This window comes from Acinetobacter sp. NyZ410 (assembly GCF_022828975.1).
GTDB classification, from domain to species: Bacteria; Pseudomonadota; Gammaproteobacteria; order Pseudomonadales; family Moraxellaceae; genus Acinetobacter; species Acinetobacter guillouiae.
This window is the reverse complement of record NZ_CP094620.1, coordinates 3,457,774-3,515,444: the sequence shown is the minus strand read 5'-3', so window position 1 is coordinate 3,515,444 and position 57,671 is coordinate 3,457,774. Positions and strand designations below refer to the sequence as shown.

The following is a 57,671-nucleotide window of genomic DNA, read 5'->3' as shown; positions in this document are numbered from 1 at the left end:
CTGAATGGCGAGTGGAAACCATCGTTCCTGAACACAAGGCCAAACAAGTGGCAATCGCTTTAAAAGCAAGTCATCCTTATGAAGAACCTGCTTTTGAGTTTATTCAAATGATTGATATTGAATAATAGTTTAAAAATCTCAACCCTCTTTTGAACAGAGAGGAGGAATTTATAAGCTAAAATTAAACTTTTTGAATAAACAAATCACGATCAAAACGGTATTGTGGGAAGAATACGCCATCTTCAGCACGTTCACCGGCACTAATCACCATGACTGGAAATTCTTTATCACCTAGATTAAGGATCTTGCGAACTAAGGGTTCATCAAAACCTTCCATCATGCAACTGTCAAAACCATAAGCGCGTAAAGCCAAAACCAAGTTTTCACAAGCCAAGGCTGTCGTTTTACTGGCCCAAAGCTTTGCATCAGCTGGGTTAAACGCAGTAACAGGAAGTTGTTTATCTAAAGTGCGTGCAACTTTGAAAGCCACTTTTTTAAAGTTACCTAAAGCATTCATATAACCTGTTTTATAGTTATATGCGATAAATTTATAATATTGTTTTACCGCTCTTGGCGCTTCAGGCATGGGAAAATGGGTTAAATTGTTTTTTGCCATTTCATCAATACGGTCAATACGTGCCACACATACAATCAGTTCTGCGGCTGTTTTTGCTGATAATTGGCTTAAACAAGCTTTGACCAATTGTTTCTTTTTCGCTTGAGACTGAACCACATAGAACGTCCAAGGCTGTAGATTTGATGAGTTTGGTGCCAGTAAAGCCAAATCTAAACAAGCATCTAGAATATCAGCAGGAATTTGCTTTTCAGTGTATTTACGGACTGAGCGACGACTTTCTATGACTTTACGGAAATTTTCAATATCGATATCTTGTGGAGCGGGTTCGTAATAGCGCTTCTTGGTCGTTGTATCTTGTGACATGATCTTTACCCATAATTAAATGAACAGTTTTATTGGATTCAAAATGAGCAAAGCCACTGAATATTAGTCATGCAGTGGCTTTGATCAGATTCACTCAATTAATTAAATTGAGAGAAGTTTGGCTTACGCTTTTGCATAAATGCAGCAACGGCTTCAGCCATTTCAGGTGATTTAACGCGTTGCATAAAGATCACCGCTTCATCATCTACGCATTGAATAATCTCTTCAAGATTATGCTTCATTAACGCTTTGGTTTGTTTGATTGAAGCCAATGGAAGTGCTGCAAGGGTTTGTGCTTGATGCAAAGCGTGACCATATACATCGTCTTCAATACTATTGATTAAGCCAGCATTGAGTGCTTTTTCACTGTTAAATTTTTGTGCAGTTAACAGTAATTCAGCCGCTTTATGATATCCCGCTTGTTGAATTAAGAGTTTGCTTGAAGCACCCTCAGGAGAAAGTCCTAAGCTGACAAATGGGATTTGGAATAGGGCTGTATTGTCTGCATAAACGAGGTCAGCATGTAAAAGTACTGTTACTCCGATCCCAATCGCTACACCACGGACTGCACAGATCAATGGTTTAGATAAACGTGCAGCAGATTTTAATAATACAAATGGAGGACCATCACCTTCTTTACCTTCAAGTGGTTGTTGAATGAAAGCCATAAAGTCTTTCATATCATTACCCGCACTAAAGTCAGCGTCTGCACCACGTAAGATCACCACACGAACATCACGATCTTGATCAGCTTCATCTAAGGCTTTTGCAATCCATAGATACAATTCACCATACAGTGCATTTTTTGCTTCTGGTCGATTAATTGCTAAAGTCAGTACACCATTCTCTAAATTTGCGTTTAAATGTTGATGTGGCTGTTGAATACAACTAAGTGTCATCGTACTATCCTTGCTTTAAAATTTAATTGGATTTTATGCCCTCATTATGTCGCATATTTGAAATTCTGTTGCAACTGATGAGTTCATAAAAAATTACTTTTATGACTTATAAATTTGATTATCTTGTTTATATTGGACGTTTTCAGCCCTTTCATCTCGCGCATATGCAAACTATTAAAATTGCATTACAACAAAGCCAATATGTAATTTTGGCCTTGGGTTCTGCGCAAAATGAACGGAATACTAAAAATCCTTTTCTGGCATCAGAACGGGAACAAATGATTTTGTCTAATTTTTCTGAAGCGGATCAAAAACGAATCAAATTTGTACATGTTATTGATGTTTATAATGATACTAAATGGGTAGAGCTGGTTAAGTCCTTGGTCAATGCTACAGTTTTAGAGACCGATAAGATTGGTTTAATTGGTCATTTTAAAGATGATTCATCTTATTACTTAAAACTATTTCCAGAATGGCAAATGGTTGAACTGGATAGTTTAGTCGGCTCTATCTCTGCGACCCCGTTACGTGAAGCGTATTATCGTGGTGAAATTTATCAGGTCGAATTTCCTTTGGGCACAGCTGAGTTTTTAGAGAAGTTTCAGAAAACTGAAATTTACCAACAATTAAAGTACAAATACCAAACGCAAGACAAATCAAATCTTTAATGTTTTTTGTGTGCATTGCAATACACTGAATAGAAATATATAGAATATGAATGGAGTATTGCATGCAGTTTAAATCAGTCGCTATAAACGGGGCTTTATTGGGTAGCTTCGTTATTTCGATTTCAAGTTATGCCGCATCTTGGACATTGACACCCAATAGTGATGTTGGATTTCATATCGACTCATTGGGTATGAACATCGTCAAAGGGCAATTTAAGCGTGTGAGTTCTGCCCTTAATTTTGATACGAGCGCTCCGCAAAAGGCATCTACTGAATTTGTGATGGATGTAAATAGCCTAAGCATTAATAAATCTTCCTTGAAAAATATGATTATGGGTGAAGACTTATTCTATGCTGCTAAATATCCTTCCGCTTCTTTTAAAAGTACCGCATTTAAACCGCTTGCTAATAATAAGTATCTAATTTCAGGTAATTTAACCTTGCGGAATGTGACTAAGCCTGTAACTTTTAATGCGACAATTAAACCCAATCTAAATAATCCAAAATTGCTGGATTTTAGCTCTACTACAGTCATAAAGCGTAGTGATTTCGGAATGAAAAAAGCTGTGGGTGGCGTTGGAGAAAAAGTGAATATCCAAGTGTCTGGGCAGTGGAAAGCACAATAGAAAACAGCCGAGATAGAAAGGATCAGGGTGCGTTATTTTCTAATCTTATCGTTATTTCGGGTCTGTTTTTTAAGTCTAATATTTTAGATGTTCAATTAAAAAATCAATGAATAAGCGGATGTGTCGTTGTTCATATTTATTCTTAGGATAAAGCAGGGAAAATTGTCGTTGAGTACCTGAATATTGTTGTAGGACTTCGACCAGCTTTCCTTGTTTTAAATCATTTTCAATAATAAAACGGCAGGTTTGCAATAGACCACCACCATGTTGAACTAAGGTAATGGTGGCTAAAATATCTTCACTGCAATTCAAGTGCCCTTGCGTTTGAATCTCTACAACTTCATTTTCAATGAGCATAGACCAAGGCACTTCTTTTCCTGTGCTGGGTAAGATAAATTGAATACATTGATGATGTTGTAAATCGGCAATCTCAGTAGGTGTGCCATGTTTCTTTAAGTATTCAGGAGAGGCGACAATCAGTAAGTCGGCTTTTTCTAAACAACGAGCAATTAAATTGGATTCAGGCACATTACGCCCCCGAATAGCAAGATCAAAACCTTCGGTAATGAAATCTACATTTTTATTGGTGAGCTGTATATCCAAGTTAATTTCAGGGTAAAGCTGCTGAAATTTAGGTAACAGAGGTAGAACTCTAAAGTGACCGAAAGGTGTTGGTAAACTCATCCTGATTGTTCCAGAAGGTTGAGCTGATTTATTTTTTAATCTTAATTCGACTTCAGCAATTTGTTTGAGGGCCTGCTGACACTCTAAAAAATATTCCTCACCCGCTTGGGTTAAACGAACATTGCGTGTTGTTCGATTAAACAGTTGAATCCCTAAGCGATCTTCTAAACGAGCAATGGATCGGCTTACCGCTGCGGGTGTTAAACCAGCTTGATAGGCAGCCTTGGAAAAACTTCGTTGTTCTGCAACGAGACAAAATATTTCAACACTACTCAACATTGTTCGTTTGAATGTTGTGTTCATTATATACACCATGTAATAACTGAATTGATATTATGAGTATTTATTGTTCATGATGTTAAGAATAGTATGAAGTTAAAGCCACTTAAGGAATAAGCAGATGCAACTTTTTTACACAGCGGGTGCATGTTCACTTGCGCCTCATATCGTATTACAAGAAATTAACCAAGATTTTAATTTAGTGAAAGTTTCTTTTAAAAATCACCAGACGGAACAGGGTCAGGATTTTTTGAAAATTAACCCGAAAGGTCAAGTGCCATTTTTAATCAGTGATGATGACTTGCATTTGAGTGAGGGTGCGATCATTAGCCAGTATTTGGCTGAGACTGCTAAACGTAGTGATTTATTACCTACATTTGGTGATTTAAAGCGCTATAAAGTATTGGAGTGGATGAACTACATTAGTTCGGAATTACATAAATCGTATGCACCATTTTTTCAAAAAGGGTTTGATGATGCGAGTAAAAATATTTTTAAAGAGAAATTATTAAAAAAATACACATGGGTAGATGAGCAAATTCATGATTCGGAAAATCTGTTGGGGCAAGGATTTACCATTGCAGAGATTTACTTATTTGTTGTGACTCGTTGGGCAACATTTATCAATTTGGACTTAAGTCATTTGAAATCTTTACAAGCTTTTATGGAGCAAATGCAACAACATCCATCTGTACAAAAAGCAATGCAAGCAGAAGGTCTTCTTTAGGAAAAAATCCAATGCCGTATGTTTTATAAATACTGAGTAAAACTACGGCAGCTCTAAGCTTGAAGTATGTGATTGAAGCAAAGTATTTCTATGATGTTTTAACACAGCTTTATAGCGAAAATCGTGGCTGAATGATTCTAAAAGTTTTTCATTATAAATTATTAAAATAAGATACTTTAATTTGGGTCGAGTCGTGGCTTCTAGAAAGCTTAATCCAGAATAGATTGAGTATTGCGAATTAAATCCAATGTGAGTTTTTCCAGTTGCTTAGATTGTTGTTTCCAATGATGCCAATATAGATGTAAATCGGTTCTTGCTTTGGGCATGATTTCAAGCAATTGTCCTGTTGCTAATTCTTTTTGAATTTGCATTTTAGGTACCATGCCATAACCCAAATCGAGCAAAATTGCATCTACAAAAGATGTTGCAGAAGGAATAAAGTGGCATGGATAGCTGCTTGGCATCAAACCAAAAACGTGTTGTAAAACTTCGGCATGTACATGGTCTTTATCATTAAAAATAACAGCAGGGATATGCCGTAACGTTTCACGTTGAATACCATGCTGAAAGTAAGTGTGAATAAAATTCGGTGTAGCAACCATCCTATAGCTCATTGTACCTAAATGAATCGCCTCACAGCCTTTCATAGGTTTTGATTCGGTCGAGATACAAGCATTGACCAATCCCGCTTCAAGAAGGTGATGGGTTTGGGTTTGATCATCAATTTTTAAGTCTATAACAATTTTTTCTGTGAGTAAGGTGTGTTGAATTGTCGGTAATAGCCACGTCACCAATGAATCGGCATTAGTGGCAATATTTAATTTAAAAAATTGTGATTGCGAACTTTGCCCTTGAAGATTCTGAATTAAATTTTGCTCCATCAAGCGATGATGTTGCAGGAAAAGTAACACTTCCTGACCCGCTAGAGTGACTTTACATGGTCTTTCTCGAATGATCAGCACTTGTCCTAGTTGTTTTTCCAAAGTTTGTAAACGTAGCGTTACCGCTGATGCTGTGATATTTAAACGAATAGCAGCTTGCTCAAAGCTACCTGTTTCGGCAACTGCTAGAAATGCTTCACTATGCTTACTTTGTAACATGCTGATCCTCAAAAAATTGGGCGTTTTTTATATAAAGATATAAGTTATTTTAAAAATGACACATCACAAGCAACTAAGAAAAACTTAGCTAAGATGATATTTATTTAGAAATACTCATTTAAAGAGATAAGTTTGGATAATAGCACAGTCCATTCAAAACTTTAAAAGTGTAGTTTTAAAATGTTGCAAAGTTATATGCAGGGGTTGGCTGTTGGGTTTAGCTTGATTATTGCAATTGGCGCTCAAAATGCTTTTGTACTCAAACAAGGTTTAAAGAAGCAACATGTATTTTGGGTTTGCGTGGTCTGTGCCGCATCTGACTCGATTTTAATTTTATTGGGTGTACTGGGATTTTCTAAAGTCATTCAAACGCATCCAGAGTTTGTCGATTGGGCAAAATATTTTGGAGCAACGTTTTTATTGGTTTATGGGGCGCAACATTTTCTACAAGCTTTTAGAGCATCGACAGGTTTAAAACCGAGTGAAAAAAATGAATCCAAGCTTATGAAAATGCTTCTGATTTGTTTAGCTTTAACTTGGCTTAATCCACATGTTTATTTGGATACAGTGGTTTTAATTGGTTCTATATCGACAAAGTTTGAAACTACCGCACTTTATTTTGCGATTGGTGCAGTAACAGCATCGTGGTTATTCTTCTTTAGCTTAGGTTTTGGTGCACGCTTTTTACTCCCGGTTTTTCAAAATCAACGCGCATGGCAAATATTAGATTTTATTATTGCATTGGTTATGTGGGGAATTGCAATCTCTTTGCTGCTTTGATTGGTATTGTTGGATCAAGTCAGAGTAATGATCTTTTTATGAGGAAAGAGGGAACAATCTATATCGGGCTTGAGGATGTTCTCAATAAGAAGATTTAAAGTCCCTGACTCGTTTAAAGTCATGTTAACTTTAGAGCGAGTAGGGACTTTTGCAGTTAAGCTTTTTGTAGTGCTTTTAAGTCTTCTAAAACTTGTTCAGCATGTCCAGCCGCTTTAACTTTACGATACTCTTTAACCAGTTTGCCTTGATGATAAATAAATGTTGAGCGCTCAATCCCCATCACTTGTTTACCATACATATTTTTTTCTTTAATCACATCAAAGTGTTTACATAATACTTCTTCTTTGTCACTGATCAGATTAATGGTCAATGCTTGCTTCTCCGTAAAGTTTTGATGTGCTTTTACAGAGTCACGTGATACACCAATGATGGCGGTATTTAAAGCGTCAAATTGGTCTTTTATACAAGAGAAACCAACCGCTTGAGTGGTACAACCAGGTGTAGAATCTTTTGGATAAAAATATAAAACTAACCAATCTGTAGAGAGCTCAGTGAGGTTGATCTCACCCGTCGTCGTTGGGAATTTCTGATTCGGAAGTTGTATTTGTTCAGTCATTGTTTGTCCTTAAATGCTGTTGTGTTTAAGTTCAAGTGCTAAAAAGGCATAATTTTCATGATAGAGAATATCACCTTTATTCAGTAAAAGCGGCTTTTTAAAAATTGGACCATCGATCAGCGTGGTATGAAATTCACCCGCTTCACCACATGGATCAATCCCACGTTCGATTAATTCATCCACAAAATCAGCTGTTAAAACTCTACCCAAATCTTCAACCCGCATACCGAGGTTTAAATTAATCGTCACAATGATGCTGACAAAACCCAATTGAATAAATTCACCCACAATGTCGAGCCGAGGTTTTTGCCATAATGGCATACATAACTGCAATTGGCTTTGCTCACAGACAGATTGGTTCCATTGCGCATGTCCAATCAGATCAATATCACCGGTAACAAGTGCTTCTGCACCCAGTTGTTTGGTTTGATTGAGGAGATTTACAAATTGATGTTCATAGTCATTCCACGTGGCTGATGCTTTGAGTATAGGTAAACCAATCAGCTCTGCTTGGGCATCAATGATATCAAGCGGCATGGCATGAGAACGAGATCTTTGTCCATGTTCTTCTAGCATGACAATGAGAGCTACGGCTTGCCCACTTTGCAAAGCGTGATATAAAGCCAGGCTACTATCTTTCCCGCCACTATATGAAGCAACAAATTTTTGTTGCTGTATCACAGTATTCCATTGGTCCTGCATATGGTTTTGTATCATCCAATTGTAAAAAGAGCCTGCATGGGCAGGCTCTTTGCAATGACAAGAAATTATTTCTTCGCTTGTGCTGCTTTCATTGCTTCTTCAGTTAAGGTTTTTAATTTACCTGTTAACTGAGGACCAAAACATGTTTGAAGGTCTTGGTTATTTTTTTGAACGAAAGCAAGTGTTGCTGGGCTTTTCTTTTGGTTAATGGCACTTTGAATTTGCCATTTTTGATCGTTGGTTAACTTACCATCAGATTCAACAGCACAGCTACAGTATTTGCTTACTTCAGCAGACGTTAATTTACCACCTTTAGCTGTTTCTGTTTTACATACGCCAATAAGTGCAGATTTAACATTTGCGCTTTTATAGGCTTGTTGAACTGCATTTGATTCAGCAGCAAAAGCCGTAGATCCCATTAAAGCCGAAGCTGAAAATAAAGCAGAAAGAATAAGACTTGATTTTAAATTTTTCATAAACAGTACCTTGTTATTGCGGTATATAACGTGTTGGGTCTGCAATACCTGCATCCTTAAAACCTTCTTTACGAAGTCGGCAGCTATCACATTTGCCACAAGCACGTCCTTGGTCATCTGCTTGATAGCATGAAACCGTTTGACTATAGTCTACGCCATGTTCGATGCCTAAGCGTATTATATTCGCTTTGGATAAATGTAACAGAGGTGTTTCAAACTTAAGCGGTTTTCCTTCTACGCCTACTTTCGTTGCAAGACGAGCCATGTTAGCAAAGGCCTCGATAAACTCTGGGCGACAATCAGGATATCCTGAATAATCAACAGCATTGATACCAATCACGATTGCTTGAGCATCAAAAACTTCTGCTGCTGCAAGTGCATAAGACAAGAAAATGGTGTTACGTGCTGGAACATAAGTTACAGGAATACCATCTGTTTCATGATCAGGAACATCAATGTTAAGGTCTGTAAGCGCTGAACCACCTAAATTACCTAAATCGATATTAATCACACGATGTTCTACACCTGCACGTTGCGTTAAAGCGCGGGCTGCATCGAGTTCAGTGGTAGAGCGTTGACCATACATAAAACTTAGGGCAATACAGTCATAGTTTGCTTGAGCCCAAGCCAAACACGTCGTTGAGTCTAAGCCACCAGATAATAAGACTACGGCACGAGGGCGCATATCCAACTCTCCAAATATTAATAATTGACGATAAATTTAACGACCAGTTTCATCGTTCCAAAGCAATTTATGTAATTGTAACTGGAAGCGAACAGGGAGATGGTCTTCTAAAATCCATTGTGCTAAATCGCGTGCAAGCTGAGGCAAGCGTGCCGCACCTTTTTCCACTGCAAAAGCAGGAGAAAACCATACTGTGCTGACTTTTTGCGCTAAAGCGTATTGTTCAACTTGCTGTTTAGACCACTCATAGTCTTCACGATTACAAATCACAAATTTGATTTGATCATGTTGAGTTAAATGATCAAGATTGCTGAGTAAATTCCGTGCAACCTCACCCGAAGTTGGGGTTTTTAAATCTAAAACTTTTGAAACACGTGGGTCGACTTTAGAGACATCTAAAGCGCCGCTGGTTTCTAAAGAAACTTCACAACCTAAATCTGCCAAACGTTGCATTAAGGGTAAGGCATTGGGCTGAGCGAGCGGTTCGCCACCTGTGACACAAATATAAGGAGTTTTATAATCTAATGTTGTTTGAATTATTTGGTCAAGCGATTGGCGTTCGCCACCTTCAAAAGAATAGGTGGTATCGCAATAGGTACAGCGTAATGGGCAACCTGTTAAACGAATAAAAACAGTCGGTAAACCCGCAGTGTTGGCTTCACCTTGCAATGAATAAAAAATCTCCGTGATACGCAGCCCCGCAGACGGATCAGAAACAGGAATAGTCGAAGAACGAAGAGAATTCATGAAATTTACCACAGATTACAAAATGAAAAATCTCTACGATCACGATTGACCGTAGAGATGAGAAACGATTGCTACGCTAGATAACTAAAATTCCACGAGGGAATATAAATTAGTCTTCGCGAAGCAATTCGTTCAAGCTTGTTTTAGCACGCGTTTTAGCATCAACTTTCTTGACAATAATTGCAGCATATAAGCTATATGTACCACATTTAGATGGTAGGCTGCCTGAAACAACGACAGATCCAGCTGGTACACGACCATAATGGATTTCACCTGTTTCACGGTCAAAAATCTTAGTCGATTGACCAATGAATACGCCCATTGAAATAACTGAGCCTTCTTCAACAATCACGCCTTCAACGATTTCAGAACGTGCACCAATAAAGCAGTTATCTTCAATGATTGTTGGGTTTGCTTGAAGTGGTTCAAGAACACCACCAATACCTACACCACCTGAAAGGTGAACATTTTTACCGATTTGAGCGCATGAACCTACAGTCGCCCATGTATCAACCATTGTGCCTTCATCTACATAAGCACCAATGTTTACATAAGAAGGCATCAATACGACATTTTTCGCTTGGAAAGAACCTTTACGCGCAACAGCAGGTGGTACAACACGTACACCAGCAGCTTTAAATTGTTCTTCAGTCCAACCAGTAAATTTAGTCTCTACTTTGTCATAGAAACGAAGATCACATGATTCAATTGGCTTGTTATCGTTTAATTTAAAAGACAATAAAACAGCTTTTTTCAACCATTGGTGAACAATCCATTCACCGTCAATTTTTTCAGCTACACGAAGTGTGCCGTTATCTAAGCCAGCAATGGCTTCTTCAACAGCTTGACGTACGTCAGCAGGACAATCTACTGCTGTAAAGTTGGCACGGTTTTCAAACGCTTGTTCAATGATCGTTGAAAGCTGAGACATGATCTTCCTTCCCAAAAAATTTTAAAAGATTCTACACCAAATTGGACTCAGATTAGATATAAAATCTAGTTTCAATCGAAAAAACTAATCTTATAATTTAAAATAAAACAACCAAATAAGTGAATTGTTAAGTTTTTATTTAATTTATTTCTTTTAAAAACAACAATTAATATCTAATTGTATCAAAAAATAACAAAAAGTAATCAATTTCTCTATTAATTGTGCGGAGAGAATCACATATTATCGTTTCGAGTCCAACACATTAATGATTAAAGAACAAACTCTATTTTTTGAGGAGACATAAATGAAAGTGTTAAAATTATTGGCTGTTACAGCTGCATTATCTGCTTCTGGTTTAGCAATGGCTGATGGGTCTGTTGTTGACCAAGGTTATGCATTTGAAGCAAATAAATTAATCCCTACTGGCGCTCGTCTTGAAGTAGGTACAACTGGTTACGGTGGTGCTTTACTTTGGACTGCAAACCCTTATGTTGGTTTAGCATTGGGTTATAACGGTGGTGATATTTCTTGGTCAGATGATTTGTCTATTGATGGCACTAAATATGACATGGATTTAGACAATAATTTGACTTATTTAAATGCTGAAATTCGCCCATGGGGTGCAAGTGAAAATGCTTTAGCCCAAGGTCTTTATGTTGCAGCAGGTGTTGGTTATGTTGACAGTAAATATGATTTAAAGAAATCTTTACATAACTCAAATGACACTCTGAAAATTGATGGTAAAAACTACTATGCACCAAATGGCAATGGTAGCATCAATGGTAAAGTAGATTACGATAACCAAATTGCTCCATATGTAGGTTTTGGTTGGGCTCCAAAAATCACTAAAAATATTGGTGTATTTGGTGAAGTAGGTGCTTATTACACTGGTAATCCTACAGCGAACTTAAAAGCTGTTGGTTTACAAGAAGTAGGTAGCATTGACCCAACTTCGGGTGCTGATGCAGCAGATCGTTTAGAAAATAAAATTCGTAACGATGACAAATATCAATGGTTACCAGTAGGTAAAGTGGGCGTAAGCTACCACTGGTAATTTATTGTTGATCATGTAATAAAAAACGAGCTTCGGCTCGTTTTTTATTTTGAGCATGGTATTTTTGATAGCTGAATTTTTAGATGAATTAAAAGCGATAGCCAACTCGAATTCCATGTGCAAAAGCATCATTATGGCCTACTTCAGATAAACTTGAGTTTTGGACAATTGAAGTATTGGCATCTAAGTCGCTAACTTTTGCTTTATTGAATTTAAAATATTTAACACCATAAGAAATAAAGCTCTGCGAATTGATGTTATATAAAGCACCCAAGCCTAAAGCATAAAAACCATCTGAAGGATTCAGTGTTCCAGCGGGATTAGCATTGCCTGAGTCCCATGAAATATCTGTAGTGGCAACACATTGTTGTGAAAATACATGTGCAAGCCCAAGCTTTGCAGACCATTGATCCTTGTTATAATCAATCAGATTAAAAGGTTTGATGAGTTCAGGGTATTGTTCTGCAGCAATCTTAACCACTGCACCAAATTGTCTAGGTTGAATTTCAAAATCTTTCCAATTGACCCACCTCAAATTGCCATAAAGAATATTCGATGGAGTTAAACCTGTTTGAAGATCCAGATTGACGGATTGAGGTGTGGTGATTTGTGTTTTAGCGAAAGGAATAATACTTAAAGTTTGCTCTGCAACATCTTCAGTGATTACCGACTGATGATTGATCTTGGAACGATAGGTAATCGCAGTTTTTACCGCATACTCTGGAATTTGATAGCTTAAACCTGCAAGCCAACCATGACCTGAACTTTGTTTTAGCTGTGCATGATAGCCACTCATCGCTGAATAGTTTGCTCCAAAAACTTTGAGTTCGCCCTCGAACTGTTGATAAATGCCACCAGCGTATATATTCCAATTCGCACTAGGCTGATAACCCAATAACATCGAAAGATTTTGGCTTTTAAAATTAAATTGACCAGCTTCTAAAAGCTGCTTTCCAGCATAGCTTTGCGGGCGATATTCATAACTAAGATCCACACCATAAGGCTGATCATAAATCAGCCCAAATGAAAGTTGTGGGGCAATTTGTAGTTTTGCAGCAGCATTGACAAAATGGTAGTTATTTACAAGATTTCCCGTTGAAAAATCTTGAACGCCGAGTTGTTTGAATTGCTCATGTTGAGGTAGTTGCCCTGAAACATCTGCATAGAGCTCTGCATAAGACAATTCTACATAATGATTCGGTTCTAAAAAAGCAAGGATAGACTGGTCAGATTTCTCCATACCTGCGGCATGGCTAAAAAGAGGAACAAAGCTTCCAAGGGTTAAGCCCCAAGCAATAGAATTCATTCATTCCCCCCGAAATAAATTGATCAGTGATAAAGATAAGACTAAATTTTATACTAAAAAGGCATGCTTATATTAAAATATTAAATAAAATCAAATAGATTAATTATTCTTAAGAGTTTGTGTTTTATTTTTAAATGATAAAAAGAGAGCCGTAGCTCTCTATCTTTGATCGTCATGACTATTTGATGGTTTATTTATTGACGATTTATTCCTCGATGACTTAATTTCTTTCTTAATCATTTATCTCAAAGTTTAATCATCAGGATAGGCAATTTTTTTCAATGCTTTGATATCGGCTTCTGGAGAGCAGAGTGAAATAAACTCATAGCCATAGCCACGAAGTAAGTGCCCTTTACGAACCGCAATCCATGTCGTATTTAAACCAAAAATATCAGTATCGATTTGTTTTAGACGTTTATCGCGTTCTGTGTCATAAGCGACATCATTGACAATACCGACACCCATTCCCAGTTCAACATAGGTTTTGATCACATCGGCATCCAGTGCTGACATGACGATATCTACATCTAAATTGGCATCTTCAAATGCTTTATCAATTTTAGAACGTCCTGTAAAACCACCGTGGTAGGTGATAATTGGAAATTCAGCCAATTTTTCTAAGGTAATCTCTTTAGGATTAAGCTTAGTCAGTGGGTGATCTTGTGGCGTGATAATACTGTGTTTCCAGTTATAGAAAGATACACTGCCCAAATTATCTTCAGTGGTTAGTGATTCAGTTGCAATACCGATATCAGCCAAACCAAGCAATAACATTTCAGAGATTTCAACAGGACTGGCTTGTTGCAAAATCAAATGAACTTTGGGAAATGCTTTTTTAAATAAATTGACAATCGGTGGTAACACATAACGTGCTTGTGTATGTGTTGTTGCGATTGTAAGCGTACCTTCATCAACTTTATTAAAATCATCAGCAAGACGTTTAATATTGTCAGCATCAATAAGCATGCGTTCAACAATACTCAACAATGCTTGACCAGGTTCTGTCAAACCTAATAACCGTTTGCCTTTACGAACAAACAGCTGTACACCCAATTCATCTTCTAAATCTTTAATATGCTTACTGACACCAGATTGTGAAGTATAAAGTGCAGCAGAGGCTTCGGTTAAGTTGTAATTTTGACGAACTGTTTCTCGGATAATTCGTAATTGTTGAAAGTTCATGATGTTCGATACCTCAAATGTGGATGAATAGGGGTAATATTCATCCTGTCGTCGATTACGCGACTTGATTTTCAAATAGGTGAAGTGTAGATGCACTTACCCAAACTGTTTGATTTGGTCGATATTGATGTAATTTTGCTTCATCAGGATTTAAAGCAATTTCAATCAGTTGTCCTTGACGATCTTGTAACTCTGCCATGACTTTACCCGCAATCCACAACTCACGTAAGAAGGTTGCTTGAATTGTATTTTCAGTCGGTTGCGTGTGAATTTTTAATTCATTTGGGCGGGCATAGGCAATGACTTTACCATTGGCAGTTTGTGTAGCCGAAGGCAGTTGGATGCGATCTTCACCAATTTGAATGATGCCTTGATGGTTTTCACCTTCAAAACGGTTTGCTTGACCTAAAAAGTCAAATACAAACGGAGTTGCTGGTTTTTCATAAACTTCACGCGGTGAACCAATTTGTTCAATATCACCTTTGTTCATCACCACGATTTGATCAGCAACTTCTAAGGCTTCTTCTTGGTCATGGGTTACAAAGATTGACGTGATATGTAATTCATCATGTAAAGTCCGTAACCAACGGCGTAATTCTTTACGTACTTTGGCATCCAATGCACCAAAAGGTTCATCTAAGAGCAATACACGTGGTTCAACAGCCAAGGCACGTGCCAATGCAATACGTTGACGTTGACCACCAGACAATTGCGCTGGATAACGATCTGCCAAGAAACCAAGTTGTACCAAATCCAATAAACGGGTAACACGTTTTTTGATTTCAGTTTCATTTGGTCGAGTCGCCTTTGGACGAACACGTAAACCAAATGCAACATTGTCATAAACAGTCATATGGCGGAACAGTGCGTAATGCTGAAATACAAAACCAACTTGACGTTCACGTACGTGAATATTGGTTGCATCTGTACCTTCAAGGATAACTTGTCCTCTATCCGTTGATTCCAAACCAGCAATAATACGCAGTAATGTGGTTTTACCACAGCCAGAAGGACCAAGCAGGGCAACCAGTTGACCTTCTGGAAAATCTAGCGATATGTTTTTAAGTGCATGGAATGCACCGAAGTTTTTTTCAATATTTTTAACTTGAATACTCATGTGCAATTCCTTAAGAAACAGTTGATTCTTTACTTTCGCGATCTTGTTTTTCTTGGCGATATTCAACCCATGTTTTTAAAATCAAGGTAATGATGGCCAAAAATGCTAACAATGTTGAGACGGCAAAAGCAGCACTAATCGAATTTGGTTCGTTATATAAAATTTCAATATGCAACGGCAAGGTATTGGTTTCACCACGAATATGGCCTGAAACCACAGATACTGCACCGAATTCACCCATGGCACGTGCATTACACAAAATCACGCCATAAATGAGACCCCATTTAATATTTGGAATGGTAATTTTCCAAAAGGTTTGCCAACCCGAAGCACCGAGCACAATTGCAGCTTCTTCTTCTTCTGTTCCTTGTGCTTCCATCAATGGAATTAATTCACGTGCAACAAAAGGAACAGTAATAAATACAGTTGCGAGGATAATGGCCGGTGTCGCATAGAGGATTTTAATATCATGTTCAATTAACCATGATCCAATCCAACCTTGTGAGCCAAAGATCAAAACCAGCATTAAACCAGCAATGACGGGTGAGACTGAAAATGGTGTATCAATAATGGTGGTTAAGAATGATTTTCCACGGAAATTAAACTTGGCAACACACCATGCTGCTGTAACACCAAAAATCACATTCAAAGGTACTGCAATGGCTGCAGTCAATAATGTGAGTTTGACCGCAGATAGGGTATAAGGATCAACCAGTGAAGCAAAGTAGACTTGAATCCCTTGTTTAAATGCTTCAACAAAAATAAGCACCAACGGTAGAATTAAGCAGCCTAAAAAGAAAATCAGACCAATAATTAGTAGGGTATTACGTACCCAGGCAGGTTCACGTGTCGCATCACGAGATTGCAGTTTTTCAGCCAAAGCATTGCTGTTGGTATTTAAGCTCATCGTGCGGTTCTCCCAGTACGGCGACTTGCCCAAGCTTGTACCAAGTTAATCAGGAACAAGATAAAGAAAGAAATCACCAGCATCACCACTGCAATTGTCGTCGCACCTGCATAATCATATTCTTCAAGACGGGTAATGATCATTAATGGAGCAATTTCAGTTTCGTAAGGAATATTGCCTGCAATAAAGATGACCGAACCATATTCACCCACACCGCGAGCAAATGCCAATGCAAAGCCAGTCAGTAAGGCCGGAAACAAAATCGGTAAAATGATTCTTGTCACGATCTGAAAACGATTTGCACCCAATGCAGAAGCGGCTTCTTCTAGCTCAGTTTCAAGATCACTTAAAACTGGCTGTACTGTACGAACCACAAAAGGAATACCAATAAAAATTAAAGCAAGCGTAATACCAAGTGAGGTATAGGCAATTTTAATCCCTAAAGGCTCAAGCAAGTGACCAATCCAACCTGTTGATGCATATAAAGAGGTTAACGCAATACCTGCGACCGCTGTAGGTAATGCAAAGGGTAAGTCCACCAATGCATCTACTATACGTTTACCAGGGAATGAATAACGGACTAAGCACCAAGCCAATAAAAAGCCGAAAATGACATTGATCAAGGCTGCAATTAGGGCGGTGGTAAAACTGAGCTGTAATGATTTTAAAATACGTTCAGAGCTCAAGATTTCCCATAAACCATCCCAACCTACGCCTAATGATTTTATGAATACGGCAGATAGTGGTATCAGTACGATTAATGATAGATACGCTAGGGTGAAGCCTAGTGAAAGACCAAAACCTGGCAGCACTCGGGATCGCTGCGACATGATGACTCCTCAAAAGAGAGAAAGCTTATTGAAATCAATAAGCAAATTTAAAACGATTTTGCAAGCTTAAAAGGCAATGATTAAATTGCAAATTTAAATAACAACTTGTTGTCATCAGTATTACTGATAAAGAAGTTTTGCTTATCAAAAATTAAATGATCATAAATTTCAGGAAAGTGTCCAAAGCCTGATGCAACATTGATATGCCCAACCTGACCTAAATTTCGAGGCCTAATTTTCCACGCTTTCGCAAGCTTCTGTGCATCTTCAAAATTTAACCAAGGATCATTTTCAGAAATAATCATTTCAGCAGGGACCGTAATTTTCAACTCATGAAAATAAGCTTCATAGTCACCGATACTGTTTCGAGCAAAACCAGCCTCACCAAAACGTGCTGGATTAGCTGGTGCAACTAAAATAATTTTTCTTACTTTAGCTACAATTTCAGGATGCTGAGCCAAAGCAGCAACCGTGGTTAAACATCCGAAACTATGTGCAACAATTTGAACAGGTTGCGTAGCATTGACGACAGTCGCAACAAATTGGGCAATCCAGTCTTTAAGAATAGGTAAGTTCCAATCCTGTTGTTGTACGCGCGAGCAAGACATGAGTTCACGTTGTAATTTAGATTGCCAGTGATCGTAATCACTACCACCAACGCCTGGAACAATAATTGTATGAATCATGTCTATGCTCCTGTTTCCTTTCGCTTAAGTTTATTTTAAACAGTTATTTGCTACTTGCATTGGCTTTGACGATTTGATCAAAAACACCATTATTTTCAAAATGTTGCTTTTGAACTTTAGTCCAACCACCAAACTCTTTATCAATTGTGACCAATTTTAACGGTTTGAATGTTGTCGCATACTTTTGCAAGATTGTTGCATTACGCGGACGGTAGAAGTTTTTCGCTGCAATGTCTTGACCAGCAGGTGAATACAGATAGTTTAAATATGCTTTCGCTAAGTTTAAGTTACCGTCTTTTTCAGCGTTCTTTTCAACAATTGCGACAGGTGGTTCTGCCAAGATCGACAGTGATGGGGTAATGATTTCAAATTTACCTGGTTGTTCACGTGTAGATAAATACGCTTCATTTTCCCAAGCCAATAACACATCACCAATACCGCGTTCTGCAAATGTCGTCGTAGAACCACGTGCACCAGAATCGAGTACTTTAGTTTGTTTATAAATTTGACGTACAAACTCTTGTGCTTTCGCGTCTGAACCATATTTGTGTTTTGCCCAAGCCCATGCTGCTAAGTAGTTCCAGCGTGCACCACCAGAAGTTTTAGGGTTTGGTGTTACAATTTCTACACCTGGTTTTACCAAATCGCCCCAGTCTTTGATGCCTTTCGGGTTACCTTTACGGACGAGGAAAACGATTGTTGATGTGTACGGTGTAGAGTTTTGTGGGAATTTCTTCTGCCAGTCTTTTGGCAATAAATTTGTATTTTGTGCAATTGCGTCAATATCTGCGGCCAATGCTAAAGTTACAACATCTGCTTGCAAACCATCAATAACCGCACGCGCTTGTTTACCAGAGCCACCATGTGATTGTTTAAACTGGATGTCTTGACCCGTTTTAGATTTCCAAAACGTTGCAAATTGTTTGTTAAAATTATCGTACAATTCTCGTGTTGGATCATAAGATACATTTAAAAAATCTTTTGCAGCAACGCTGAAAGATGTGGTTGAGATCAGTACTGCTGCCACAGCAAATTTAAGTTTAGAGAACTGCATTTTTTTGCCCCATTTAATTCTGAAGTTCGGTAAGATGGAGTGAGGATAACGCTAGTCTTTATCCATAAAAAATAATAAAAAACGAATTTTATATGAATAAAAGAGAAAAAGAAAATGCTGATATTGCTTATAGTATTCGTGCAAAGCCATAGGAAATTGCTTAATGATCTGTTTTAAAAATGCTCAATTTGTTGATTCTATTTCACTTTTAGATCGAGCATTTCATTATGGAGATGGTTGTTTTAGCACAGTTCGATTACATCAAGATGTTATGGAGTTGGAACTTTTACATCGTGCTCGATTGAAGTTGGCGGCTGAACGTTTATTTTTAGATGTGAATTTTGAGTTGTTGGATCAGACGCTACAATGTTTAAGACAAAAAAATGGAATATTAAACGGTACATTGAAGATCATCATTAGTCGAGGCGATGGCGATCGTGGCTATGCGATGCCTGAACATGAGGCCGATCTTTATGTGGTTTATTATCCAAAAACAACCGCGTGCTTCCAGCCTGAATTAATTCACAGTGGTGTATTGGACCAAGCAATTGGTTTATTGATGCCGAATTTGGTGGGTTTAAAAACCTTAAACCGTTTAGAACAAGTGTTACTGAAAAAAGAAGCTCAGGCAAAAGGCTGGTTAGAAGCATTAGTCACAGATGTACAAGGTTCAGTTGTTGAAGGTGTGAGCAGTAATTGTTTTATTCGGATAAACAATAGATGGATTACGCCTGAACTTCGTTATAATGGTGTACATGGTGTGATGCGTGCCGAGATTTTGTCACGGATGCAACATTATGGTGTCACCTGTGAACAGCGTTTTATCGATATGGATGAAATTCGACATTTTCAAAGCCTGTTCTTTTGCAATGCTCTCAGTCCAATGAAAGTGGTCGAAACGTTGAATCATCAACATCTAGACACTCAATCCTGTGTTGAGTTATTTAATACTTTAAATTTAAGTCAGTTTAATTCTCATGCCTAAAACCAAACCTAAGCCAAAATCTAAAAAGAAAACTCAAGCCCAAGTGAGCAATAACATCTATAAAGGCATTGCGATCGTTCTGGTTATTTTTTTGATCATGACTGCAATCATTTTAAAAATGAGTATTTTTAAAGCGTATCCAGTGACGGGTCAAAAACAAAAGCTGTCTATTTCAAATGGTGAAACCTATACCGGTTTTATTGATCAATTGGCCAAGGACGATAAGGTTAGTTTTCCAATCATTCTTAAGCTTTATCGGAAAATTTTCATTCATGACACCATGAAAGCTGGTGTATATGAAGTCACTAAAGGTATGAATGTACGCCAAGTATTAGAAATGGTTTCTAATATTGAAAATGCACAGATGAGTCGACTTTTGGTGATAGAAGGGACGACATCGAAACAATTAATTCAGTCATTGAAAAAAGATCCATTGGTAGAAAAATCGGTGATTCAGCTTCCGAGTGGTGAAATGCTGAAAGCCTTAAATATTCCTTATGATCACCCAGAAGGTTTATTTGCGCCTGATACTTATTTCTTTGATAAAGGTGCAACAGATAAGCAAATCTTGACTGACCTGTACCAACGTCAAATGAAAATTTTAGATGAAGCTTGGGAAAAACGTGCGCCAGATTTACCTTATAAAAATAAATATGAAGCCTTAATCATGGCGTCAATTATTGAAAAAGAAACCAGTGTAGACAGCGAGTTACGTCAGGTTTCAGGTGTGTTCTATCGTCGTTTAAAACTGGGCATGCGTTTACAAACCGATCCTACCGTGATTTATGGGATGGGTGATAAATATACGGGTAAGATTTCAAAGCAGGATTTACGTACTCCGAGTGCTTATAATACATATACGATCAATGGTTTACCGCCAACACCGATTGCTTTACCAAGCAAAAAAGCCATTGAAGCGACGATGCATCCAGATAACTCTGAAAACATTTACTTTGTTGCCACAGGTAATGGTGGGCACAAATTTACAGCCAATCTGAATGATCATAATCGTGCAGTGCAAGAATATATTCAAGTTATGCGGTCTAAGAATTAAGGAATGAGCATGTTTATAAGTTTTGAAGGTACTGAAGGTGTAGGAAAAACCACGCTCATTCAAAAGTTATTTGATTACTTTCAACAACAAGGTCAACAGGTTGTTTTAACACGTGAGCCTGGTGGTACGCCTTTAGCTGAACAAATCCGTTCATTATTGCTGTCGGTCAATCATGAAGAACAGATGAGTAATGACACGGAGTTATTGCTGATGTATGCAGCACGAGCACAACATTTGGAAGCTGTGATTTTACCTGCCTTGGCTGAGGGCAAGATTGTACTGTGTGACCGTTTTGTCGATTCAAGTTTTGCTTATCAATGTGCAGGTCGCGGGTTAAGTCGAGATAAGTTACAACTGCTCAATGAAAATTTTGTTTCTAAAATGCCAGATATTACTTTTTGGTTGGATGCGCCAATTGAATTGGGAATGAACCGTGCCCGTGCACGCGGTGCATTAGACCGCTTTGAACAAGAAAAAGTGGTGTTTTTTGAATCGGTACGCAGTGGGTTTTCTGAAATTCATTTGCGTGATTCTCAACGAATGAAACGCTTAGATGCGACTCAAGCACCAGAGCAAGTATTTGCTGAGGCGTTGAGTTATTTAAAATAAATACCAATTAATCCTCTAAATAAGTGAAATTGAGCAATTTATTCTATTGATTTGAACGATAGCGTTAGTGTTTTAAATGGCAAAAGTCTTTATATTGTTTTAGGTCAGGGATATAAAGACTTTAATTATGAAAAGCTCGAAAGCTGAAATCGTACAATTCTTACAGCAATTTTTTTCACCTAGCTTACAACGTTGTGAAATTGAAGAAGTAACTGAAAAAGGGGCTTCTTTGGTTTGGCACGTCAGTGATCAAGATATACGACCAGGTGGAACTGTTTCAGGTCCAACCATGATGGCCCTAGCAGATTTTGCACTTTATGTTGCGATTATGGGTGAAATTGGTTTAGTCGGTTTGACGGTTACGACCAATATGAATATTAATTTTTTACGCAAGCCAACGGGTGGTGTTGATATTCGTGGCGTGTGTAAATTGATGAAAGTGGGTAAAGCTTTAATTGTCGGTGAGGTCTGGATTTATTCTTTAGATTCGGATGATCCTGTTGCACATGTGACAGGAACGTATTCTGTTCCACCACAAAAATAAATCATTCAGGGATTTTAAAAATGCGTATTGGACGAAATTTTTTATAGTCCTTACTGGGTTTTCTGATGGTGTGTTAATGCTCACTATTTTTAGTGCTGGTTAAATTGTTTTGATCATCAATCTATATTTTTGGTTATAGCGTCATTAACAATAGACTTCTTACGTTAGTTCTTTTTAAAGCCATAGATCATCATAAAATCCCCCTCATCCTAGCCTTCTCCCATAGGGAGAAGGGACTTTCAATATCAATCTGATTCACTAAACATGGTCATTTTTTGATTTATGAAAGATCTTTAATGGATACTTAAATCATGTATAGGCACGGAATCATGAATACCAAAAAGAATAATAAACAATCAATTGTATTGATTGATATAGATGCAATTACAACTTGAGTGATATATTGAGTTCTGCAAGGGATAATGCTAATTTATTCATAATAAATAGTTTATTTTGAAAATTAATATAGATTAAATGGAATAAAGAATATGTCATCAGGTCATGAAGTCGTAGATTTGTTTAAGGAACAGGTTTTTCCTTTATCAGATAAATTGACGGAGATGTTGAATGAACACTATTCACATCAAACTGAACGCCGTGGTTGCGGTTATACGCAGGCAACACGCGTATTGGCTGAGTACATTAATTTTCCGCGTGATCAAGTTGAAGCAACTGATTTAAAAATATTTAAAGATTATGATTTTAAGAAATTAAAAAAGATCCTTGAGCAAAAAAATGCTTATGGATTAGACATCGATGATTGGCATAACTTAGATCAAAATAAATCGATTCAAAATTTTCTTACTCAAGCCAAAGATGATGAGTTTAAAGCCTTAGTTGAACAAGAAGTTGCAATCCAAGCAAACTTAAGACGCTTATCGCAACAAGCACAATTAGAAGAAAGTCATGTGATTTGCGCTATGTTGGAAGATGTGATTTTACCCAAAACAGCAGATGAAACAGGTTATGTTGAAATTGCGACGCTTGACGGCAAGCCTAAAGTGGGCTCATGTCCAATGGCAGAAGCATTTTTCCTAAAGATTGCCCATCGTTCCATGTTAAGACAAGGCTCAATCAACATTTTTGTAGATGATCAAAATCGTCCGCTGTTGATTGAAAAAATGAACATGGGGGATAATCATTCCTGTATAAATTTACAACCTTTATTGATGAATGGAATTCGTATTCCGATTGGTTCTTTATTTTCTGTCGATTATGATATTGAACAAATTGCCAACAAAGTCCCCAATCAAGAGTTTAAAGGCTATATTATTCCTTATAAAGAGATTCAAGGTTTTTGGTTCTTGCGATTAACCACTTTAGCCATTTCACCTGAGAATCGACAAAGGGCATTTACGACACATTTTGAACAACAAGTGAATAATGGGCTGTTTAGTCCTGACACAACACTTATAAAACAACTCAATGATGTTGCAAAATCACAATTGAGAGCACTCAGTCTCGGATAGCTTTATGTTAAATGTTTGTTTTTCTCCACGCTATTTTGCTCAAACACATACCAATAGCATGGAAAAACTTGTTGCAGTCGCAGAGCAACTACAGCAATTTAATCATTATAAATTTCATGAACCACAACAAATTGATCCAGAAATTTTAAAAGCCTTACATTCGCCTAAATATGTTGAGGCTTTTTTAACAGGACAACCGGCAAAACTGGCAACGTTTGCTGGTTTTAAGCCTTGGAATGAACAATTAAGGGATGCGGTACTCTCCATCAATGCTGGGCAATTGTTGGCAACTGAACTGGCATTTCAACATGGGATTGCCGCCAATATTGCGCAAGGGTTTCATCATGCCAATTATGAATATGGCGGCTCATATTGCACTTTTAATGGTTTGGCATTAATTGCACAACATTATGCAAATAAGCGCATCTTTATTTTGGATTGCGATCAGCATGGAGGTGATGGAACTGCTGATTTTACCCGCAGATTAGATAATTTATATAATTTTAGTATTTATGGTTTGGCTTTTGGCTACCCCACGTATGAGCGGGCGGAAAGCCGTCATATTCACACCAAGCATGGAAGTTTTGCTCAATATACCATGGCATTGCATGAAGCGTTTCAGCGAGCCAATGAATGGAAAGCAGATATTATTATTTATCAGGCAGGGATGGATTGTCATCAAGCAGATCCTTATGGTTCAGCATGGTTTACGACAGAGTTGATTCAAAAAAGAGATGAGATGGTGTTTAACCTTGCCAAACGTGACAATATTCCGATTATGTTTGTACTTGCAGGGGGCTATCAGAACTTAGATGATTTAGCAAAATTACATGCTGAAACTTTTCATATAGCGCATCGTATTTATTATGAAAAAAATAAAGACTAAATTCACTGTTAAATTTGGCTGGAATACCGTATTTATTGGCTGAATTTAATAATGTACGATCTGTATAAATCCATACAATGATAATTATTCTCATTTATGGTGGTTATCATGTTTATTCAAAATTTAGAAAACTTTCCAATCGTTCGTATTAGTTATCAAGCTGAAGATGCAGTTTCAGTTGATGAAACAATTGCAATTTATGAGTCATTATTGAGTCGCAAAGAAACTTTTGTTTTTATCAGTGAAGGGGCCTTTCCTGAACAAAAAAATGACCATGAAGAACGCAAGCAAGTTGCAGCATGGGTTAAAGCAAAACGTGAAATTTTAACCCAATATGTGAAAGCATTGATTCATATTGAACCTGATGAAAATATTCGACTTGAAACGCAAAAATTTGCCAATAACTTTATTAAGTTTACTGGTTACCCGATGTTTATTGTAGACAATCAACAACAAGCGCAGAAAGTCATCGACGCTGTTTTAAAGTGATAAATATATAGGCAAACCATGCTTGATAATGTGGATCCTTTTTTTGTAGATCAAATAGACCAAGCAATTATTGTATTAAAAATACATCAGCAAGTTCCTGATTGGGAGCTTGCGTCACATCAGCATGTAAAAAGCCAATTGATGATGACAGTGAATGGCTTAATTACTGTGGAAACACCATCTGGTATTTGGGTTGTTCCTGCGCAACAGGCTTTATGGATTCCATCAAATGTGCCACATAAAGTCAGTAGTTATGGTGTCTCTTGTGGTTATGTTGCATTTATTGACCCCCAACTTGATCATCTTTTAGAACCGAATTGCACCATGTTGCAAGTGACAAATTTGCTGAATGCCTTATTGGAAAGAGTAGAAACCTTGTCTGATACGGTGCTTTCAGAAAAAGACTTCCGTTTGCAGCAATGCCTGTTGGATGAAATTCAATCAGTTGTAAAGCCAACATTTTATTTACCCATTCCACAAGATCTTCGTTTAGTTAAATTGACCCGCCATTTATTAAAGCATCCTGAGCAGAATCAAAGTTTGGCTGAATGGGCAAAGTTATGTTGTATGAGTGAACGAAGCCTTACACGAACTTTTCATCAAACGACAGGGATGAGTATTAATCAATGGCGAAGAAAGTTACATGTTGTATTGGCATTACAGTGGTTAACAGAAGGAGATTCAGTGCATCAGGTTGCAATGAAATTAGGCTATGATAGTGATAGCTCATTTATTGTAATGTTTAAGAAAATAATGCAGCTTTCTCCTCGAAATTATATGCAGCAAACATAAGGTTTTATTTTCAAATAGAAGTGGTTTTAGCATTTTATCAAAATGAATTTATAACTTTATGAATCATTAAAAGATTTGCACTGTCACATTTTAGCTTGAAGAGTTTAAATTGATTTGCGTAGACGATACCTCACCTTGTGCTACCACATCCTTGCGCTACAAACAAAGCAGTGCTTTGTTCTTGCTCAAGTGTTTTGTTTTACTCAGAATGAAAAAATCCATTTTTAGTAATTGATGAAACATGATCAAATAATAAAAAAAGCGTTGATTTATATTCAGTGAATTATGCTGATGCATATAAAATTTTGAAACCTCTAAAGCTAAAAGTAAAAATTGATAATATCTCCATAAAAAATAGCCAGAATGATCTGACTATTTTTTGTGATTTCAAAGGATTTTAAACTGCTTCATTTACCAATGGGGTTTCAACTGTAAAGTTTGGCGGTGTTAATACCGTTTTTCTTAACTCAGGTGAAAGCTCAGGATAATCAAGCGTGTAGTGTAGACCTCGTGATTCTTTACGCTGCATGGCACAACGAACAATCATCTCTGAAACCATGACCAAATTACGTAGTTCAATCAAGTTCTTACTGACATGATAATCCTGATAATATTCAGTAATTTCTTTCTTCAACATTTCAATACGATGCAATGCTCGTTGTAAACGTTTTGTGGTTCTTACAATCCCGACATAGTTCCACATGGTTTGGCGGAGCTCATCCCAGTTTTGCAGAATCACAACATCTTCATCAGGATTGGTCGATTGTGAAGCATCCCATTCAGGCACGGTCGGTATATCAAAGTGAGGATTAAACTTTGCTTCTATATCCTTGGCAGCACTCATACCATATACAAAGCATTCAAGTAGTGAATTGCTGGCCATACGGTTAGCCCCATGTAACCCTGTATACGACGTTTCACCAATTGCATATAAACCAGCTAAATCAGTTTGGCTATGCTCATCAACCACCACGCCGCCGCAAGTATAGTGTGCTGCTGGAACAACGGGGATCATATCCTTGGTGATATCAATACCGAGTTCTAATAAGCGCGCATATAAGGTCGGGAAATGTTCTTTAACAAATTCAGCCGGTTTATGACTGATGTCTAACCAGACATGACGGATGCCTAAGCGTTTAATTTCATAATCAATGGCGCGTGCAACAATATCTCGTGGAGCAAGTTCGGCACGTTCATCAAAGCGCAGCATAAAGCGTTCACCGTCAGGTAAACGTAAATACGCACCTTCACCACGCATTGCTTCCGTAATCAGAAATGAGCGTGCTTGAGGATGATATAAACAGGTTGGATGGAATTGATTAAATTCCATATTTGCGACACGACAGCCTGCGCGATATGCCATGGCAATACCATCGCCTGTGGCAATATCTGGATTTGATGTATATAAATAAGCTTTCATGGCACCACCACAAGCAAGGGCAGTGAATGGCGCTAAAAAGGTATGAACTTTTTCGTTGTTTTCATCAAGTGCGTAAAGACCCACCGCACGATTGGACTGTTGTTTATGTCCTAATTTATGTGTGGTGATTAAATCAATCGCAATGTAATTTTCAAAAATATGAATATTTTTCTTTTCTTGAGCACGTTGAACCAGTGTGGTCGAAATGGCTTTACCTGTGGCATCGGCTGAATGAATAATGCGACGTTGTGAATGTCCACCTTCACGGGTCAGATGTAATTGTTCATCTTCATCTAATGTAAACTGTACACCATGGTTGAGTAAGAAATCGACAGAAGGGCGACCACCTTCAACGGTATGTTTGACGGCATCAATCTCACATAACTGTGCGCCTGCAATCATGGTGTCATCAATATGCTGTTGAATGGAATCTGTTTCATCAAGTACAGCAGCAACACCACCTTGTGCAAAATATGTGCTTGCATCGATTAAGGTTGATTTCGCTAAAACAGCAATATTAAAATGTTCAGGCAAAGATAAGGCTAAACTTAAGCCTGCACCGCCACTCCCCACAATAACCACGTCAAATTGATGAGTTGTACTTAAATTAGACATGTCCATCAGCTAATTTGAAAAATGTTTGCTAATAACACTCTTTTTTTTAACAAATTACAATAGTCACATGTGTCAGATTTTAGTATAAATAAGATATTCCAAGACTTTTAATATAAAATTAAGTAAAGTCTTGTTTTATAAAAAAATGTAAACATATTTTTACGTAACGATATTAAATAATATGTTACAAACATTTTTAAGCAAATAATCATCAGATGCAGGTTCGTGAGAAATGAGTAATGGTCTAATACAAAAAGGAATGTATGCAGCAGTATTTACTGTCGCTGCGGCAACATCACAAGTTCAAGCTTCAACACCTGTGGATTTTTCTAACTTGGTTGAACAAGTCAGCCCAGCTGTTGTGAGTGTTAATGTTGTTAAAAAGTTATCTCAGGAAGAGTTGTTACAGCAACAAGTACCTGAAATTCTAAAGCGTTTCTTTGGTAATCAAATCATTATTCCACAACAACGCGCGCCACAAGAAAAGACTGCGTATGGTAGTGCATTTTTTATTAGTAAAGATGGTTATTTACTGACAAATCACCATGTGGTTGAAGATGCATCTAAAGTGACGATTATGTTGAATGATCGCCGTGAAATTGATGCAAAAGTGGTGGGCAGTGATGAACGTACAGATGTGGCATTACTAAAAGTTGAAGGGAATAATTTCCCATCATTATCTGTGGGTAATGTAGATCAACTTAAAGTCGGGCAGCCTGTTCTTGCAATCGGTTCTCCATTTGGTTTTGATTATTCTGCATCAGCAGGGATTGTCAGTGCCAAGTCACGTAATATGATGGGTGAAACCTCTGTCCCATTTATCCAAACCGATGTGGCGTTAAATCCGGGTAACTCAGGTGGTCCGCTATTTAACCAACAAGGTCAGGTTGTCGGTGTAAACTCTCGTATCTTTAGTGGTACGGGGGGGTATATGGGCCTGTCATTCTCTATTCCAATTGATGTGGCAATGGACGTAGTTGATCAGTTGAAAAAGAATGGTAAGGTCACTCGTTCTTATCTTGGTGTAATGTTACAAGATATCGATCGAAACTTAGCGGAAGCTTATAAGTTAGATAAACCAGAAGGTTCGTTGATTACCCAAGTTGCGCCGAATTCACCTGCAGAAAAAGCGGGCTTTAAATCAGGCGATGTGATCCTAAAATATAATGGTTCACCAATATCACGTACTTCAGAATTATTGAATTATTTGAATCGTACTCAACCAAATCAATCTGTTAAGCTTGAAGTTTTACGTGATGATAAACCAAGAGTGATTACAGCAACTTTAACTGTTGCACCAGATGATACCCCTGCAAAAGTTGACAATACTAACACTTCGGCCAAGCCAAATAAAGGGCCTATCATTGGTGTTGCGATTCGTGCCTTAACTGAACAAGAAAAGAATCGTTTAAATGTTAAAGGTGGTGTGTTTATTCAAGATGTGACCAGAGGCGGCTTAGCTGCACAGTCACGGATTTTACCTGGTGATGTGATTACTCAAGTAAATAACAAGAAAGTAAATACACCAAATGATTTTGTTGATGCTATTTCAGAGCTACAGAAAAATACGGTAGCGCGTGTAGCGATTGTTCGTGAAGGGCAACATGCTATGATTGGATTACGTATTCAATAAATACAACTGATCAGAATCAGCCACTCAAAGAGTGGCTTTTTTATATGATCAAGTTTATTTTGCAAATATTTTAAGAATAGCTTTTGAATCAATCCGATATAAAAACCTCAAAGTCAAAATATTTCATTTTTTAGTATTCAATAAATCTAAAGCATAAGATGTATTCCTCGTCCATAGTTTTAACTTCAGATTTGATGGTATAGATATGCTTTGATTCAATTTTTTATATATAAAAATGTTTTTAATCAAATCTTTATAATTTTATATAGTTTGTATCTATAATCAATAATATTTATTATTTATTTTATCTATATTTTGTTGCGTATTATCATTAGAAAAATTAATTGAATGTTAAGGAAGGGCATACGTGAAAACTGTTCATCAATATACCTATGAAATATTGAGAAAAAATAATATTAAAATGATTTTTGGTAATCCTGGTTCGAATGAACTGCCTTTTCTAAAAAACTTTCCTACTGACTTTCAATATATTCTGGGTTTACATGAAGGCGCGGTCGTTGGAATTGCCGATGGGTATGCTCAAGCAACGGGACAAACGGCGTTTGTTAATTTGCATTCTGCTGCTGGTACAGGAAATGCGATGGGGGCGTTGAGTAATGCATGGAATTCTCATACACCTTTGGTAATTACAGCAGGCCAACAAACGCGAACGATGATGGGTGTTGAAGCGCTATTAACAAATATTGAAGCTGCTCAATTACCAAAACCTTTAGTTAAATGGAGTCATGAACCAGCAATTGCAAATGAAGTACCACACGCGATTAGTCGAGCAATACATATTGCTGGTGCAGAGGCTGCCGGGCCGGTATATGTTTCCATACCTTATAATGATTGGGATATTGAAGTAGATGGAGAAAATGAACATTTGCTTAAAAAGAACGTCACCAGTTCACAGTGTTTATCAGAGCAAGATTTATTATTTATAAGTCATAAAATAAATTCAGCTCAAAAAGTCGCTTTAGTTCTAGGTACGGATGTAGATCGACAATTTGCCAATCTTAGTGCAATCCGTTTCGCAGAAGCATTAAACGTTCCTGTTTGGGTTGCGCCATCTTCACCAAGATGCCCATTTCCAACAACGCATGCCTATTTTCAGGGGATTCTACCTGCAAGTATTGCGGGTATTTCCCAAATATTTAAAGAATATGATTTGGTTTTAGTATTTGGTGCACCTGTATTTCGTTATCACCAGTATGAACCTGGTCAATATCTATCTGAACATACAGAACTCATTGCATTCACTTGTGATATTCAAGAAGCAGCTCGGGCCGCAATGGGTTTATGCTATGTGAGTGATTTAGGCGATAGCCTGACACGATTAAGTCAGAAAGTTCATGCAAAAACTGATACGGTAGTTCACCGTCATACAATAGAACTGTCTCAGCCAAGTGAAAATGGCTATATAAAGCCAGAAAGGCTGTTTGATATGCTTAATATTCTCGCGCCAGACGGCACGATTTATACAAATGAATCTACTTCAACAACCAATGCATTATGGGATCGTTTAAGCCTTACTGAACAAGGAAGTTATTATTTCGCAGCTGCGGGTGGCCTTGGTTTTGCTATGCCTGCTGCGATCGGAGTTCAGTTGGCACATAAAACTCGTAGAGTAGTAGCACTGATTGGAGATGGTTCAGCAAATTATAGTATTACAGCATTATGGACTGCTGCTCAGTATAAAATTCCAGTGATCTTTATTATCTTAAAAAATGGAACGTATGGTGCACTGCGGTGGTTCGCAGGGGTTTTAAATGCTGAACATGTTCCTGGTATGGATGTCCCAGATATTGATTTTACACACATTGCCAAAGGCTATGGTGTAGATGCGTGTAGTGTAACGAATGACAGTGATTTTATTTCCGCTTTTAACAAAGCAGTCGATTCAGAGCAACCGACTTTGATTGAAGTCGTGACAGCTGAGTTAAGTAATTAATCATTATCAATACTTAAGCACGGAAAAACTTTTATGCAGACTAATTTTATTATTAAAGAATTGCATCAATTATTTAATCCACAGCAGATACTTATTGAAGATGTTGATAAAAGCTTTTATTTAAAAGGTTTTCGTGTTGGCAAGGGTGATGCACTTGCTGTGGTTATTCCTTATAGTTTATTCCAGCTATGGCAAGTTATTGAATTTGGAGTCAAACATAATTTAATCATAATTTTGCAAGCATCTAATACAGGTGTAACTGGTGGTTCTACACCACATTCTAATGATTATGACCGAGAAGTTATTGTTGTAAGTACAATGAAACTCAAAGGTATGCAGTTATTGGATGATGCCAAACAAGTTATTGCGTTTCCAGGGACAACACTTACAGAATTGGAAAATGCGCTGAAACCTCATCAACGCGAGCCCCATTCAGTCATTGGTTCATCTTGTATCGGTGCGTCTGTAATTGGTGGAATTTGTAATAATTCAGGAGGTTCATTAATTCGTCGAGGTCCAGCGTATACTGAAAAATCTTTATTTGCTCAGGTTGATGGAAGTGGAAAGTTAAAACTCATTAACCATCTGGGCATTTACTTGGGGGAAGATCCAGAAGAAATTCTAAGAAATCTAGAACAAAAAAACTATGATCTACAAAAAGTTAACTTAACGCATGGAAAAATTTGGGCTGAAAATTATGCCAAGACACTACGAGATATAACTTCCCCAACAGCGACTCGCTACAATGGAAATCCTGAGTATTTACATGAAAGCTCGGGCTGTTCAGGAAAGCTAGTCGTTTTTGCAGTCAGACTTCCAACTTTTGAAGCAGCAGAAGAGGCAACCACATACTTTATTAGTAGTAATAATGAGACCGAATTAATAGATTTAAGACGGTATCTATTAACAGAAATGACGACTTTACCGAGTCAGGCTGAGTATATCCATCGGCATGCATTTGATTTAACACAACGTTATGCAAAACATATGTATAAGGCGATTGATATTTGGGGCGCTGAAAAGATTCCAGCCTTATTTAAATTTAAAGCGCACATAGATCAATTTTTTAGAAAATTCCCTCTTTTTCCCAATAATTTTACAGATCGTTTGATTCAACTATTTAATCGTTTAACCCCTTCATGGATCGAACCGCGTTTGCAAGCATCCAATCAACAGTATGAACATCATTTAATGATTAAAGTTGATCAACAGCAAAGTGATGAATTACGAGAGCTATTGAATCATTTTTTTAATGGCTCTAAAGATCAATTTTTCCAATGCACTAAAGCTGAAGAAAAAAATGCTTTTCTTATGCGTTTTGCTGTAGGTGGTTGTGTGGTTTATTACTGCGAAAGTACGGGAATTGATCCAAATCAACGCTTAGTTTCTTTTGATGTTGCTTTTCGACGGAATGATGATTGTTGGTCAATAGATTTACCAGACTATTTAAAACAACAAGTCATGATGGAGAGCTGTTGTGGTCATTTTTTCTGTTTTGTTTCACATCAGGATTACTTACTTAAGGAAAATGTTGATGCGATCCAATTTAAGCATGACGTACTTGCATACTTAGAACAGCGTGGAGCCAAATACCCCGCTGAGCATAATGTCGGCCATTTGTATAAAGCTTCTCTCGATTATCAGATTCATCTTAAAGAATTAGATCCAACCAATAGTTTTAATCCTGGTATTGGCAAGACAAGCAAATATAAACATTGGCATTAAACTAGGCCAAAATTTGAAATTTTTAATTGTAATAGGCTGAACAGGAACGCTCTTATGCCTCATAAAATGATCAATGTGGAAGACTACCAAAAACTTGCAAAATCGACTTTACCCAAAGTGATTTATGATTATCTGGAAGGTGGGGCAGATGATGAAAAAGGCTTACATCACAATCGACAGGTATTTGATCAATGGCGGTTTAAGCCGCAGCGTTTGGTCGATATTAGTGAACGAGACATTTCCTGTCTGTTGTTCAATCGTCTTTGGAGTGCGCCCTTTGCGATAGCACCTACCGGATTAAATGGTTCATTTTGGCCTAAAGGGGATGCTTTACTTGCAAAAAGTGCTGCTAAAGCCGATATACCATTTATGTTATCGACAGCTTCCAATATGTCGATCGAGGAAGTCGCCAGATCTAGTGATGGTGAAAAATGGTTTCAGCTTTATGTTGTACATCAAGAACTAGCCAAGCAAATGGTGCAACGTGCTTTAGACTCGGGTTATACAACTTTGATTGTGACCTTGGATGTTGGTGTAAACGGTTATAGAGAACGTGACCTGCGTAATCAGTTTGGATTACCATTAAAATTTTCTGCAAGCTTAGTGCTCGATGGTATGTTACATCCGGCATGGTCGTTACGTTTTTTAGCCAATAGCAAGCCACAGTTAGCAAATTTTGTAAGCTCTAAGACAGATAGTCTAGACATTCAAGTCGCAATTATGAAGCGCCAAATGGATGCCAGTTTCAATCAAGAAAGCTTAAAACGTATCCGTGAGATTTGGCCTCATCAATTATTGGTAAAAGGTATAATTAGCGCTGAAGATGCTCAAATTGCTATTCAGTGTGGAGTTGATGGGGTAATTTTATCTAATCATGGTGGACGTCAACTTGATTGTAGTGTGTCTCCTATGGAAACCTTGCAAGAAGTTTCTAGATGTATTCAACAACCGATTTTGATTGATAGTGGTTTTAGGCGGGGTTCAGATATTGTCAAAGCATTGTGTTTAGGCGCTGATATGGTGTGTTTAGGTCGCCCCACACTCTATGGTTTAGCATCTAAAGGTGAAGTTGGTGTTGATGAAGTAATCCAACTGATGAAGCAGGATGTTGACCGCACATTAGCACAAATAGGTTGCCCATCTGTAAAGCGGTTGGGCATGAGTTATCTTCAATACAACTCTGATATTTTGAGTTAGTCTATTTATATAAAATACTCATAAGATAAAAAGAGCAGGTCACGGAACAAAAAAAATAGATATACCTGTTCAATATCGCAAAATCCATCAATGAGGAATTTCTTTAGTTGAGGTCAGTTTGAGTTTAATACAGTAAGTTGAAAAATTGGACCAAAATGATTAAGTTTTTGCTTTTATTACAATAACAAGCGATGGACATAGCATAATAAGTAGATAAAGAAATAGTTTAAAATGATCTATTTGATATGGCAAACAGTTCTACAGTGCCAGCGCCTTTGATCTGCTATCAAAGTATAAAAAAATGAATTTTAACGTTATCAAGATTATACGTAAAACTCAGAATTATTAGGTTTTTAATTAAGATGAAACCTTTATGCAAAAGGTTGAAAGTAAAAATATTTTACTTTCAACCTGAGTCCATCAGATCTCTCATCATTTAGAGCGGATATTGAATCCCTTTGTCTAAAATACTGATCCATTGACGTTGACTGAACTCATCAAAGTTAGCAGGACCACCAAAGCGGCCACCATAACCTGACTCACCCATTCCACCAAAAGGTACGTGATATTCATTATTTACTGTCTGATCATTGATATGAATCATGCCACTTTTAATTTCTTTGGCTAACTCATAGACCCAAGCAGTGTGTTTACTATGAATTGCCACAGCAAGACCATATTTCGATGAATTGACAATATCAACCGCTTCTTTGATGTCATCAAAAATAATGATCGGTGCTACTGGACCAAATATCTCATCGGTAAAAATCGGATCATTTTTATCGATATTCGTTAAAATAGTTGGATGGAAAAACAGTTGTTCACCTTTACCACCACATTCCAATATAGCACCTTGACTTACCGCATCCTCAACCATACGGCTCACTTTTACATGCTGAGCCTGATTAATAAGTGGACCTAATTGTGTATCAGGCGAGGAGGGGTTGCCAACTTTTAGTGATAATGCTTTTTCTTTCAGTTTTTTAATATAGACACTCGCAATGCTACGATGCACTAAATGACGTCCAGTCTGCATACAAATTTGCCCCTGATGTAGAAAAGTTCCCCAGACAGCATTATTTACAGCGATCTCTAAATCTGCATCTTCACAAATAATCATCGCATTATTGCCGCCCAGTTCAAGCGCACATTTTTTTAATTGTTTAGCACAATCCACGGCAATTTTCTTACCGACAACAGTTGAACCTGTGAAAGAGATCATATTCACTTGAGGGTGATTCACTATCGTCTCACCAATTTCACTTTCGCCATTCAATACCTGAAAAACTCCTGATTGCAAACCTGCCATTTCAAATAGCCAGGCTAAAAGAGAACCTCCCGTAACATTACTAAATTCTGAAGGCTTTAATATCACACTATTGCCCATTGCTAAAGCTGGTGCTATAGAGCGGATAGATAATAATAAAGGAAAGTTCCAAGGAGAGATTACACCGACAATACCGATAGGAACCCGTAACCATACATTGGTTTTATTGGGGATAGCGGATGGAAAAACCTCACCTGATGCAGACATTGGCATAGAAGAAGCCATGTATAATTGTTCGATACAGGCATTGGCTTCCCAGCCAGCTTTAAGCGCTGTTGACCCACACTCCTGAATGTTCCAATCAATAAAAGTTTGAATATTTTGCTCAAAAATTTGTGCGGCCTTTCTCAGGACCTTGGCACGTGTTTCAAATGTTGTATTTTTCCATATGTGTTGGGCTTGCATCGCTATTTGAACTGAAGTATTGACATTATCTACAGAAGAAAGCTGTACAGATGAAATAATCTCCCCAGTTGCTGGATTTATAATTTCACGTGAAGCGTTATTGGTTTTAACCCAAGTTCCTTGAAAAATATGTTCTTTCCAAATTTGTTCTATGATTTTTGTTTGTATATTCATGGCTTTATCCTTTCGTCGTGAGTTGAACTGGAGACATCTTCTGATGTGTTAATAAAGCAATAACAATTGCGCCTATAATTCCGGGCAGTGCAAATACCATGAAGTTTTGCTCAAATGGCAAATTCATTGCGAGTAAAAATCCGCCGAATAATGGGCCAGAAATTGCACCAAATCGGCCCATTGCTGCGGCAAAACTGACACCTGTTGAACGAATATTCGCAGGATAGAAGTCCGCAGCTAAAGTGTGAATAACAGACATGGAACCAACAGTTGCGCCACCTGCGATCACTAGCAATATGCTCAGGACAAATGCAGGAGGGTGAAATCCTAGGCAGCTAATCGAAGCTGATGCAAGTAAATAACCAAAAATTAATGTGGGTTTTGATCCCCATTTATCAGCGAGGATTCCAAAAATTAAAGTGCCTAGAATCGCTCCAATGTTGAGTGTTACTAAAAATGTGATACTAGAGCCGAGAGAATATCCACCGACATTCATCAGTTTAGGTAGCCAGGTGTTTAGACCAAATACCATAAGCATAACCATGGCAAATCCCGACCAAATCAGCAGAGTTCTGACAGTTTTGCCTTCTGTAAATAGACCAAGAACAGGTATTTTTTGCGAATTTGCTGTCATGTCTACGACATAGTGCATATTGTTTTCATGCTTATGGTTAGGATTTAATTTTTTTAGTGTGCTAATCACATCTATTTGACGGTTTTTATGAATGAGATAGCTGATGGATTCTGGAAAAGTCTTATACATTAATGGAATCAAGAAAATACATGTGCCAGCAATCCAAAAAGTTGCTTGCCATCCAAAAACTGGAATCAAAAACAAGCCTGCTAAGCCGGAAAGTATGGCGCCAACACCATAAAAGGCGAGTACTAAGTTAATCAAACGATTACGATGTGAACCAGGCGCCATCTCTTTAATAATTGTCACCAAATTGGGGACTGCACCACCTAGTCCGGCACCCGTGAGTAATCTGCAAATAAAGAATGTTGTTGTATCATGTGCAAAGCCATTCATCGTGACGGCGAGACTCGATAAAATCGTACAAGCAATAATGATATTTTTTCGACCGAATTTATCAGCCGCCATACCGAGAGTAACAGCACCAAGCATCATCCCCATTAAAGATGCCGCACCCAGAAGTCCTGCTGTTTGGGGCGAAAGTTGCCATTCAAGCATTAAGTGGGGGAGAACAGAGCCATAAATTACAAGGTCATATCCATCAAATAACATAATAACAGCACACCAAAAGACTAAAATTTTATGGTGTTTATTGAGAGGAACCTTATCAATAAGGTCTACAGCATTAATATTTTGCATCGCTTCCTATCCTTTGGATAGAATCAAAAGTTATCTATAATTCAACATAGTGAATTTCAATCCCTTTTAACTCAATAGCTTTTTCTCCAGGCATCCACTACCTGAAAAGATTTTATAATCAATCATTTCTCATGATCTTTATAAATCATATAGTTTATTATTTTTATAGATCAAATTAATAAAACATATTATGCAATATATGTTTTATCTATATTTATTTTCTATACTGAAATATTAAATTTTTAATGAATTGAAATATAAGAATAAATAATTATTGAAAAAAGCAGAGAATTACTAAAACAGTGTCCGTTATATTTGGCATTGCAACGCACCAACATAGAAGCAAGCAGTCAACGTCCAAGTCATTATTTTTAGTTCATTTCGTTGTGATCAGTTAAAATCTCTTTTAAAAAATTTATAAACCATTTTTGTGCAGAGGTATCAGCTGACTTTTTATACCAATGTAGAGTTACATCGAAACAAGGCAATTCAAAAGGCACATCAAAAATTTGAATATCAGAATTGTGTTTAAAATATTCACCTATTCGAGAAGGTACAGTGACAATTAAATTATGTTTGGCAATGAGCTCCCCTAAAATACTGAACTGAGGAACTTGTAGTTTAATTTTTCGTCTTAATCCTTGTTTACTTAAATAATTTTCTACTAGGTTATGACCTGTAGATGCGGGTACAACAGCATGATTGCCTTTTAAGAAATTATCTAAAGTAAATTTATTGCCTTCTAGAACGATCCCTCGACTGACTAAACAAGTATATTTTTCTTCAAATAACGTTAAAGTATTTAAACTTTTGTCTTCTAAATTTTTATTGCATATTGCCGCATCAACCTTACCAGTGATTAACCAATCCGATAATTTATTCATATCGACAGTCGTTATTTCCAATGTTATGTGGGGTGCATGGATTTCTAGGTGTGACAAAATGATAGGGAGGAAATATAAGCCACCGATGTCTGTTAAAGCAATTCTAAAGCACCTTTCACTCGTCTTGGCATCAAAGTTTTTTACTTCACTGACAACACCTTCAATCTCAACAAGATGATGATTCAATGATTCATACAACTGAGTTGCATAAGTTGTTGGAATCATACCTTCTTTTGTTCTGATAAATAGCTGATCTTTAAATAAATATCTTAATCTGGATAAATTGTGACTTACTGATGGTTGAGTAATATTTAAATGCACAGCAGCTGTACTCACGCTACGTGTATTGTAGATTGTGACAAAAGCCCGAATTAAATTTAAATCCACCATAATAGATACCACTAATATTTATTAGAAAAAATAACAATTTGACTAATAATACATAAAAAAATAAATTTAGCAAATCAGTCATAGAACTGACTTGTTAAGAGAAATTAACAATAGGGAATTTAAAGTAAGCAATGCTTTGATGATGGAAGAAATAATTTTATCAACGTCAAACATCTAGTTTTTTAATTTCTTTGAGTCACTTCTTATTTTATTCACTGATCATATTGCACTCAATGTTGAAATGATAAAAACAATCAGCTTTGTATTCTCAACTTAAGTTGATCACCATCATGTAGGCACTCAATATCGATAGGAACCGAGATATTTGCTCTACATGATTTACATCATTATTTCAGCTTGGTGGCTTCCCTCATTTGGAAAGTTGGAGAAAGGACATGCCACGTATTCCTATAATAAATACCAGCCATCTAGATCGTATCGATGAGTTGTTTGTAGACAATGTCGATACGGGTGAATTTAAACTTCATCGTTCAGTTTTTACTGATCAAGCGTTGTTTGAACTTGAAATGAAATACATTTTCGAAGGTAACTGGGTGTTTTTGGCACATGAAAACCAGATCCCAAATAACAATGACTACTACACCACCTATATCGGTCGTCAACCGATCATCATTGCACGTAACCGTGCTGGTGAACTCAATGCCATGATCAATGCCTGCTCGCACCGTGGTGCACAGCTTTGTCGTTATAAACGTGGCAATAAGGCCACCTATAGTTGTCCTTTCCACGGTTGGACATTTAATAATTCAGGAAAATTGTTGAAAGTTAAAGATCCTTCTGATGCAGGTTACTCAGATGGCTTTAACAAAGACGGTTCACACGACCTAAAAAAAGTTGCGCGTTTTGAAAATTACAAAGGATTTTTGTTTGGTAGTTTGAATCCTGATGTTTCTTCACTTAAAGAGTTCTTAGGTGAAGCGACGAAAATCATCGATATGATTGTGGATCAGTCCGAAGATGGTCTAGAAATCTTACGTGGTGCATCTACCTATACTTATGAAGGTAACTGGAAGCTGACTGCCGAAAATGGTGCCGATGGTTATCATGTTTCCGCCGTTCACTGGAACTATGCTGCAACCACACAACAGCGAAAGGAAAAGCAGGCACAGGATAATATTCGCGCCATGAGTGCCGGTGGTTGGGGTAAGCAGGGCGGTGGCTGCTATGGCTTTGAACATGGTCATATGTTGTTGTGGACACAATGGGCCAATCCAGAAGATCGCCCGAACTATGCACGTTATGAGGAGTATATCGACAAGTTTGGTGGAGCAATGGCTAAATGGATTGTTGAGCGTTCACGTAACCTTTGCCTCTATCCAAATGTTTACTTAATGGATCAATTTGGTTCACAGATTCGTGTATTGCGTCCGTTAAGTGTGAATAAAACTGAAGTGACGATTTACTGCATTGCACCAAAAGGTGAAGCACTTGATGCACGTACCCGCCGTATTCGCCAGTATGAAGATTTCTTTAATGCATCAGGTATGGCAACACCTGATGACTTAGAAGAATTTCGTGCGTGTCAAGCTGGTTATGCCGGTATTGAACTGGAATGGAATGATATGTGCCGTGGCTCTAAGCACTGGATTTATGGTCCAGATGACGCAGCCCAGGAAATTGGTTTAAAACCTATATTAAGTGGCATCAAAACTGAAGATGAAGGCCTATACCTTGCACAACATCAATATTGGTTGAGCTCAATAAAACGTGCGATTGCCAGAGAAAAAGAGCTTGCAGGACAACAAGATTTGGGAGAAACCGTATGAATACCCCAACCAATTTAGACAATATAAGTCTCGAGCAAGTGACCCAGTTTTTATATCGTGAGGCACGTTATTTAGATGAGGAACAGTGGGATGAATGGTTACAGTGCTATGCGCCCGAGGCTTCTTTCTGGATGCCAGCATGGGATGATGATGATCAACTGACAGAAGACCCACGATCAGAAATTTCGTTGATTTACTATCCGGATCGCCAAGGTTTAGAAGATCGTGTATTTCGGATTAAAACAGAACGTTCATCTGCGACCATTCCTGATACCCGTATCAGCCATAATATTTCCAATATTGAGATTGTGGAACGTGATGGTGACGAAGTCACGGTACGTTTTAATTGGAACACTTTGAGTTTCCGCTATAAAACCAACTACAGCTATTTCGGCATGTCATGTTATGTGATCGACTTTTCAACTGAACAACCCAAAATCTTAAGTAAGTATGTTGTGCTTAAAAACGATTATATCAACCAAGTGATTGATATTTACCACCTGTAAACACATTGCTCAGCCAAATGGAATGTTGGCTCAGTTTTAGCACTTTTTAGACTTTTTGGAATCAATAATTTAAATAATCAAAAGGAAATGTTAAAGATGGATAGGTTAAATCAAGGGACTAATATATTTAAAATGGTACTTATGGCGATCGTTGCTGGTGTATCGAGTAACAGCAGTTTTGCCAATATCAGTCAGAATGAACATAACGAACTCAGAAAAGAACTGATGGCACTTCAGAAAGAGGTTCAAAACTTAAAAAATGAGAATAGTCTGCAGTTACACTCTGCACCGTCGATGTCCATGATAGAAAAAAAGAGATCTACAGAGGTCAATATTTATGGATTTATACGCGCTGATGCAACCTATCAAGCTACTGGTGCATCAACAATGTATAATAATATCAATGCTGTACCATTAAAAAATACCCATGAGGAATATAAGCAACGTGATCGATTCCGTGCGACTGCTGCTGCTACACGTATCGGAGCAAACTTCAGGACTGAAACACCAGTAGGGGAAATAAAAGGTAAGATTGAAACAGATTTTTTTGGTGGTGCAACAAGAGATCAATTTCGTATACGGCATGCTTATTTGACATTTGATAAATGGTTAGTCGGTCAGACATGGTCAAATTTTATTGCACCTGAATATTTACCTGAAACTATTGAGCCTGCTTCATATGTTGGAGGATCCTTATTGCGAGTACCTGTGCTTAGGTATACAGATAAGATTACGGATCAAACAAGTTTTGTTATTAGTATCGAAGATCCTAAATATACAGCTGTTACTGATCCTGACAATGAAATGAGATTACCTGCGTTCGTTGGACGTATTAACCATAATTTTGATAATGGCTCATTAATTTCAGGTCGTAGTTTCCTTGCAGAAAAGAAAACAGCAAATGATGAAAAATTAGCTTGGGGAATCGGTTTGGGAGGGAAATATCTAATCTCTCCTCATACAATATTGAAGGCTGATTATTATCATGTAAAAGGAGATGGGCGGTTTTTAGCTTGGAGTAATAGTGGCTATGCTTTGGATATAAATAATCAGATGCATGAAAATGAGTTTGATACGATTTCGTTAGGAATAACGCATAAGTTTAATCCTAAATTACGTTCTACGATTGGTTATGGCTATATGAAAGCCAATGATCGTAATACATTTGCACATTTAAAATATGATGATAATACACAAAATAAGCAACTTTGGCAGGGCTGGGCAAATGCGATTTATAGCCCATTTAAGTCGATAGATTTTGGATTAGAATATGTTTATGGACAGCGAGAAACTTTCAATGATTTATCAGGTGTAGATAATCGCTTTAATATGATGATTAGCTATGATTTTTGATCACTATATTTTTATAATAGTTTCTGTGCTTTATGTATTTATTCAAGATGTGACCAGAGGTGGCTTAGCGGCACAGGCACGGATTTTACTTGGTGATGTGATCACCCAAGTAAATAACAAGAATGTAAATACACCAAATGATTTTGTTGATGCTATTTCTGAACTACAGAAAAATACGTAGCACGTGTAGCGATTGTTCGTGAAGGACAACATGCTATGATTGGATTACGTATTCAATAAATACAACTGATCAGAATCAGCCACTCAAAGAGTGGCTTTTTTATGTCAAACTTATACGGATGGTTGAAAGAGTGGAAAAGGAAAGAAGATATGAGTTCAGTATTTGATTTAAGAATCAAAGTAAAACCACAGCATATAGATGTCTTAGGTCATGTAAACAATGTGGTCTATGTACAATGGATGCAGGATGTTGCATCTGCACATATCGAAACATTGGGTGTTGGACTCGATCAGTATTTAGAAATGAAACATGCAATGGTAGCCGTAGAACATCATGTTCAGTATCGCAAAGCAGCAATGTTAGATGATGATGTTATTTTGAGAACTTGGTTATACGAGATCAACGCACTTTATTCTTTCCGTCAGTATGCTTTTTTTAATGCTAAAGATCACAGCTTACTCTTTACGGGCAATACCAAATGGGCATGTATAGAAATTGCTTCAGGGCGTCCGAAACGGATGTCACCAACTTTTATCCAAGCCTATCAACCCATTGATCCTGAAATAGATCCTTTTGATTTAAGTTCAATTATTTAAATTACTTGGATTTTTAGATGAAGTGCAATAACACATAAAGAAAATCTTATATTTAATGAAAGCGACCTCTCTGTTTTACACGAGAGGTCGGTAGGTTTTATATCAATTCGACTCGTGGAAAGTCTACTGGCGTATCTAGTGCAATATTGATGTAGTTGGTGAATATATTCAAAGCCACATGCGCCATGATCTCAACGATTTGTTGGTCATTAAAACCTACATTGCGAAGTGTTGTGATATCAGCGTCAGTCATCTGAGCTCGTTGATTGACCACCTTTAAAGCAAAAGTCAGTGCTGCTGCTGTTTTATCATCAGTTGCTTTTCCTATTTGCGCTTCAGCCATTTCAGCAGCGCTAGCGCCAGCATTTTGACCGAGTACAGTATGTGCAGCTAAGCAATATTCACAGCGGTTCAAATTGGCGATTGCAACAGCAATCTGTTCACCTAATTTTGCGCCAAGTGTACCTTTACCTAAGGCAGCAAAAGCGGACCACATGCTTTGTAACGCTGCTGGCGAATTTGCCACTGCCTTAAACATATTTGGAGTCGTACCAAAAGCTTGTTGAATTTGAGTTAATAAAGGCTGACTTGCTTGGGGGGCGAGTTGAGTGTCAAGGTTGATACGTGACATGTTGTTCTCCTTAAAGGATCGTAGTGATAGTAGAAGTGCATCAAACTTTGATTATTATGTGTAAATTTTCTGTATGATTAGATACAATATGTTCATAAAATATATCAATTCGTTCAAATGAAAACTATTCACCCCATTGATCGCCTTTCAGGTCTGCTTGATCGTTTCCGCATGCAGGCAGAGTTGTACCATACTGGTGTGTTATGTGGCGTCAGCCATTTTGATGCTAGTGAAGGGTATGGCTATTTACATGTTTTACGTCAGGGACAACTGGAAGTCAGTCATCCAGCTATGGCGCATTTGCCAAGACGCATGCGTTTTGATGAACCAACGCTACTTTTTTATCCTGGGCCAATTACACATCATTTTCATAACCCGCCCAGAGAAGGTGCTGATTTTACCTGCGCACGGTTGATACTGGATGGTGGACAACAGAATCCACTGGTAAGGGCATTACCTGCCGTAATTGCACTCCCTCTAGCGCGTGTACAAGGATTGGATCAGGCGCTTGCACTATTATTTGCTGAAACCGACCATGCCCGTTGTGGGCAACGATTATTAGCGAATCGCTTATTTGAAGTGGTGGTGCTTCAACTATTACGTTGGCTATTAGATCATCCTCATGAAGCAGAGGTAAGTACTGGACTTATTATTGGCCTTTCAGATCCACGTTTGGCGCGTGTGCTGGTGGGAATACATGAATGTCCGGGTGAATCGTGGACACTAGAGCGCATGGCTGAACTGGCATGTATGTCTAGAACAGCTTTTGCTAATACCTTCCGTGATGTGATGGGACAGACACCAGCCGAATATTTAATAGACTGGCGTATTGCTTTGGCTCAAAGTAGATTGCGTGAAGGGCATTCAATTAAAATATTGGCTGAAGAACTGGGTTATGCTAATCCATCAGCATTATCTCGCGCATTTTCAGTCAGAGTAGGCATGTCTCCCCGAGAATGGTTGACCAGCCATCCAGTCTAATGCATAGTTAATGGTGATCTTTAACGAAAGCAAGATTGAGTAAGACAGTTCAATTTATATTGAACTGTCTGAGTTTAATGATCTATGAGTTGAGTTAGCTTAAACACTTCATCGATTGGAAAATTGAGCAGGGGAATCGACCATTACGGCTTCAGCACCTAACTGTTTTGCTATTCGATAGTCTGCTTCAGAATTGATACCGAACAGCACAATACGATTTGCTGCTTGTGTCCTAAAACAGTTCATAATTTCCTTATCCCAAACAAACTCTGCTTTTGAACGGCCTTCACCTAAGGTATAGGTTTCTACAACCTCAACCTGCCGTCTTAACTCCAAGCCGTGCCACCCAATTGGTTCCTGAGCAGCCTGACAATTATGGTTTAACGCGACACGAGCTAAAATATCCCGAGTATCATCTCTTGCAATAAAATACGGAAGTTGACCGACCTGTTTGACGGCATCTGTATAACGGCGTTCAGTGGAGTAGAGCCTAACTCGATTAAGTGAGTTAGTTGAAACGAGTACACGTTTAATAGCCGTAGCAATTTGCACCGGATCTGCATCAGGCGATTTAATATCAATATAAAAAGTGGTTCGAGGAAACTGAGTAAGCACCTGTTGAAGTGTTGGGATACGGATTCCTTTACCTCTCCATGGGTAAATCGTTTGTTGTCCTGCATTGCGGGCGACATTCCATCCAGCATCCAAACCCTGTAATTGTTTTACAGTACATGCAGAGACCAAACCCTGGCCATTACTTAAAGCATTCAGATTATTAGGACGATAGAGTACAGGAACACCATCATTGCTTAACTGTACGCTGATCCAGATCATATCTGCGTGATTTCTTAGAGCGAGATCAATTGCATAGGCTGTGTTCTCAGGCGCATCTGCCGTTCCACCGCGATGCGCAACAATTAGTGGTGATTGACCCGTTTGATTTGAGTAAGGCGCTGCATTTAATGCCATGCTATGTAGTCCATGACCGAATATGCATATCAACATGATGTTTTTAAACACGCTATTTTTCATAATAATATTGCAACCTATGGATTAAAATTTATAGCCATATTGGAGTCTTATGCCATTTTCACTATATTTTTAGCTTAAATTGTCGTCATTTATAAAATGTGACTATTTATAGTGAATAAATTAAACTAATGATTTTGTTTAACTTAAATAAATTTTTCTGTTCAATCATTAGCTTAAGATCCAAAACTGAAAAGAAGATTAGATCTTTATTATTTGTCCTGTGACAAAATAATTAAAACAACAGAACAATATCATGGCATGTCAAATAATTAAATATTCATTAGGGATTTTTGAAAGTTAAATGGTTTTTTAATGCGTAATCTTACATATCATTGACTGACCATCATTATTTCGCATTGATAAAATCCTGTTAAATATACATACGCAGATCAACAAATATTTATTTTAAAAACAGAAGATTAGAGTAGAGATCATGGATTAGATGCCGTGGATATTACGAGCAATTTTTAGCGATTTCGTGATTAAACTCGTTTCCAACTGGATACCACATATTTGTATAAGTCTGCTGTCATCCCATTCATATTGGATCATGCTTTGCGCATACTGAGATAGATTAACGTAGACAGTGGCGACAAGGATGATGGCTTGAATGGATTTATTAACTTATGAATTTTATTATTAATTTGATGAAATTTTTCATGTAGTTAAATACGCATTGTTTCGTTAAACAGCATCTAGAATCTAGTAATTTTTTGAATTAATGAAGTGGTAATCTATGAAAAGTTTAACCAAGAATGTTTTGATCATTGGTGGAAAAGGCAAAAATGGACGACGCGTCGCAGAGAAATTAAAGTCGCATAAATTTAATCCAATTGTTACTACTCGTACCATCAATGAGCATGTAGAAAATGAACGGTATTTTGATTGGAATGACAGCAGTACATTTGGCCCAGCACTGAAGAATATTGAAATTGTTTACATTGTTCATCCAGATACTTCAATGTCAGGAGCAGATCAACAGCTTGAAGGATTAATCACAGAAATGATGAATCAGTCTGTTTCCAAGGCTGTATTATTATCAGGCAGAGGTCAGGCATCTGTTGAGAAGTGTGAAAAAATTTTAATGCAGTCCCAACTTGATTGGACTGTCATTCGTTCAGCATGGTTTAACCAAAATTTCAGTGAAGGTCATTTTCTACATGGTATAAGATCTGGCGAAGTGACGTTTATGGCAGATACTGTAAAAGAGCCGTTCGTTGACTTAGAAGATTTGTCAGACGTGGTGGTTGAATGTCTGATAGATGCTGTACATAACGGCAAAATTTATGAAGTCACAGGCTCAGAGTTATTGACTTTCGCTGAAGCGGTAAATGCTATCGGAGTAAAGCTTAAACGAAATATACAGTATCAATACCTTAATCAAGAAGCATATAGACAATATTTAAAGAATGCAGGACTGGATGAATTTATTGCAGCGCATATGACGCAGGCATTTTCTGAAATTCTCGATGGGCGAAATGAAAATATTGGCAAGGGAGTTACTCAGGTTCTGGGGCGCGATCCGATTAAATTCACTGATTTTGTAAAATCAAATAAATTCTAGTTTTATAATTTATAAGGTAGCAAAGTGATGTCTTTAGAATTATCAGTTTCACAGAAATATTTAACCAAACTGGGCGTAGAAGATAAGTATTTAGCTACGCTTGAGAATCTAAAAAAGTTGTTATTTCTACATGTAACCAGCATCCCGTTTGGAAATATTTCTTCTTTTCTTGGTGATAACGTGTCTATGGAATTATCACAGATCTCAGACAAGTTACTCGATCAAGGAAGAGAGGGCTATTGTTTGGAACAGAGTACGCTGACTAGAACAGTATTAAATGAACTGGGATATGAGGCTTTTAATCTTTTGGGGCGCGTATATTATCAATCTCAACCTATAGAAGCTCCGATTCGTACTCATTTGGTGACAGTGGTAAAACTGGTGGATAAATTATATTTATTTGATCCCAGTTTTGGTGGAACGACTCCGACTGCCGTTCTTTCACTGGATAAGCTCGGGGAAATTCAGAATACACCGCATGAAGCTTTCCGTTTTATTGATGTAAAAGACAGTGGTGTTGCTGAAAGTGCCCTGACGGGTGTGAAGATTATGCTTCAAGCTTATATACGTGATGAGTGGGTCAATATTTATGCTCTTGATCCAGAACAGAAAGTCTCGGAGTCGGATGCTGTGATTGCCAATTGGTATATTGCAACATCACCAGATTCTATATTTACTCAACATTTGATGCTTGCTGCAGTTACTCGAGATGAACGAATAAACTTAAGTGGAACGACTGTAAAGATCCATGGAAAAAATCATTCAATAAAAAAAGAGCTCACAAGCGAAGATGAATTTCGCGAATATCTTGAGAAGTATTTTAAAATTAATACGCAACAACTGAATGTGGCTTTCATATTTAAAAAAATAATCAATCCTGCCGAGTGAAAGATGCGCTTCTAAGAACAACAAGCAACGTTTGCAAGCTGTTAAACAGACCTGAATGAATCATCGCAAATAGGCTTAAGTAAGATTCACGATAATCATCAGGTTGCAGCTTGCGCATATTTTCAGCATAGTATGTCAGTGGAATATCATCCTTGGAATTAATATTCAATACATGAATAAATAAGAAATCTCAGAGAAAATCTCAAGAATGAATGGAGGAAACTTTGGGTCTAAAGCTACGAAAAAACCGTGCGCCTTCGCCAAATAATGTCTGTCCCTTGAGTAAGAGTATGGCACTGCTACGGGGCGCTTGGACTGCAGAAATCATCTGGTGTTTAAGTGCTGGACCACGTCGATTTGGAGAGTTAAGAGCTGACTTGCCATCAATTACCGCAAAAGTATTGACAGAACGTCTACGTCATTTGGAAAGTAAAGGAATTATACAACGTCTGCCAATCCCGACATCGCCGCCCTCTGTAGAATACAAATTAACAGTTATTGGTGCAAAATTCCTACCCGCTATTCACGCAATCGCCAAAGTTGGTGATGAACTCAAATTTGGCATGCCAGATTCCGAAACAGACTTAAATGAATAAAAAGCTAACTATTAAAATACTTTGATTTAACAATATTTTGCACAATACATTGTTAATAAGTGCGGTTGTGTTTTATTCCTGTGCAGGATTATTTTTAAAGGATTCTCTAAACTCAGAAGGTGAGTAGTTAAATGTTTGGGAGAATACTCGGCTGAATGCAGCCTGAGAGGAATAGCCAACAAGCTCAGCAATATGAAAAATACTTTTTTGCGTGGTTAATAGCAATTCACTGGCTAATCGCATTCTCAGCGATTTTAAATATTGTATTGGGGTGGTCCCGACAGATTCTGTAAATTTCTTGTAAAAGCTTGATTTAGAATAATTGGTAGATTTTGCGAGTTCTTCAACAGTCCAGTCAAAATGCGGGTGATTATGCATTAAAGACATGGCTTTACTGATCATCGGTTCCTGTAATGCTGAAATCCAGCTTTTATGATTTGGTTCAACAGTGCTAAGCCAGCACCGAATTGACCAGATAAATAATAGATCAATAATTCTGGTTAGCATAATCTGACTGCCTATCGAAGGCGCTTTGAGTTCCTGTTGAATTGCATGAACAGTGATTGGAACCCATTCTGCAATAATATTTGTGGCTTTACAGGTAAAAGGGACATGAATAAAAGCAGGTAACCCCTCGGCAATGGCTGAGCCATAAATACCTGAAAAATCGATTGTACAGGTGATGATTTTAGCATCCTGAAATGCATCTGTATTCAAGCTTATACTGTGAAAGTTACCAGGTAAAACCACAACTATGTCGCAATGTTTCAATTCCAGATGATGTTCCAGATGATCCATTGTTAAAAGGCATTTTTCTTTCTGAATAATATGTATATAGCCATGATTTGGAGAAAATTCTAGTATTTCTCCAGACAAAAGAGTTGAAATACTATGGATTTTGCCTGCTATACCTGATAACCGATAGATATCAAAAAAAGTATCTGAAAACGAACTAAGCATATTTTTGGAATTCCGAGAAAAATACTGTTTCTGCAAAAACTTTGCATTCTTGGTGATTGTTAGCCGGTAATTTATGCCTAATAATCATTGCAGGAAGCTTTGACTGACCAAAAGTATCAATTATTAATTCGCTCTTAATAGTTATGCCATGAAACTTCTTGAAAAGCTAGATCACTTGAATATGAACATAATAATTTTCTGGAGTAGCAAATGAGTTTAAAACCAACGGTTATATTGGTACATGGTTTTTGGGGAGGCGCAGCGCACTGGAATAAAGTTATTCTAGAATTGGCAGCTAGAGGATATTCGTCTCTGCATGCTGTTGAGATTCCGCTGACCTCACTGGCTGATGATGTAGAACGTACAAAAAAAATTATTAAACAAATAGATGGTGATGTTTTGTTGGTTGGTCATTCCTATGGCGGTGCTGTCATCAAAGAAGCTGGAAATTTACCCAATGTTGTAGGTCTGGTTTATATTGCTGCATTTGCACCTGATTCAGGTGAAAGCCCTGGGGCGATTACCCAACAGAACTTACCTGAAGCGGCGCCAAATTTAGCACCAGACAGTGATGGTTATCTCTGGTTAAAAGCAGATAAATTTCATGAAAGCTTTTGTCAAGATTTGACTGCGGATGAAGGTTTGGTCATGGCAGTAACCCAAAAGGCACCGTTGGCTAGTACGTTTGGTGATGTGATTACTTCACCAGCATGGAAAACTAAACCATCTTGGTATCAAATCTCTATAGATGATCGAATGATTAATCCTGAGAATCAAAATATGATGTCAGCACGAATGTCAGCTAAAAAAATAATTTCACTGAATGCCAGTCATGCATCTTTAGCATCAAAACCTGTTGAAGTAACAGAACTTATTGATCAAGCAGCTACTTTTCTAGCTGGTTAAAGATTTTCTAAGTATCAGAAAGTCTGAGGTTGTGAAAAACATAATAAAATATTGAAAAGAGATATAACATGGATGTTGTAAACCGATATAGAAAATTTCTATTACTGGGTTTGGTCGTATTATTTCTTGTCGGAATAGTATGGTATCTAAAGCCAGAAACTCATGCTGTCAGTGACGTATCACGTTCAAATTCAACAATACAAAATCAGCAGTCAGTGAATACTGTTGCGTCAGTTTCTGATACAAATCAACAAGTATTAAAGTTTCATGGTGTTATGCCTGAGTTGGCACCATCACTGCGGGGGACAGAGGTGAACTGCCCTTTACAGGTTGATACGAAAGGGCAATTGGTTTTGTCGCGTGGAATTCGCGACTGTTTCGATTATTTTCTTTCAAGTATTGGTGAAAAAACTGAAAGCAGTATTGTTGTTGATATTCGTCAATACCTTGCTGGTCTTCTACCAACGACTGCTCAACCATATACTTATCAATTACTTGATAAGTATATGGATTATCTGCATCAGCGTGAAAAGCTACCTGCAGCTCAGACCAACAGTGCAAAGGACTTTAAAACAGTAGCTTCAGCTATAGTTAAGCTGCGTAGACAGATTTTTACGCCACAGGAAGCAGATGTATTTTTTGCCCAAGAAGAAAGCTATGACCAGTACGCAATTGCACAATACGCGATCAATAATGATAAACGCTTAAGCACAAATCAGAAGGCAGAAAAAAGTGCAGCATTGCTGAATGAACAGCCAGAAGAACTGAAAGCAAGTATGCAGCCAATTTTACAATACAACCAATTACAGGAATTGACCACTGAGATTAATCAACGTGGAGGTTCAGCAAGTGAGCTGTACGAGATGCGTAAAAAATTAGTCGGTGCGGCAGCAGCAGATCGCCTCACTCAGGTTGATTTACAGGAAAGCCAGTGGCAAAAAAGAGTAGATATTTATCTTGCAGCGAGAGCACAAATTACAGCGAGTCAGCAAGATGCGACTCAACAACAGGTTGCAATAAATGAATTACGTAATAAATCTTTTAGCAGCCCAGAAGAACGAATTCGTGCACAGACTTTTGAACAGATACAGGCTAATTCGAATAAAAAAGTCGCTGAATAGGCAATAAGGAAATTATCAATAACAGAAATATAGCATTGAGAATTAAACAAGGAGATTTTCAGGGAAATATTTTGAAGTATCAAGAAATCAATGTAATACAAAAATAATGTTCAAATATATGGAGTCTTGAACAATGAAAAAAGCAATCCCGGCCTTGGTATTTGGGGCCATCATATTCACATCGGTTAACAGCTCAGCAATTGTAACTACAAGTTATCAAAATTGCGGTATCAAAAACGATCAAGCGGGTTGTAGCAAAACATCTGCAACGGATTGGGGACTGTTCTCTAAAAAAACAGATTATGCCAAAACTAAGTATCCCTTGATATTTGCACATGGTTTATTTGGTTTTTCTCAGATTGGACCGATCAATTACTGGCATGGTATTCCTCAGGATTTAAGTCGCCAAGGCGCTGATGTATATGTAACTAACACATCTGCTGCTAACTCAGATGCAGTACGTGGTGAACAATTACTTAAACAAGTTCTCACGATTCAGGCTTTAACAGGTGCAGAAAAAGTTAACCTGATTGGTCATAGCCAAGGTGTGCAAACTGTTCGCTATGTTGCTGGGGTTCGTCCTGATTTAGTTGCATCCGTAACAGGTATTGCGGGTTCAAATAAAGGTAGTCCTGTTGCAGATTTGGTGGAAACATTTATACGTAAACCAGCCAGTGTAATAGGCTTTGATAAAACTATCGGAGCTGTAATCAATATGTTTACAGGTATAGAAAGTTTTCTGGGGGGGACTTCTAGCAATGGTGGTGCATATGATCAAGATGTTTTAAGTGCACTTGCAGGTTTGACCAAGGCTGGGGCTGGTGAGTTTAATGCCACTTTCCCGCAAGGTATTCCAGTGACTGAGTGTGGTTCAGGAGCCGCTACAGTAAATGGTGTGAATTATTATTCATGGTCAGGTAAAGGCGGACTCACAAATTTATTAGATCCTACAGCTTACGGGTTGCTTGCGGGTGAAGCATTTATCAAATTGAGCACTGGTAGTGATAGTGACGGTTTGGTACCAATATGTTCATCTCATTTGGGCAATGTCATTCGCGATAATTATCCACAGAACCATTTGGATGAAGTTAATCAGATTGTCGGACTTGTTGGCTCTGGTGCTGGTGCAGATCCAGTTCCGTTATATAGTCAGCATGCTAATCGTTTAAAATTGGCAGGTTTCTGATTTTTAAATTCAATGTTTTTTCATGAAGGAAAGTAGGAAATTAGTTTTCTACTTTTCCTCAGTTTAAGATCGTTAGCAAAAATAATGGATGAAAAGCATAAATTTTAGAGTGTCATTATTTTAGTTAAGATAAATGATAAATCATTGAATAGGTCCATCGCTTTTTGTTCATCTAATTCAGAAGTGGTGATACGTATAGCTTTAATATCTTGGCCTAATGAAAACTCTTTTCCAAGTCTGACTTTCCATCCCATTAGCGCGAGTTGATAGGCTATTTCCTGAGCTTGCACATGTTCGATCCATAGATTTAAACCATCACAATAACTTATATCTAGAAGCTTTTGATCCAATAATTTTTTAACGATTTCTTGATTTTTTGTCTGATATTGTATTTTTGCTTTATTCATTAATTGATGAACTTTTTCCGATGTCATAAGCGAAAAAATCATCTTTTGTAAGATATGACTCACCCAGGTACAGTTTGGATTTAGTTTCATCCTTAGTCTGGTCGCAGTCTGAGGATCACAATTGATAAATGCAAATCTAAAGTCCGGACCTAAAAATTTTGATACAGATCTTATCACCGCCCAATGTCGGGTAGATTCAGGCACAATGTGATAATAAGGTGTTGTGGCAAGTAATGAAAAGTGATCATCAATAATAATGAGTACATCAGGGTATTCAGAAAATAACTGATGTAATTCTTGTGCCGTTTTAGCATCAAGACTATAACTGGTCGGATTCTGCGCTCTTGGTGTAATGACAATTGCTTTGGCTTTTTGCTCTAGTGCTTTTCTTATACTGTGAATATCATAACCTTGTGCTGTAACTGGGAAAAACACCATATTAAAGCGATTCACCTGTAAAGTATGAATACTGGTAATGAAACCTGGTTGCTCAATCGCAATACTGTCAGATTGGATTAAATGTGCATTGAGAATTCTTTCAATTGCATCTACCGCACCATGGGTAAATTCAATTTCAGAATTTTGATTATTTACATCAGCAAAAATTTCATTTCGTGCAAACGCTTCAAGCACTGAAAGCTTGGTACTGTCACCATATAAATACGAAGTATTAAAATTAAAGTTGATTTCATTTAATTGAGGTAAAAAATTCTGACATGGATTTCCATGCGCGAGGTCAAAAAATGTTTGATTGGTTTTTTGAAGATTTTCAAAACGGTTAATTTGTGGACTTTTGCGAACTTGAGTGCCTGCACGCCCTTTGGATACAACAATCCCCATTAAGGCTAAATCTTTATAGGCGGCAGCAACTGTATTACGATTGACTTCCAGCTCAGTGGCCAAAGCGCGAATATTGGGTAATAATTCCCCCTCCTTCAAAATCCCATTCTGAATAAGTTCTCGAATACTATTTTGAATGTCCTGAGATGTTTTACCTTTAATTTCAGCCATATAGATCCAATCATTTACTTTCAAACCCGATCAAGTTATTTAACCAGTCTTCAAGTACAAGTTTTGCTTTGTCTGCCAGTATATTGCCATAATATTGATTCTCAAGTCTTAAATCCAAAATATCTATCTTATGTTGCTTTAATTCATCAGTATGACCGATGAGCCATCTTTCAAATTGTTTAGGATCTGCTTCAGCATGGAACTGTAATGCTATAATATTATTTCCTACACTAAATGCTTGATTTGGATAGTAAATTGAACTAGCTAAGTGTGTGCCAACGCTAGGTAAATCAAAGGTATCACCATGCCAATGTAAAACGTGTATACCTTCAAGAAACCTTAAAGGTGATGCAAATGCCTGAGCACTCAAGGATAAACGCCCCCATCTTATTTCTTTGATGTGGCCGGGATATACTCTTGCACCTAAAGCAGTGGCAATCAGTTGAGCACCCAAACAAATACCAAAAGTTGCATAATTGGTTATTAATCGTTGCTTCAATCCCACGATGATTTCTTTGAGATAAGGATAGGTAATGATGTCATAAGCACTGATTGGCCCGCCAAGAATGATAAGCGGGTCCTTTTCTTGTAAGATAGCACTTAGATCATCTACACCTGCTTGAAAAACGCAAATGTCATAGCCCATCTGTTTTAGTACGGGAGTAAAGCTTCCTGTATCCTCAAAACTTAAAAATTGGATCACATTAATAACTTGGTGTTTTATCATGTTCATGTTTGTCTCTCGGTAAAATAAGTGTGGATCAGCGCTATAAATCAAACTGAATTGGATGACTCTTCATTCTGCTGAAAAACTAAATCTGCAGTTGTATTTTGATAAGAGTATTGAGAGGACAACGTTCTCATCTGACCATTTTGATAGATCAGAACACGCATATCTTCAGTCACTTGTACAAACTCAACTTCAATAGGATCAATTGCTGTTAATGTTGCGATGAGTTGTTGAATCGAATTTTGTGAAGCAAGATGATTGGGTGTAAAAGTACCGAGTAGCTTTTTTTCTCGATATATATTGATCTGATAATGAGTTTTCATCGTGATGCTCTATTCAGTAGGCCAGTAATAACTGTCTGGTTTGGAACGTGCGCCAAAAATTGCTTGTCCAATCCTGATATCTGTTGCACCTTCAGCGATCGCAAGTTCAAAATCACCAGACATACCCATTGAAAGCCGTTGTATCTCTGGATGTTTTTTTGAAATTTGATCTCTTAGTGCTCTTAAAAGCTGAAAACACTGCCTGACTTCAGTAGGGACATGGCTATGTATTGCCAAAGTCATCAATCCAACGATTTTTATGTAGCTAAATGGCTGACATTGTTCTATGAAATGTTCTAGTTCGTGAGGCTGAATGCCATATTTACTGCTTTCGCCTGATGTATTAACTTGGACAAAGACAGGCATAATCCGCTTTTCTTTTTCTAAAGCACTATTCAGTTTGTAAGCAAGTTCGACGCGATCTAAGGCATGGAATTCACTGATAAATTGGGCTACATATTTCACTTTATTGCGCTGTAGATGCCCAATCAGCACCCATTTTAAATTGCTAAGTTGTTTTAGTTCCTCATATTTACTCTTGGCTTCAAGAACTTTATTTTCCCCTACACAGTCATATCCTAGCGCGTGAATTGCTCGAACATGTTCTGCTGAAAATGTCTTACTGACAGGCAATAATCTGATTTCAGAAGGATCTCGATTCACCTTGTGGCAGGCTTTCTCAATCGTTAATTTAATTTCACTCAGTCTGTCTGAAATAATTTCTTTGAGCACAATATTGACCTATGACAAAATTATTTATTGTATAGAACAATATCATGAGCGTGTTCAATAAACAAATGCTTAAAGAACACCTCCACTCAGCAGAATTTATTTTTGCTAGCTGAGCAAGAGCAAAGCCCTGCTTTGTTTGTAGCGTAAGGCGTAGTGGGGATTAGCGTGTTTTTTTTGCCAGTAAATGGTACCTGACGAATTGTCAACAGACTCTGGTGGATTTGATCGTAACGACATGCATCTCAGGACTCATCTACACGATTACTGAATAATGTATCGTTCAGCAACAAATTCATTTCGTTAGGACCTGACTTTATTGAGTCAAACCAAATAATATTTTGTGTGCCAAGCTGTCCTGAGTTGGATCCATCACTTGTACCTTCTGAGCTACTTTATATGCACGCTGAATAGCAGGGCGTTCACGGATTGTTTCAAACCAAGATTTAATATGAGGGAAATCAGCAAGCTTTATGCTATGTTCTTCATGGTGAACGATCCAAGGATATGCTGCCATATCGGCAATTGAGTAATCTTGACCTGTAATGAAAGTACGTCCGTCGAGATGAGTATTCAACACTTTATAGAGGCGTCGGGTTTCATTGACATAACGTTCGATTGCATAAGGAATTTTTTCAGGTGCATACTTTGCGAAATGTTGATTCTGACCTAACATTGGACCAAGCCCACCGACTTGCCAATACAGCCATTCCAAGGCCATGATTCGTGCTCTGGGTTCACTGGAGAGAAATAATCCGCTCTTTTGAGCCAAATATTGAAGAATTGCGCCAGACTCAAACACACTCAAAGGCTCGCCACCATCGTCTGGACTATCATCGATGATTGCTGGAATACGGTTATTGGGTGAAATAGCAAGGAAGGCTGATTTTAACTGATCCCCCCGACCGATATTCACAGGTGTTACATCATATTTAAGACCTGCTTCCTCAAGAAAAATAGTGATCTTATGGCCATTTGGCGTTGGCCAGTAATGTAGGTGGATCATAGGATGATGCCTTAATAAGGTTTTGAGCGAAAATAAACTGATTTAAATTATGATCAGAGTGATAACAGCTTCACTTAGCACTAGCTGTATAACCCTGATCTTTTGAGTGGTGGTTATAAGTCGATAACCGTCACGCCATTATTACCATTGAGTCCCAGTACCATACTCTCAGCAAATTGAGGCTTTTTAAGTATTGAAATCACATGATCACCAAAAGCTCTCGGTGGCATAGGTGCCCCAAAGCGGGAGACAAATTCTTCAGGTGTAATTCCCATGGCTGCTGCATAAGCACCTGC

General features: G+C 37.7%; 60 protein-coding genes (2 of these 60 only partly in view). 30 read left to right on the top strand and 30 right to left on the bottom strand.

What is annotated here, in order from left to right; genetic code table 11:
- Positions 1-125, top strand: the end of a protein-coding gene (locus MTO68_RS16700) for a hypothetical protein (protein ID WP_004823167.1). 190 nt of this gene lie to the left of the window's left edge; the window shows 125 of its 315 coding nt (coding positions 191-315); its start codon lies beyond the left edge, outside the window; it ends in the stop codon at positions 123-125.
- Positions 126-181: 56 nt separating this feature from the next.
- On the opposite strand, the gene MTO68_RS16695 is transcribed toward MTO68_RS16700, so the two are convergent.
- Complete coding sequence (locus MTO68_RS16695; RefSeq protein ID WP_034612540.1) at positions 182-940, bottom strand: nitroreductase family protein; 759 nt, start codon at positions 938-940, stop codon at positions 182-184.
- Positions 941-1,038: 98 nt separating this feature from the next.
- Positions 1,039-1,839, bottom strand: coding sequence for an enoyl-CoA hydratase (locus MTO68_RS16690; RefSeq protein WP_004717217.1), 801 nt, complete (start codon positions 1,837-1,839; stop codon positions 1,039-1,041).
- A gap of 101 nt (positions 1,840-1,940) precedes the next feature.
- Here MTO68_RS16690 and MTO68_RS16685 point away from each other — a divergent pair, with 101 nt between their 5' ends.
- Both MTO68_RS16685 and MTO68_RS16680 read left to right on the top strand, forming a co-directional pair.
- Positions 1,941-2,507, top strand: coding sequence for a nicotinate-nicotinamide nucleotide adenylyltransferase (locus MTO68_RS16685; RefSeq protein ID WP_034612542.1), 567 nt, complete (start codon positions 1,941-1,943; stop codon positions 2,505-2,507).
- Between the two features lie 62 nt (positions 2,508-2,569).
- Complete coding sequence (locus MTO68_RS16680; protein WP_034612544.1) at positions 2,570-3,133, top strand: YceI family protein; 564 nt, start codon at positions 2,570-2,572, stop codon at positions 3,131-3,133.
- Between the two features lie 75 nt (positions 3,134-3,208).
- Here MTO68_RS16680 and MTO68_RS16675 read toward each other — a convergent pair whose 3' ends face one another.
- Complete coding sequence (locus MTO68_RS16675; protein ID WP_034612546.1) at positions 3,209-4,120, bottom strand: LysR family transcriptional regulator; 912 nt, start codon at positions 4,118-4,120, stop codon at positions 3,209-3,211.
- A gap of 97 nt (positions 4,121-4,217) precedes the next feature.
- On the opposite strand from MTO68_RS16675, the gene gstA reads away from it, so the two are divergent.
- Positions 4,218-4,823, top strand: coding sequence for a glutathione transferase GstA (gstA, locus tag MTO68_RS16670; protein WP_244013549.1), 606 nt, complete (start codon positions 4,218-4,220; stop codon positions 4,821-4,823).
- 209 nt (positions 4,824-5,032) lie between these two features.
- Here gstA and MTO68_RS16665 read toward each other — a convergent pair whose 3' ends face one another.
- Positions 5,033-5,923: a LysR family transcriptional regulator ArgP gene (locus tag MTO68_RS16665; protein ID WP_004823159.1), complete on the bottom strand. Its 891-nt coding sequence runs from the start codon at positions 5,921-5,923 to the stop codon at positions 5,033-5,035.
- 180 nt (positions 5,924-6,103) lie between these two features.
- On the opposite strand from MTO68_RS16665, the gene MTO68_RS16660 reads away from it, so the two are divergent.
- The gene (locus MTO68_RS16660) at positions 6,104-6,703 is read left to right on the top strand and encodes a LysE/ArgO family amino acid transporter (protein WP_034612553.1); all 600 of its coding nucleotides are present in this window, start codon (positions 6,104-6,106) and stop codon (positions 6,701-6,703) included.
- A 154-nt stretch (positions 6,704-6,857) separates the two neighbouring features.
- Here the strand turns inward: MTO68_RS16660 and MTO68_RS16655 are convergent, their stop codons facing one another.
- The 6 genes from MTO68_RS16655 to dapD form a co-directional block, all read right to left on the bottom strand.
- A complete protein-coding gene (locus MTO68_RS16655; RefSeq protein ID WP_034612555.1) occupies positions 6,858-7,319 on the bottom strand; it encodes a peroxiredoxin in 462 nt (153 codons plus the stop codon).
- A 9-nt stretch (positions 7,320-7,328) separates the two neighbouring features.
- Positions 7,329-8,021, bottom strand: a complete 693-nt coding sequence (locus tag MTO68_RS16650; RefSeq protein ID WP_004823155.1) for a diphthine--ammonia ligase — start codon at positions 8,019-8,021, stop codon at positions 7,329-7,331.
- 65 nt (positions 8,022-8,086) lie between these two features.
- Positions 8,087-8,497 (bottom strand): hypothetical protein, encoded by a 411-nt coding sequence (locus MTO68_RS16645; protein ID WP_004717195.1) that lies wholly within the window; start codon positions 8,495-8,497, stop codon positions 8,087-8,089.
- Between the two features lie 13 nt (positions 8,498-8,510).
- Positions 8,511-9,182 carry a 7-cyano-7-deazaguanine synthase QueC gene (gene queC, locus MTO68_RS16640; RefSeq protein WP_004717194.1) on the bottom strand — a complete coding sequence of 224 codons (672 nt, stop codon included), beginning with the start codon at positions 9,180-9,182 and terminating at the stop codon, positions 8,511-8,513.
- 36 nt (positions 9,183-9,218) lie between these two features.
- Complete coding sequence (queE, locus tag MTO68_RS16635) at positions 9,219-9,929, bottom strand: 7-carboxy-7-deazaguanine synthase QueE (protein ID WP_004717192.1); 711 nt, start codon at positions 9,927-9,929, stop codon at positions 9,219-9,221.
- A 109-nt stretch (positions 9,930-10,038) separates the two neighbouring features.
- Positions 10,039-10,860 (bottom strand): 2,3,4,5-tetrahydropyridine-2,6-dicarboxylate N-succinyltransferase, encoded by an 822-nt coding sequence (gene dapD / locus MTO68_RS16630; protein WP_004717190.1) that lies wholly within the window; start codon positions 10,858-10,860, stop codon positions 10,039-10,041.
- A 304-nt stretch (positions 10,861-11,164) separates the two neighbouring features.
- On the opposite strand from dapD, the gene carO reads away from it, so the two are divergent.
- The gene (carO, locus tag MTO68_RS16625; protein ID WP_105713610.1) at positions 11,165-11,914 is read left to right on the top strand and encodes an ornithine uptake porin CarO; all 750 of its coding nucleotides are present in this window, start codon (positions 11,165-11,167) and stop codon (positions 11,912-11,914) included.
- Between the two features lie 88 nt (positions 11,915-12,002).
- Here carO and MTO68_RS16620 read toward each other — a convergent pair whose 3' ends face one another.
- The 7 genes from MTO68_RS16620 to MTO68_RS16590 all read right to left on the bottom strand — a co-directional run bounded on the left by MTO68_RS16620 (position 12,003) and on the right by MTO68_RS16590 (position 18,996).
- Positions 12,003-13,220 carry an outer membrane protein transport protein gene (locus MTO68_RS16620; protein WP_244013547.1) on the bottom strand — a complete coding sequence of 406 codons (1,218 nt, stop codon included), beginning with the start codon at positions 13,218-13,220 and terminating at the stop codon, positions 12,003-12,005.
- Between the two features lie 252 nt (positions 13,221-13,472).
- On the bottom strand, positions 13,473-14,402 hold the full coding sequence (locus MTO68_RS16615; RefSeq protein WP_004717184.1) for a CysB family HTH-type transcriptional regulator: 930 nt from the start codon (positions 14,400-14,402) through the stop codon (positions 13,473-13,475).
- Between the two features lie 55 nt (positions 14,403-14,457).
- Positions 14,458-15,519 carry a sulfate ABC transporter ATP-binding protein gene (locus tag MTO68_RS16610; protein ID WP_244013545.1) on the bottom strand — a complete coding sequence of 354 codons (1,062 nt, stop codon included), beginning with the start codon at positions 15,517-15,519 and terminating at the stop codon, positions 14,458-14,460.
- Between the two features lie 10 nt (positions 15,520-15,529).
- On the bottom strand, positions 15,530-16,426 hold the full coding sequence (cysW, locus tag MTO68_RS16605; RefSeq protein WP_004717181.1) for a sulfate ABC transporter permease subunit CysW: 897 nt from the start codon (positions 16,424-16,426) through the stop codon (positions 15,530-15,532).
- A complete protein-coding gene (cysT, locus tag MTO68_RS16600) occupies positions 16,423-17,256 on the bottom strand; it encodes a sulfate ABC transporter permease subunit CysT (RefSeq protein ID WP_004717179.1) in 834 nt (277 codons plus the stop codon). Before cysT ends, cysW begins: the two co-directional genes overlap by 4 nt.
- A gap of 80 nt (positions 17,257-17,336) precedes the next feature.
- Positions 17,337-17,942, bottom strand: coding sequence for an alpha/beta hydrolase (locus MTO68_RS16595; protein WP_105713612.1), 606 nt, complete (start codon positions 17,940-17,942; stop codon positions 17,337-17,339).
- A 43-nt stretch (positions 17,943-17,985) separates the two neighbouring features.
- Positions 17,986-18,996 carry a sulfate ABC transporter substrate-binding protein gene (locus MTO68_RS16590; RefSeq protein WP_244013543.1) on the bottom strand — a complete coding sequence of 337 codons (1,011 nt, stop codon included), beginning with the start codon at positions 18,994-18,996 and terminating at the stop codon, positions 17,986-17,988.
- A gap of 163 nt (positions 18,997-19,159) precedes the next feature.
- Between MTO68_RS16590 and pabC the strand changes: the two genes are divergently transcribed.
- The 8 genes from pabC (at position 19,160) to MTO68_RS16550 (ending at position 25,824) form a co-directional block, all read left to right on the top strand.
- The gene (gene pabC, locus MTO68_RS16585; protein WP_096734779.1) at positions 19,160-19,981 is read left to right on the top strand and encodes an aminodeoxychorismate lyase; all 822 of its coding nucleotides are present in this window, start codon (positions 19,160-19,162) and stop codon (positions 19,979-19,981) included.
- Positions 19,974-21,035: an endolytic transglycosylase MltG gene (gene mltG / locus MTO68_RS16580; RefSeq protein WP_244013542.1), complete on the top strand. Its 1,062-nt coding sequence runs from the start codon at positions 19,974-19,976 to the stop codon at positions 21,033-21,035. The genes pabC and mltG overlap by 8 nt, the downstream gene beginning before the upstream one ends.
- 9 nt (positions 21,036-21,044) lie before the next feature.
- On the top strand, positions 21,045-21,644 hold the full coding sequence (gene tmk, locus MTO68_RS16575; protein WP_004823143.1) for a dTMP kinase: 600 nt from the start codon (positions 21,045-21,047) through the stop codon (positions 21,642-21,644).
- Between the two features lie 127 nt (positions 21,645-21,771).
- Positions 21,772-22,188, top strand: coding sequence for a PaaI family thioesterase (locus MTO68_RS16570; protein WP_004823140.1), 417 nt, complete (start codon positions 21,772-21,774; stop codon positions 22,186-22,188).
- Between the two features lie 488 nt (positions 22,189-22,676).
- Positions 22,677-23,657: a hypothetical protein gene (locus MTO68_RS16565; RefSeq protein ID WP_004823139.1), complete on the top strand. Its 981-nt coding sequence runs from the start codon at positions 22,677-22,679 to the stop codon at positions 23,655-23,657.
- 4 nt (positions 23,658-23,661) lie between these two features.
- Entirely contained in the window at positions 23,662-24,543 is an 882-nt protein-coding gene (locus MTO68_RS16560; RefSeq protein ID WP_244013540.1) for a histone deacetylase, read from the top strand.
- A 108-nt stretch (positions 24,544-24,651) separates the two neighbouring features.
- Positions 24,652-25,032 (top strand): hypothetical protein, encoded by a 381-nt coding sequence (locus MTO68_RS16555; protein ID WP_034616260.1) that lies wholly within the window; start codon positions 24,652-24,654, stop codon positions 25,030-25,032.
- 18 nt (positions 25,033-25,050) lie between these two features.
- Entirely contained in the window at positions 25,051-25,824 is a 774-nt protein-coding gene (locus tag MTO68_RS16550) for a helix-turn-helix transcriptional regulator (RefSeq protein WP_244013538.1), read from the top strand.
- A 397-nt stretch (positions 25,825-26,221) separates the two neighbouring features.
- Here the strand turns inward: MTO68_RS16550 and nadB are convergent, their stop codons facing one another.
- The gene (gene nadB, locus MTO68_RS16545) at positions 26,222-27,865 is read right to left on the bottom strand and encodes an L-aspartate oxidase (protein WP_244013536.1); all 1,644 of its coding nucleotides are present in this window, start codon (positions 27,863-27,865) and stop codon (positions 26,222-26,224) included.
- 226 nt (positions 27,866-28,091) lie between these two features.
- Here nadB and MTO68_RS16540 point away from each other — a divergent pair, with 226 nt between their 5' ends.
- From MTO68_RS16540 to MTO68_RS16525, 4 genes are all read left to right on the top strand, one after another.
- The gene (locus MTO68_RS16540) at positions 28,092-29,492 is read left to right on the top strand and encodes a Do family serine endopeptidase (RefSeq protein ID WP_004717154.1); all 1,401 of its coding nucleotides are present in this window, start codon (positions 28,092-28,094) and stop codon (positions 29,490-29,492) included.
- Positions 29,493-29,859: 367 nt separating this feature from the next.
- A complete protein-coding gene (gene mdlC / locus MTO68_RS16535) occupies positions 29,860-31,446 on the top strand; it encodes a benzoylformate decarboxylase (RefSeq protein WP_244013534.1) in 1,587 nt (528 codons plus the stop codon).
- A gap of 33 nt (positions 31,447-31,479) precedes the next feature.
- Positions 31,480-33,171: a D-lactate dehydrogenase gene (gene dld, locus MTO68_RS16530; RefSeq protein WP_244013532.1), complete on the top strand. Its 1,692-nt coding sequence runs from the start codon at positions 31,480-31,482 to the stop codon at positions 33,169-33,171.
- Between the two features lie 54 nt (positions 33,172-33,225).
- On the top strand, positions 33,226-34,368 hold the full coding sequence (locus MTO68_RS16525) for an alpha-hydroxy-acid oxidizing protein (RefSeq protein ID WP_244013530.1): 1,143 nt from the start codon (positions 33,226-33,228) through the stop codon (positions 34,366-34,368).
- A 436-nt stretch (positions 34,369-34,804) separates the two neighbouring features.
- Here MTO68_RS16525 and MTO68_RS16520 read toward each other — a convergent pair whose 3' ends face one another.
- The 3 genes from MTO68_RS16520 to MTO68_RS16510 form a co-directional block, all read right to left on the bottom strand.
- Positions 34,805-36,274, bottom strand: coding sequence for an aldehyde dehydrogenase family protein (locus MTO68_RS16520; RefSeq protein ID WP_004717145.1), 1,470 nt, complete (start codon positions 36,272-36,274; stop codon positions 34,805-34,807).
- Between the two features lie 4 nt (positions 36,275-36,278).
- Positions 36,279-37,607 carry an aromatic acid/H+ symport family MFS transporter gene (locus tag MTO68_RS16515; RefSeq protein ID WP_244013528.1) on the bottom strand — a complete coding sequence of 443 codons (1,329 nt, stop codon included), beginning with the start codon at positions 37,605-37,607 and terminating at the stop codon, positions 36,279-36,281.
- A gap of 371 nt (positions 37,608-37,978) precedes the next feature.
- Positions 37,979-38,881 (bottom strand): LysR family transcriptional regulator, encoded by a 903-nt coding sequence (locus MTO68_RS16510; protein WP_016539133.1) that lies wholly within the window; start codon positions 38,879-38,881, stop codon positions 37,979-37,981.
- Positions 38,882-39,276: 395 nt separating this feature from the next.
- Between MTO68_RS16510 and benA the strand changes: the two genes are divergently transcribed.
- The 5 genes from benA to MTO68_RS16485 all read left to right on the top strand — a co-directional run bounded on the left by benA (position 39,277) and on the right by MTO68_RS16485 (position 43,304).
- Positions 39,277-40,668 carry a benzoate 1,2-dioxygenase large subunit gene (benA, locus tag MTO68_RS16505; RefSeq protein WP_244013526.1) on the top strand — a complete coding sequence of 464 codons (1,392 nt, stop codon included), beginning with the start codon at positions 39,277-39,279 and terminating at the stop codon, positions 40,666-40,668.
- Complete coding sequence (benB, locus tag MTO68_RS16500; protein WP_244013524.1) at positions 40,665-41,174, top strand: benzoate 1,2-dioxygenase small subunit; 510 nt, start codon at positions 40,665-40,667, stop codon at positions 41,172-41,174. Before benA ends, benB begins: the two co-directional genes overlap by 4 nt.
- An 87-nt stretch (positions 41,175-41,261) precedes the next feature.
- Complete coding sequence (locus MTO68_RS16495; protein ID WP_244013522.1) at positions 41,262-42,527, top strand: DcaP family trimeric outer membrane transporter; 1,266 nt, start codon at positions 41,262-41,264, stop codon at positions 42,525-42,527.
- 25 nt (positions 42,528-42,552) lie between these two features.
- Entirely contained in the window at positions 42,553-42,708 is a 156-nt protein-coding gene (locus tag MTO68_RS16490; protein ID WP_244013520.1) for a PDZ domain-containing protein, read from the top strand.
- A 149-nt stretch (positions 42,709-42,857) separates the two neighbouring features.
- Positions 42,858-43,304: a thioesterase family protein gene (locus MTO68_RS16485; RefSeq protein WP_244013518.1), complete on the top strand. Its 447-nt coding sequence runs from the start codon at positions 42,858-42,860 to the stop codon at positions 43,302-43,304.
- A gap of 97 nt (positions 43,305-43,401) precedes the next feature.
- Here MTO68_RS16485 and MTO68_RS16480 read toward each other — a convergent pair whose 3' ends face one another.
- Positions 43,402-43,935, bottom strand: a complete 534-nt coding sequence (locus MTO68_RS16480; protein ID WP_034616266.1) for a peroxidase-related enzyme — start codon at positions 43,933-43,935, stop codon at positions 43,402-43,404.
- Between the two features lie 117 nt (positions 43,936-44,052).
- On the opposite strand from MTO68_RS16480, the gene MTO68_RS16475 reads away from it, so the two are divergent.
- Positions 44,053-44,916, top strand: coding sequence for an AraC family transcriptional regulator (locus tag MTO68_RS16475; protein WP_244013516.1), 864 nt, complete (start codon positions 44,053-44,055; stop codon positions 44,914-44,916).
- A gap of 108 nt (positions 44,917-45,024) precedes the next feature.
- Here MTO68_RS16475 and MTO68_RS16470 read toward each other — a convergent pair whose 3' ends face one another.
- On the bottom strand, positions 45,025-45,885 hold the full coding sequence (locus tag MTO68_RS16470) for a glycerophosphodiester phosphodiesterase family protein (protein WP_244013514.1): 861 nt from the start codon (positions 45,883-45,885) through the stop codon (positions 45,025-45,027).
- A gap of 799 nt (positions 45,886-46,684) precedes the next feature.
- Between MTO68_RS16470 and MTO68_RS16465 the strand changes: the two genes are divergently transcribed.
- The 3 genes from MTO68_RS16465 (at position 46,685) to MTO68_RS16455 (ending at position 48,996) form a co-directional block, all read left to right on the top strand.
- Positions 46,685-47,512 (top strand): NAD(P)H-binding protein, encoded by an 828-nt coding sequence (locus MTO68_RS16465; protein WP_244013513.1) that lies wholly within the window; start codon positions 46,685-46,687, stop codon positions 47,510-47,512.
- Positions 47,513-47,539: 27 nt separating this feature from the next.
- On the top strand, positions 47,540-48,400 hold the full coding sequence (locus MTO68_RS16460) for an arylamine N-acetyltransferase (protein ID WP_244013511.1): 861 nt from the start codon (positions 47,540-47,542) through the stop codon (positions 48,398-48,400).
- Positions 48,401-48,690: 290 nt separating this feature from the next.
- The gene (locus MTO68_RS16455; protein WP_244013509.1) at positions 48,691-48,996 is read left to right on the top strand and encodes a helix-turn-helix domain-containing protein; all 306 of its coding nucleotides are present in this window, start codon (positions 48,691-48,693) and stop codon (positions 48,994-48,996) included.
- Between the two features lie 72 nt (positions 48,997-49,068).
- Here MTO68_RS16455 and MTO68_RS16450 read toward each other — a convergent pair whose 3' ends face one another.
- Positions 49,069-49,956 (bottom strand): AraC family transcriptional regulator, encoded by an 888-nt coding sequence (locus tag MTO68_RS16450; RefSeq protein ID WP_151802995.1) that lies wholly within the window; start codon positions 49,954-49,956, stop codon positions 49,069-49,071.
- A gap of 210 nt (positions 49,957-50,166) precedes the next feature.
- Here MTO68_RS16450 and MTO68_RS16445 point away from each other — a divergent pair, with 210 nt between their 5' ends.
- The 3 genes from MTO68_RS16445 to MTO68_RS16435 all read left to right on the top strand — a co-directional run bounded on the left by MTO68_RS16445 (position 50,167) and on the right by MTO68_RS16435 (position 53,169).
- Positions 50,167-50,862, top strand: a complete 696-nt coding sequence (locus MTO68_RS16445) for an alpha/beta hydrolase (RefSeq protein WP_244013507.1) — start codon at positions 50,167-50,169, stop codon at positions 50,860-50,862.
- Between the two features lie 68 nt (positions 50,863-50,930).
- On the top strand, positions 50,931-51,983 hold the full coding sequence (locus tag MTO68_RS16440; protein ID WP_244013505.1) for a lipase secretion chaperone: 1,053 nt from the start codon (positions 50,931-50,933) through the stop codon (positions 51,981-51,983).
- Positions 51,984-52,116: 133 nt separating this feature from the next.
- The gene (locus MTO68_RS16435) at positions 52,117-53,169 is read left to right on the top strand and encodes a triacylglycerol lipase (protein ID WP_034616293.1); all 1,053 of its coding nucleotides are present in this window, start codon (positions 52,117-52,119) and stop codon (positions 53,167-53,169) included.
- A gap of 104 nt (positions 53,170-53,273) precedes the next feature.
- Here MTO68_RS16435 and MTO68_RS16430 read toward each other — a convergent pair whose 3' ends face one another.
- The 6 genes from MTO68_RS16430 to MTO68_RS16405 form a co-directional block, all read right to left on the bottom strand.
- Complete coding sequence (locus MTO68_RS16430; RefSeq protein ID WP_244013504.1) at positions 53,274-54,587, bottom strand: GntR family transcriptional regulator; 1,314 nt, start codon at positions 54,585-54,587, stop codon at positions 53,274-53,276.
- Positions 54,588-54,597: 10 nt separating this feature from the next.
- A complete protein-coding gene (locus MTO68_RS16425) occupies positions 54,598-55,320 on the bottom strand; it encodes a glutamine amidotransferase (protein WP_034616295.1) in 723 nt (240 codons plus the stop codon).
- A gap of 41 nt (positions 55,321-55,361) precedes the next feature.
- Positions 55,362-55,640, bottom strand: coding sequence for a hypothetical protein (locus tag MTO68_RS16420; protein WP_244013502.1), 279 nt, complete (start codon positions 55,638-55,640; stop codon positions 55,362-55,364).
- Positions 55,641-55,649: 9 nt separating this feature from the next.
- A complete protein-coding gene (locus MTO68_RS16415) occupies positions 55,650-56,372 on the bottom strand; it encodes a YggS family pyridoxal phosphate-dependent enzyme (protein ID WP_244013501.1) in 723 nt (240 codons plus the stop codon).
- 313 nt (positions 56,373-56,685) lie between these two features.
- Positions 56,686-57,375, bottom strand: coding sequence for a glutathione binding-like protein (locus MTO68_RS16410; protein ID WP_034616301.1), 690 nt, complete (start codon positions 57,373-57,375; stop codon positions 56,686-56,688).
- Between the two features lie 113 nt (positions 57,376-57,488).
- Positions 57,489-57,671: the final stretch of an SDR family oxidoreductase gene (locus MTO68_RS16405; RefSeq protein ID WP_244013499.1), read on the bottom strand. It continues 567 nt past the right edge of the window; the window shows 183 of its 750 coding nt (coding positions 568-750); the start codon falls outside the window, past its right edge; the stop codon is at positions 57,489-57,491.

What these genes read in the sequence shown, in the direction of transcription:
- MTO68_RS16590 (WP_244013543.1), bottom strand. Translation starts at nt 18,996, where the DNA reads ATGCAGTTCTCTAAACTTAAATTTGCTGTGGCAGCAGTACTGATCTCA.
- MTO68_RS16435 (WP_034616293.1), top strand. Translation starts at nt 52,117, where the DNA reads ATGAAAAAAGCAATCCCGGCCTTGGTATTTGGGGCCATCATATTCACA.
- MTO68_RS16410 (WP_034616301.1), bottom strand. Translation starts at nt 57,375, where the DNA reads ATGATCCACCTACATTACTGGCCAACGCCAAATGGCCATAAGATCACT.
- MTO68_RS16620 (WP_244013547.1), bottom strand. Translation starts at nt 13,220, where the DNA reads ATGAATTCTATTGCTTGGGGCTTAACCCTTGGAAGCTTTGTTCCTCTT.
- MTO68_RS16455 (WP_244013509.1), top strand. Translation starts at nt 48,691, where the DNA reads ATGGCACTGCTACGGGGCGCTTGGACTGCAGAAATCATCTGGTGTTTA.
- tmk (WP_004823143.1), top strand. Translation starts at nt 21,045, where the DNA reads ATGTTTATAAGTTTTGAAGGTACTGAAGGTGTAGGAAAAACCACGCTC.
- MTO68_RS16440 (WP_244013505.1), top strand. Translation starts at nt 50,931, where the DNA reads ATGGATGTTGTAAACCGATATAGAAAATTTCTATTACTGGGTTTGGTC.
- MTO68_RS16565 (WP_004823139.1), top strand. Translation starts at nt 22,677, where the DNA reads ATGTCATCAGGTCATGAAGTCGTAGATTTGTTTAAGGAACAGGTTTTT.
- queC (WP_004717194.1), bottom strand. Translation starts at nt 9,182, where the DNA reads ATGCGCCCTCGTGCCGTAGTCTTATTATCTGGTGGCTTAGACTCAACG.
- MTO68_RS16495 (WP_244013522.1), top strand. Translation starts at nt 41,262, where the DNA reads ATGTTAAAGATGGATAGGTTAAATCAAGGGACTAATATATTTAAAATG.
- MTO68_RS16570 (WP_004823140.1), top strand. Translation starts at nt 21,772, where the DNA reads ATGAAAAGCTCGAAAGCTGAAATCGTACAATTCTTACAGCAATTTTTT.
- MTO68_RS16450 (WP_151802995.1), bottom strand. Translation starts at nt 49,956, where the DNA reads ATGCTTAGTTCGTTTTCAGATACTTTTTTTGATATCTATCGGTTATCA.
- MTO68_RS16555 (WP_034616260.1), top strand. Translation starts at nt 24,652, where the DNA reads ATGTTTATTCAAAATTTAGAAAACTTTCCAATCGTTCGTATTAGTTAT.
- carO (WP_105713610.1), top strand. Translation starts at nt 11,165, where the DNA reads ATGAAAGTGTTAAAATTATTGGCTGTTACAGCTGCATTATCTGCTTCT.
- MTO68_RS16680 (WP_034612544.1), top strand. Translation starts at nt 2,570, where the DNA reads ATGCAGTTTAAATCAGTCGCTATAAACGGGGCTTTATTGGGTAGCTTC.
- MTO68_RS16695 (WP_034612540.1), bottom strand. Translation starts at nt 940, where the DNA reads ATGTCACAAGATACAACGACCAAGAAGCGCTATTACGAACCCGCTCCA.
- MTO68_RS16425 (WP_034616295.1), bottom strand. Translation starts at nt 55,320, where the DNA reads ATGAACATGATAAAACACCAAGTTATTAATGTGATCCAATTTTTAAGT.
- MTO68_RS16655 (WP_034612555.1), bottom strand. Translation starts at nt 7,319, where the DNA reads ATGACTGAACAAATACAACTTCCGAATCAGAAATTCCCAACGACGACG.
- MTO68_RS16550 (WP_244013538.1), top strand. Translation starts at nt 25,051, where the DNA reads ATGCTTGATAATGTGGATCCTTTTTTTGTAGATCAAATAGACCAAGCA.
- MTO68_RS16540 (WP_004717154.1), top strand. Translation starts at nt 28,092, where the DNA reads ATGAGTAATGGTCTAATACAAAAAGGAATGTATGCAGCAGTATTTACT.
- MTO68_RS16515 (WP_244013528.1), bottom strand. Translation starts at nt 37,607, where the DNA reads ATGCAAAATATTAATGCTGTAGACCTTATTGATAAGGTTCCTCTCAAT.
- MTO68_RS16520 (WP_004717145.1), bottom strand. Translation starts at nt 36,274, where the DNA reads ATGAATATACAAACAAAAATCATAGAACAAATTTGGAAAGAACATATT.
- MTO68_RS16475 (WP_244013516.1), top strand. Translation starts at nt 44,053, where the DNA reads ATGAAAACTATTCACCCCATTGATCGCCTTTCAGGTCTGCTTGATCGT.
- dld (WP_244013532.1), top strand. Translation starts at nt 31,480, where the DNA reads ATGCAGACTAATTTTATTATTAAAGAATTGCATCAATTATTTAATCCA.
- MTO68_RS16660 (WP_034612553.1), top strand. Translation starts at nt 6,104, where the DNA reads ATGTTGCAAAGTTATATGCAGGGGTTGGCTGTTGGGTTTAGCTTGATT.
- MTO68_RS16675 (WP_034612546.1), bottom strand. Translation starts at nt 4,120, where the DNA reads ATGAACACAACATTCAAACGAACAATGTTGAGTAGTGTTGAAATATTT.
- MTO68_RS16465 (WP_244013513.1), top strand. Translation starts at nt 46,685, where the DNA reads ATGAAAAGTTTAACCAAGAATGTTTTGATCATTGGTGGAAAAGGCAAA.
- MTO68_RS16690 (WP_004717217.1), bottom strand. Translation starts at nt 1,839, where the DNA reads ATGACACTTAGTTGTATTCAACAGCCACATCAACATTTAAACGCAAAT.
- MTO68_RS16525 (WP_244013530.1), top strand. Translation starts at nt 33,226, where the DNA reads ATGCCTCATAAAATGATCAATGTGGAAGACTACCAAAAACTTGCAAAA.
- mltG (WP_244013542.1), top strand. Translation starts at nt 19,974, where the DNA reads ATGCCTAAAACCAAACCTAAGCCAAAATCTAAAAAGAAAACTCAAGCC.
- cysT (WP_004717179.1), bottom strand. Translation starts at nt 17,256, where the DNA reads ATGTCGCAGCGATCCCGAGTGCTGCCAGGTTTTGGTCTTTCACTAGGC.
- MTO68_RS16665 (WP_004823159.1), bottom strand. Translation starts at nt 5,923, where the DNA reads ATGTTACAAAGTAAGCATAGTGAAGCATTTCTAGCAGTTGCCGAAACA.
- MTO68_RS16420 (WP_244013502.1), bottom strand. Translation starts at nt 55,640, where the DNA reads ATGAAAACTCATTATCAGATCAATATATATCGAGAAAAAAAGCTACTC.
- MTO68_RS16445 (WP_244013507.1), top strand. Translation starts at nt 50,167, where the DNA reads ATGAGTTTAAAACCAACGGTTATATTGGTACATGGTTTTTGGGGAGGC.
- MTO68_RS16510 (WP_016539133.1), bottom strand. Translation starts at nt 38,881, where the DNA reads ATGGTGGATTTAAATTTAATTCGGGCTTTTGTCACAATCTACAATACA.
- MTO68_RS16595 (WP_105713612.1), bottom strand. Translation starts at nt 17,942, where the DNA reads ATGATTCATACAATTATTGTTCCAGGCGTTGGTGGTAGTGATTACGAT.
- MTO68_RS16560 (WP_244013540.1), top strand. Translation starts at nt 23,662, where the DNA reads ATGTTAAATGTTTGTTTTTCTCCACGCTATTTTGCTCAAACACATACC.
- MTO68_RS16470 (WP_244013514.1), bottom strand. Translation starts at nt 45,885, where the DNA reads ATGGCATTAAATGCAGCGCCTTACTCAAATCAAACGGGTCAATCACCA.
- MTO68_RS16650 (WP_004823155.1), bottom strand. Translation starts at nt 8,021, where the DNA reads ATGCAGGACCAATGGAATACTGTGATACAGCAACAAAAATTTGTTGCT.
- MTO68_RS16430 (WP_244013504.1), bottom strand. Translation starts at nt 54,587, where the DNA reads ATGGCTGAAATTAAAGGTAAAACATCTCAGGACATTCAAAATAGTATT.
- MTO68_RS16610 (WP_244013545.1), bottom strand. Translation starts at nt 15,519, where the DNA reads ATGAGTATTCAAGTTAAAAATATTGAAAAAAACTTCGGTGCATTCCAT.
- MTO68_RS16460 (WP_244013511.1), top strand. Translation starts at nt 47,540, where the DNA reads ATGTCTTTAGAATTATCAGTTTCACAGAAATATTTAACCAAACTGGGC.
- gstA (WP_244013549.1), top strand. Translation starts at nt 4,218, where the DNA reads ATGCAACTTTTTTACACAGCGGGTGCATGTTCACTTGCGCCTCATATC.
- dapD (WP_004717190.1), bottom strand. Translation starts at nt 10,860, where the DNA reads ATGTCTCAGCTTTCAACGATCATTGAACAAGCGTTTGAAAACCGTGCC.
- benB (WP_244013524.1), top strand. Translation starts at nt 40,665, where the DNA reads ATGAATACCCCAACCAATTTAGACAATATAAGTCTCGAGCAAGTGACC.
- MTO68_RS16615 (WP_004717184.1), bottom strand. Translation starts at nt 14,402, where the DNA reads ATGAACTTTCAACAATTACGAATTATCCGAGAAACAGTTCGTCAAAAT.
- cysW (WP_004717181.1), bottom strand. Translation starts at nt 16,426, where the DNA reads ATGAGCTTAAATACCAACAGCAATGCTTTGGCTGAAAAACTGCAATCT.
- MTO68_RS16645 (WP_004717195.1), bottom strand. Translation starts at nt 8,497, where the DNA reads ATGAAAAATTTAAAATCAAGTCTTATTCTTTCTGCTTTATTTTCAGCT.
- MTO68_RS16480 (WP_034616266.1), bottom strand. Translation starts at nt 43,935, where the DNA reads ATGTCACGTATCAACCTTGACACTCAACTCGCCCCCCAAGCAAGTCAG.
- nadB (WP_244013536.1), bottom strand. Translation starts at nt 27,865, where the DNA reads ATGGACATGTCTAATTTAAGTACAACTCATCAATTTGACGTGGTTATT.
- benA (WP_244013526.1), top strand. Translation starts at nt 39,277, where the DNA reads ATGCCACGTATTCCTATAATAAATACCAGCCATCTAGATCGTATCGAT.
- queE (WP_004717192.1), bottom strand. Translation starts at nt 9,929, where the DNA reads ATGAATTCTCTTCGTTCTTCGACTATTCCTGTTTCTGATCCGTCTGCG.
- pabC (WP_096734779.1), top strand. Translation starts at nt 19,160, where the DNA reads ATGATCTGTTTTAAAAATGCTCAATTTGTTGATTCTATTTCACTTTTA.
- MTO68_RS16685 (WP_034612542.1), top strand. Translation starts at nt 1,941, where the DNA reads ATGACTTATAAATTTGATTATCTTGTTTATATTGGACGTTTTCAGCCC.
- MTO68_RS16485 (WP_244013518.1), top strand. Translation starts at nt 42,858, where the DNA reads ATGAGTTCAGTATTTGATTTAAGAATCAAAGTAAAACCACAGCATATA.